The following is a 57,671-nucleotide window of genomic DNA, read 5'->3' on the forward strand; positions in this document are numbered from 1 at the left end:
AGGAGTAACTTGTCGAAAGGGAAGGGAAATTGTGATAAATCAGGTGACCTTGGTTGGTAGATTGACAAAAGAGCCAAATCTTCGCTATACAATGGAAGGAAAAGCTGTATTAAATGTGACAATTGCGCTTAACCGTATTTTTAAAAATGCCAAGGGAGAGTATGATACAGATTTTGTTCTTTGTACATTATGGGGGAAAACGGCGGAAAACACCTCAAAGTTTTGCCGAAAGGGATCTCTCATTGGAATCACAGGAAGAATCCAAACGAGGAATTACGAAAATCAAGAAGGAAAGATAGTTTACGTAACAGAAGTCCTTGCGGAATCAGTAAAATTTATGGATCGAAAACCAGCCGAGGAAAAAGCCTTTTAATATGCCTGGCATGCCCCGGATTTTGTCGAATATTCATTATGGAGGTGAACGTTTGGTTAGTCGAAATGGAAGTCATTCGATGGAAATGGTGGTAGGTGATCTTATCCTTATGTTAGGGAAAGCCAATCATGAAATTTATCAATTAAGAGAAAGAGTGGATTACCTGGAAAGTCTCCTTCAGAAGCCGACCTTAGATAGTTCCCCAGATTCCACCCTCAATTTAGAAAGAAAAATGGCACAATAAATTTTCTCCAACTGTGTCAGATGCTTGATCCTCCTAATTGCCCCATTTAAAAAGGCTGTCCCAAGTGAATTGGAACAGCCTTTTCTTTAGGCCCACAGGATGTTGGTTAGATTTGCTTTGGAAAAATCTATATGACTTGAATTTTCCTCACACAGTAACTCTTTCGCTTCCGTCAATAAGGCAGGGAGATGATCCCCGGCTTCGCGTAAAGAATCCCAACGCAAATGGAGGGGGAGCCACGTTTTCGGGAATAGAGAAGGATCCTCTAATAGCCCATCAACCTCTTTTTCACAGATCCCTCGAATAAGAAAGTCCGCTCTTAACTCTGCTCTCTCTTTCTGAAACTGCGCGTCTTTTTCCTTTAGCTTATTCAGAAAAGCAAGGATTTGCTTTTCCTCCACGGAATGATCTGGCATAGAGACGACTCCTTTCCATTATAAGTAGATTTAAGCTAGGGCTAGTAAGGAACGTAACTCATCATTTGATAATTCAGTCACCCATTGATCACTTCGAATGATTTCTTCATTTAGGGCTTGCTTTTTCTCAAGCATCATATCAATTCGTTCTTCCAATGTACCTGTTGTAATAAATTTATGGACATGGACAAAACGGTCTTGACCAATCCGATAAGCTCGATCGGTTGCCTGGTTTTCAACAGCCGGATTCCACCAACGGTCATAGTGAATGACATGATTGGCCGCTGTTAAATTCAAACCTGTTCCACCTGCTTTCAAGGATAATAGGAAGAAAGGAAATTCTCCTGCTTGGAAACGAGACACATATTCATCCCTTTGCCCTTTAGGCATGCTCCCATTTAAGAAAGGAACTTGAATAGAAAAGCGTTTTTCTAAAAGATGGCGAATCATTTCCCCCATTTGGATATATTGGGTAAAAATAATGCCTGCTTCTCCTCTTTCCACAATGGTATCAGCCATTTCCACCAATGTTTTGATTTTATTCGACCGCTCCACGACCTTCTCTGGGATACCTTCCTTTAAATAAAGAGCGGGATGATTACATAATTGCTTTAGTTTATTCAGCATCTGTAAAATCAGTCCCTTGCGCTCGAAAAAGCTTAAGGCTTCAATTTTAGAAAAGGTCTCTTGTACTAAATCTTCGTATAAGGCTGCCTGTTCCGTTGTTAAGGCACAGTATTCCTTTTGTTCCAACTTCTCTGGCAGATTTAACTCTACTTCTGGATCCTTTTTCGTTCTCCTTAGTAAAAAAGGTTTGATTAGGCGTTGTAATTCTTTAATTTTTACCTCTGAACTATCTCTTTCAATCGGAGAAATATATTTCTTTTGGAATTGGCCAAAGGTGCCCAAATAGCCATGGTTAATAAAGTCAAAAATGGACCATAACTCAGCCAAGCGGTTTTCCATTGGTGTCCCTGTTAAAGCAATGTGATGAGCCCCTTTTAATTTCCGAATCGCCCGGGATTGTTTCGTTTCTGCATTTTTAATATTCTGTGCTTCATCAAGGGCAATTGTTCCCCATTCCACACCAGCAAATTCCTCGAAATCCAGATGGGATAAGGCATAGCTCGTTAACACGACATCCGCATTTTGAATGCTATTAGTGAAGCCCTCCCCTTTTGGCCGATTAGGACCATAATGCAAAACAACGTTTAAGCTCGGAGAAAATTTCTCCAATTCCCTCTGCCAATTCCCGAGGACCGTTGTTGGACAAATAATCAAGGCTGGTTGCTTGCTTAAGCCATGTTTTTTAACATGAAGCAGATAAGCAATCAGTTGAATCGTTTTCCCTAAGCCCATATCATCCGCGAGACAGGCACCAAATCCAAATTGACGTAGGAAAGCGAGCCAATCCACACCAAGCTTCTGATAGGGACGCAATTCGCCTAATAATTGATCGGGAACTTGGATGGGCGGAATCTCATCTAAAGTGTTCAGTTGCTTGAGCATTTTTTTAAGTGACTGATTTAGTTCAATTTTGATCTGGGCAAAGGCACGAGGGTCAAATTCCTCTTCAGGGTTTGAATCAAGTTCTTCTTCAGCCCCCATCGCAAAAATATCCTGCATCCGTAAGCCTTCTTTTCTTGCTTGGGTCATCAGTGCTTGAATATGAGCAATCATTTTTGGATCAAGCTTCACCCAGCGGCCCCGAATTTTGACAAGACGGCGCTGTTCTTGAACAAGTTTCTGAAATTCCTCCTCTGATAAATCGGCTCCATTCATGGAAAAGCGCCAGTTGAAATTAAGCATCGCATCTAAGCCAACAAAGGAAGGACGATACTGGGTGGCCGTTTGCCGGACTCGTGCTTTTACCGTTAGATTCGCATCACGCATGGCTTCCCACCAACTTGGGAGAAGAATGTCAATGCCAAGAGAAAGTAATTTTTCACTTGCGTCTGTAAGGAAATCCCAAGCTGCTGCCTCTTCAAGTGTTCTCGTTAAACCGGTGTTTCCTTGTAACCAAGGGAAGAGCTTGATCCATCGTTCTTCTTCCTTTGTCACCTCTTCAAGATAGGGCTGCCATCGTTTAGGGACCTTTTCTTCTATTGAATACACTTTATCCGGGTTGTTTGGATCGCGAAGAATCGTTTCTAATCTCCAAGGCTCCTCATCTGTCTCAGGTTCGGATAAACGAAGCCCAATGGAAAAGGGCAGTGTTTCCTTAGAAAGATTGGCCCAAGCCTGCCACCTCTCTTCATCAAAATACGTATTTAGTTCATCCGCAGTAAGTGGACTTGAGTGCAAGGCGTCCAATTTTTCCGCTAGCTTAGGTTGCTGGAATCCCCCTTCAAGATAGTTCGTTAAGGAGTAATGGTAAAACTTGGAAATAAAGGTTTTGAGCGATTCTCCAAATATCGATTGATCCCAAAAGGCCTCTTGAAATTCATCCCAAACCAAGGAAGGAACTTTCCATGTAAACAAAGCCTCCTCCTCATCTGAAAAAGTTGGATTCCAATTTCCATTCTGAATCGCCTCTAGAATAATCGGTGCTACATTTAATAAGGAATCTTCGGGCTCATCCCAAATCCATTGAATAAAAGGACTAAAGCCTTCTCTACCTAGCAAAGTCAAAAGCTCATAACTATTAAGCTCAATTCCGCTTATCTGATCATGCGTGATTTTTTTCAAAAAGGAACCATAAAAGCTTTCCCCATGCCAAAGAAAGAGATTCGACTGCCAATAAGAGGGATTAACAGTCTCTTCCCATGTGTTTTCCGCATAGAGGAAAAATGAATCAGCTGTGAGTGGTCGAATATGCAATTGCAATTGGTCATTATTCCTCATGAACTAACTTTCCCTTCCGACACTCTTCTTGAAAAGCACGTAATCGTTTTGTTCTATTTAATAAAGTAGATAAGTAAAATTCCCACTGATCTAATTTCTTTTCTTTCCGATAAATCGTTCGTAATTTTTTTAAATAGCGAACAGCTTTTTTATAAGAATCCCGGTTACGAAGATCAATTTGATCGATAACCGCGGCATGATAAAGTGGTTTAATGGCAGCCGGATCTTGCTTTGCTACTATATTTAGAGTTGCACGATCAATAAAATCAATCGTATCTTCCATATACACTTGAAGGGCCGCCCATTTTCGATAATCCTGTTTGTTCAGTAAATATTCACTATAACGAAAGCGGCTATAAGGTAATAAAGTGATATAGAGCCTCTCTATAAGAGCAGCATCTATTTTGCTTAAAGTATCTTCATCCATCGTATCGTACAAAGTACGAGTAAACTGAATTTTCTCCTGAGGCAAAGTTAAGCTTGCAACATAATGCTCGATTTGCCGGACAAATTCAGAAATATAAGGAGTAATCCGCTCTTTAGGTAACCATTCAAAGCAACTTAAAGCATATGGAGCAATATTTGCCCCGTAATTCTTTATTTTTTGCAAAGCTAACTCATCTTTTTCTAATAAAATCGATAAATGAATCAGACCGAGTTGGATACGAGTTTGTTCGTGATCTTTTTTAATCCGCAGGTGGTTCCATTCTTCTGCCCGCTCTTGTTTCTTTTTAAAAAGCATGGTCCATAGTAATAAATACATCAAGGTAAAGCTTGCTTCAAAAGAAGTTTCCACTTCTAATAAGCTGGTACTTTGGCTCCGCAAATAGAGCAAATATTCATCAAACGCAAAAGGAGAAGCCGTTGCGGAAAGAACAGTGATGGCGTCCTTGGCTTCTTCCACCATTTTCTCTGCAAAAAAAGACATCTCTTCTTTTCTTGTGGAATTGGTTGAAATGGAATCGATTATTTTTAAAGATTCAAAAGCCGCAAACAGTTGAAAGAGTGGCTTCCATTCTCGTTCGACTGGTGCTAATGTAAGCAGCCGGTGATAGCGAGTGCGTGCCCATTCCTGCAATTGATAAATGTTTTGCGGAAGAATATCAGAATAAGCCTGTTGAATGCGCGTGACCCATTGATACGGACCATTTTCCGAGTTGGATGATGTTTGTTTTAATAAATCAGAACCACGTTTAAGAGTGGAAAGGATATCTTCTACTTCCCAATGGGCTTTCCATTCCTGTGTCCAAACAAAAATATTCTGGGCCTTACTTAAAATCGCAAAAAAGAGGGCGATTTGGTGGCGGCATATCCCCTCCTCAGGGCAAGAGCAAGTGTTATGTTTAGGCTGATCAAAATAGAGCTCCACATAAACCGTGCTCACATCACGTACATTGCCGACCATCTTTTTATGGCTAAACTTGACATTATAGACATTCTGCTCACGAAAAAGCATCATCCCTCGTTGAACCAATTTTTGATGACCCTCAACCCTTGGATCTAGCAGATTCTTTAATTCTTCACTATAAGATTGTATCGCTTTTAACAACCCTTGATTATATATCATCACAAACCTCCAAATCCTTATTATACCGTGATTTCGGAAAATAAAAAAGGGGAAGGGGTATATTCTGGTGATAGTCCTCTCGACATTGACAAAGAAAAAATCTATTTCTATGATAGATTTAAGAAATAAATGTGAATGTAGCGGCAAAAAGCTAGAAAGCGGCTTGGGTCGGTTTCTTTTCCATATGAAAATGGCAGAGCATTCGGTTCTCGAAAGGAAATAGAAAAATGGAACATTTATCAGGAATTTTTAAATGGATGTACGAAATCGGCAATGGATTGGCCAAGCTGATTTATTTGCATCTTCTTTGGGTGTTGTTTACTTGTTTGGGTTTGGGAGTGTTAGGCTTATTTCCAGCCACAACGGCCTTGTTTTCAGTAATTCATAAGTCAATGGAAAGAAATATGAAGGATTCTCTCTTCCAAACCTTTTTTGGCGCGTATAAAAGTCAGTTTTTACAAGCCAATGGATTCGGCCTAATCATGACGGCATTAGGCCTTTTCTTGTATTGGGACTTGACGATTTCTAAGCAAGTGATTCAATCTGCATTTTTGCATGTGATTCTACTCATTTTTTGTTTCCTTTACTTCATCACTGCTTTATATTTCTTTCCAGTTTTCGCTCGTTATCAATTAAAAGGGTTTCAATATATGAAACAAGCCTTTTTAGTGGCAATCATTAGACCGTTTGAGACGATTGCGATGATTCTTTGCTTACTGATTCATTATTATGTTTTTATTTTTGTTCCCGTTTTATATGTCTTCATGGGGGCCGCAATGTTGGCTTATCCTTTGATGTGGTTTGCTTATCGTGCTTTTTTAGGAATAGAGGAGAAAAAACATTTGGGTTAGGGGGAAGAGGAAAATGATTGGGAGGAGAAAAGTCAAGTCGCGTTTAGTTTATAAATATATCATCTCATATTTACTGGTTTTTCTAATCCCTTTTATCTTTATGAGTATTTTCATTTATTATAATTCCGTTTCAGGGCTGCGTGAAGAGATTGAGCAATCGAACCTGAATAAATTAAAACAGGTTGAAAATATGACAAGTGAACGGATTAAGGAATTAGACAAAATTGCTTCGAGGATTGCGTATGATCCTAGATTAACTCCCTATATGATGGAGCACGGATATTATGGGGGAGAAGCGCGGGATGAATTGAAAAAATATAAAGACAATAGCTCCATCATTCAGGAACTATTTGTCTATTTTTATAATCAGGATCAATTGATTTATTCTTCTAATGGACTTTATTCTTTTACGACTCTTACACAAAAAATATATCAATTCGACAAATGGGAAAAAGAAAGCATGGTGAATCAATTACATTCAACCCAGCCACTCATCTTGCCAGTTGGGGATGTGACGCTAAAAAGTGGTGTAAGAGATCGAATGATTGCTTTTATCTTTCCAATCGCCCCCAATAATCCAAATCCATATGGATCTGTCATGTATCTTACTGAAGAATCGGTTTTAACCAATATGATTGAAAATATTCTTGTCGATTTTAAAGGGAACACCTATATACTGGATGAAAATAGCGAACCGATCGTCTCAGCAGTAAAGGATGCGGAAGTCTCACTGGATCAGCTTGATCCATCAATGATAAAAAAACAAGGGGTTCATACCATCCGAATCAATGGACAAAAATATTCCCTTACAACGGTGACCTCAGATGTGAGTGGTTGGACTTTTATGACCCTTATGGATGCGGATCAATTTTTCGAACGTGTCGTTCACCGAGAAACATTTGTTATGGTCCTTTTGCTCACCTTATTCCTAGTCGGCTTGACTATGGCCATTCTATTGGGACAAAAACAATATAAGCCGATCCAAGGCTTGCTTGAAATTGCGAAAATGAGTAGCTCAAAAACAACCAATTGGGAGGGGGAGAATGAACTTGACGCTCTCCGCCAAACGATTACAACGGTTTTTAAAGATCATAAAAGTTTGTCAGAAACAGTTGATTTGCAGAAGCCATATGCCAAAGAGCAATTATTAGCCAAAATGCTGAAAGAGAGTTTTCCGAATGAACAAGAAATTGATTCTATGTTACAAGCATTAAATATGGAAATGAATGAAGGTCCTCACTTTGTGGCGATTGTAGAATTTGAAAAGGAACAATATGAAGGGGAGCCAACGGAAGAGAGGGACCAGGTGCTTCACACTCTCTCCCATTTTACGTTACCAGATGCAACGGTGAACGGCGTTGATTTACTTTACCAAAATGCGCTTGCTTTTATTATCAGTCTAAAAGAGGCAGAGGGGCATAATCAACAAAGGCGTGTGCTGGCAGAAGCGTTACAGCAGCATGTTCAGAGGCACTCGCCTATGAATGTGTGGATCGTTACAGTGGGAACAAGTTATGGAAGAAAAAATCATATTAATCGTTCCTATATCGAGGCATTAGCAGCACTAGATCACAAATTTGCCGTTCCACAAGGCAGTCTTGTCTTTTTTGAAGATTTAGGGTCACCGAGGGAAAAATCCCTTGGATATCCGAAGGAAGACCAAATTAAATTGGCCCAAAGCTTGAAACAGGGGGATCAAGTCGTTGCCCTGGAAACTTTGCATGCCATGTTATCCAATTTGGTGGAAGCGGAAATATCTATCCAAGCGTTAAAATATATTTGTTTTGATATTATCAATACTGTGATCAAAACTGCAATGGAACTGCAACTCACAGAAAATATGGACGACTTTAAAGAGGTAGGAGAATTCCATTCTGTTGAGCAGTTAGGTCAACGACTTAGCCCGATTATCCTAGAAATTTGTCAAAGGGTAGGCGACAAGATGGAGAATCGCAGCCAGAATTTACGGAAGGACCTTCTGTCGTATATTCAGGAACATTTTAAAGATTATGACTTAAGTCTAGAAGGCTTAGCGGATCACTTCGAATTATCCGTTCCATATCTTAGTAAATTTATTAAAGAACAAACAGGCGAAACGTTTACCCAATATGTGTTATCCTTACGAATGGAAGAAGTAAAAAAACAACTAAGAGAAACCAATCAACCGATTAAGGAAATTGTTGCCCATGTCGGCTATAAGGATGTGGCCAATTTTACTCGCCGGTTTAAACAACTAGAAGGTGTCACACCAGGTCAATATCGAAAATTAAATCGATAATAAGAAAAGCGCAAGGCGCCCGTAATCGTCGACAAGCAAATGTTCTGAGACAAGAAAAGTCCGGTTTTGACTTTTATTGGCTCAGGTTATTTGACCTCGAGCCGATGGCGCCTGGAGCTAGATCCTAACACTAGCCAATTTTTATACTTTCCTTTGAACAAAAGCGCAAGCGCCTTGATCAGCCCCAACAAGCAAATGAACACCGTTCTGACTCACATCCTGTGGGCCTAAATAATCTCGTACCCATCAAAGGGTGCGAGATTATTTATTTGTTTATTTTAAGGGAAAGCAAAACCCACATACTAGATTAAATTATACATATTCACCCTTGGTGAGGCCCAGTCTTATCAAGATCAGGCTAATGATCATCCTTCCATGTCAAGCGCCTTCATTAAAATCGACATATTGCGTACAAGTTGTCGAAAAAAATAAAATGAAAATACATTGAAAACACTTTCAGTTGAAGGGGGCAATCGAATGAGTTCGAATACAACGACAGAGATTCAACAAAAAGTAAAACTGCAAAGTCGGCCTTTAACATCCAAAATTCGTAAGGCTTTACAAAATTGGCAATTATACGTGTTTGTATTACCGGCTTTTTTATACTTTTTGATTTTTCATTATGTGCCAATGTATGGGGTGCAAATTGCTTTTAAAAACTTCATTCCTACGCTAGGGATTTGGGGGAGTGAATGGGTAGGTTTTGAACATTTTACTAGATTCTTTGAATCCTATTATTTCTGGGATTTATTAAAAAACACATTAGGGATTAGTGTATATGAATTAATCGTTGGTTTTCCATTACCAATCATTTTAGCTCTAGCTTTAAATGAGGCAAAGGACGGATTATATAAGAGGTTCGTACAAACGGTCACATATGCCCCCCATTTTATCGCTGTTGTGGTCATTTCAGGGATGATTATTTCCTTCCTATCACCAACAACGGGGATTATCAATCATATTATTGGCTTGTTTGGAATAGGGCCGATTCCGTTTATGGAAGACCCAAAATGGTTTAAAACGATTTATGTCTTCTCAGGGGTTTGGCAAAGCACCGGCTGGGGAACGATTATTTACTTGGCAGCACTTGCGGGTGTTAGTCCACAGCATCATGAAGCCGCGATTGTCGACGGGGCGACTAGACTGCAACGAATCTGGCATATTAATATTCCAGCCATTTTGCCGACGATGGTCATCCTAATGATTTTAAATGTAGGAAACATATTGGCGTTGGGCTTTGAAAAAATATTGCTATTACAAAATCCGCTCAACAAAGAGGCTTCCAATGTAATTGCCACATTTGTCTATGAATCTGGCTTATTGAATGCACAATATAGTTTCTCTGCTGCTGTTGGTTTGTTTAACTCGGTGATTAACGCCATTTTGTTAATTGTTGTGAACAAAATTGCTCAAAAAACAAGTGAAACCAGTCTTTGGTAAGGAGGTAGAGTGATGTGGCATCAGTCATAAAAGATACAAAAGCCGATAAAATATTTAAAATTTGTAACTATGTTTTTTTAACTTTAGCGATGCTTGTTGTTCTTTACCCTTTGATTTATATCGTCAGTGCCTCGATGAGTGATCCGGCCGCTGTTAATTCAGGAGAAATGTGGCTTCTTCCGAAAGGGATAACATTCGAAGGCTATAAGTTAATTTTTGATAACCCTGATATTTGGAAAGGGTATCTGAATACGATTTTTTATACCGCTCTTGGTACATCGATTAATCTAGCGGTTACCATCCCTGCAGCTTATGCGCTTTCTCGTAAAGACTTTGCAGGGCGCGGTTTGTTAATGGGAATGTTTGTCTTAACGATGTTCTTTAGCGGCGGGCTAATTCCAACGTATCTAGTTGTCAAAAATTTAGGTTTGATCGATACGGTTTGGGCGATGGTCCTGCCAAATGCGGCCGCTGTATGGAATATCATTGTCGCACGTGTATTTTTCCAAACATCGATTCCAAAAGAATTGGAAGAAGCAGCCATTATTGATGGGTGCACAAATTTTAAAATGTTTGTCAAGATTATTCTTCCTTTATCGGCCCCGATTATTGCCGTTATGGCTTTGTTTTATGGGGTTGGGCATTGGAACGGATATTTTAACGCCTTAATCTATTTGTCAGACAAAAAATTATATCCATTGCAACTTGTCTTAAGGGAGATTTTAGTGTTACAGGAAATGTCTTCCCAAGCCACAACGAATATATCAAGTAGCTTGGCAGAAGCGATGAATAACAAGCAACAATTAGCGGCAGTGATTAAGTATGGGGTGATGATTGTATCGACATTACCTATTATCATTGTCTATCCATTCCTGCAACGTTATTTCGTCAAGGGCGTTATGATTGGGTCGTTAAAAGGGTAAGAAAATTTTGGAAGTACTTGAAAGGGGGGATGTACTTTCATAATGATTCGATTTGCAATAAACTTGATAAAGTTAAAGAAGATAAGGGGGATATAAGGATGAGAAAATCATTTAAGTTCATCTTGACTGGTGTATTATCAGCGACACTTTTATTAAGTGCCTGTTCATCATCAGGAAATGACGACAAAAAGGACACTTCATCGAAGGCGAAAAATGTTGAGGTTCATAAAGAGGGATTTCCAATTGTAGATGAAAAAATAACGTTGAGCATGATGGCACCAGGAACAGGTCTAGCCGAATGGAAAGACATGCCGACATTGCAAGAATATGCAAAAATGTCCAATATCGACTTTAAATACAATACACCACCGCTAAGCGATTTTCAAACAAAACTAAACTTAGCCTTTGCGAGCGGTGATATTGCCGATGTGATTTATGGCGCGGGCACGAGCAATTTAACTCCTGGAATGGAAGTGGATTATGGGGAACAAGGGATATTGATTCCACTTGAAGATCTAATTGATAAATATGCGCCAAATATTAAGAAATTATTGGAAGAAAGACCTGATGTCAAAAAGTCTATCACTACCATTGATGGACACATCTATTCTTTGCCTACGGTTAACGAACTCCATACTTCTTCCTGGTATATCGGACCTATTTGGTATAATGGCAAGTGGTTAAAAGCTTTGGATGTAAAAGAATTACCTAAAACAACAGACGAATTTTATGAATTGCTCAAGCGTTATAAAAATGAAGATCCGAATGGAAATGGAAAAGCGGATGAAATTCCTTTGACAGATGTGAAACTGAATTCAATGCGTCCATGGTTACTCGCTGCATTTGGAATGAAAGAGTGGGGTATTGACGAAATAGATGGAAAAGTGAGATATACACCGATCACGGAAAATTACAAAGAATATCTAACCTTTATGAATAAATTGTATAAAGAAAAATTGCTTGATCCCGAAACATTTTCGCAATCGGATGAACAAAAGAAAGCAAAAGGGCAAGATAATCGATTAGGGGTTTTCACCGATTTCTATTCCTTCTTTACAACGGGTGAAACGGAAGAGGAATCCATGAATAACCCAATGTACTATCCGTTGACAAGCTCGGTTTCTCCTGAACCGATTCTACCAAGGAATCCGGCCATTCAAAGAGGAACCTTCTCAATTACGAAAAATAATGCATACCCTGAAGCAACGATGCGCTGGATTGATTATTTTTACTCGCAGGAAGGCTATGAATTTTTGAATGAAGGACCTGAAGGATATCTTTGGGAAAAAGGGGAAGACGGCAAGAAGAAGTACTTAGAAGAGCCGCCAAAAGAATTTAAATCCATGGAGGACTATCGGGGTACACTTACACCTGCTTATGGTATTTCAGCACCTGCCCTTGAACGACCAATTGAAGGAAAAGAAGAATCTGCTTTTGATAAGTTCATTGCAACGGAAACAAAAGAAAAAATAGAACCATTTGCGGAAGTTCCATTTCCACTTGTTTATTTAACAAATGACGAACAGAAACAAGTGAATAATATTGAAGTGGATTTAAAATCCTATGTCGAGCAAATGGAAGCAAAATTTATCACAGGGGTTGAGCCGTTATCAAACTGGGATAAATACGTAAAAACAATCGAAAATATGCAAATTGATGAATATGTAAAAATTCATCAAGCTGCCTATGATCGCTGGAAAAAGAATTAAACATTTTTGGGAGTTATAGGAAGAAATATGTTACAGCTTTAAGAGAGATCGACTTTCGATTTTCATTACACATGTAAACTTAATGAAGAAAGAGAATCAGTGGGGAGTGAAATACACCCCACTGATTGCTGTTTTATTTTATAATGCTCTTAGGGGAGGGAATGGCAATGTCAAACATAGATAAGGAACGGGACAAAATGGAACAAACAGAAGAGATTGAAAACGGTGTACACCACTATAGTAGTGAAAAAGGTTGGATACGACCAAAGGATCCCGAGCTTTTAAAACAAATCGAATGGTTCAAGGATCAAAAGCTTGGATTTATGATGCACTGGGGTCCTTATTCACAGTTAGGATTAGTAGAATCGTGGGCACTAAGTGATGATGATGCCGACTGGTCAAGGGAAGATGTAGACTGGGAGTCCGATCCTGAAGTTTTTAAGCGTCAATATGTGGACTTGAATAAAAGCTTCAATCCTGTTCGCTTCCAGCCAGAGGAATGGGCTGAGCTAGCGCAAGAGGGAGGATTTAAATATTTCCTGTTTACGACAAAGCACCATGATGGTTTTTGTATGTGGGACACAAAGACAACGAATTATAAAATAACAGATCCAAGCTGTCCTTTTCATACACATAAATATGCCGATATTGTGAAACATGCGTTTGATGCATTCCGCAATAAGGGATTGCCGATTGCCGCCTATTTCTCTAAAGCGGATTGGCATACACCGACATACTGGGCACCAGATATGGAACGGGGAACAGAGATGTGGAGAGGGCCTTCCTATGATCCGGAAAAGCATCCGGAATTATGGGAGAAATTCGTGCAGTTCACACATGAGCAAATGATGGAATTATTAACAGACTATGGACGAATCGAGGTACTTTGGTTAGATGCTGGTTGGGTATCCGCAAAGAATAAGCAAGACATTCGTCTGGGGGAATTGGTGGAACGAGCTCGTGAAAAACAGCCCTGGTTACTGTCGGCTGACCGTCTGATCGGTGGTCCTTATGAGAATATTATTACTCCCGAACAAGCGGTTCCAGAGAAGCCAATGGATGTGCCATGGGAAAGTTGCATTACAATGGGATCAGCCTTTTCATTTAGATATGAGGATGATTATAAATCAACGAGAGAATTGATTCATTTATTAATAGAAGTAATTTCCAAAGGCGGCAATCTTGCATTAAATGTTGCCGCACAACCGGACGGACGTTTACCACGAGGAGCCGTCAAGAGAATGAAAGAGATGGGAGCCTGGTTAGAAATACACGGTGAGGCAGTGTATGGAACGAGAATGTGTGCTCCATACTTCCAAGGGAACATTGCTTTTACGAAAAAAGGCCACACGGTTTACTGCTTTTATATGTATGAAAATGAGGATACACCTGTACAGCAGGAAATTTTTATTCCTTATACCGAAAAGGTTCACAGTGTGGAAATGGTGGAAGGATCTAGACAAGTAAACTTTAGACAAACAGAAAAAGGTTTAGCCATCACCTTGCCTGATTCAGAAAAAAGCCAAACTGCTCCAATCGCACATGTATTTCGTTTTCATTCGTTATTCGATATTGAAAAAGGAGCCGATATAAGTGTATGAAATTCATCGATTGATCCATTATTTAAAAGATCATCTTGTTCTAGATTCCATTGCTATCGAGAATTGGAAAGCAAAACGTGCAGAATATACAGAACCCGTCAAGTATACGTATAAAAAAGACGCTGAGCCAGAGACCATCAATGTGGGAGACCATTTAATCGTTTCTGGTGAGACGATGTTTCTGGAAAATGAGATTGACGTTCCGCCGGAATGGACCGAGCAATCAATAGGATTGGAATTTCTCGTTGGTCAGCCTCATGTAAAAACGAATCACGAGGCCTTATTGTCCATTGATGGGAAACCTTATCATGGGATTGATCGAAATCGAAGCTTTGTGCCATTTCCTGAAGATAATAAGCTTACGTATCATGTTCAAATTGAACTATTTAATCCTGTTGCTCAAGTGGTCGATCGCCTAAATTTCCAAAACGAACCTGCTGAACATAGTCCTGCTCCATTATCGCTCTTACAAAGTGAGCTCGTTTGTATGAATGTCGCGGTGGAGAATCTCCTGTTTACGGTGAAGGCTTATTTTGAAGCAGCCCAACTATTACCAGACGGGGATCTAAGGAAGTCCACGATTATAAAGACCTTAACCTCGGCGGCGAATCAAATTCAAAATGAAACGCCTGATCAATTAAAAGATCAGGAATGGGTACGCACTGTGGAATCAGGCTTGCTTAAGGAATTGGAGATGTTAGAAGACCCATCTACTGGAAAAATACATATGGTCGGTCAATCGCATATTGATCTCGCTTGGCTATGGCCTGTAAAAGAAGCGGTTCGTAAATGTAGTCGAACTTTTTCCACCATGAGTACCCTCCTTGACCAGTTTCCGGAATTTGGGTATGTCCAAAGTCAACCACAAGCTTTTGCGTTTATGAAGGAACATTATCCTGATATTTACGAGCGGGTAAAACAACATATTGCAAATGGAAGATGGGAGCTTGTAGGAGGCATGTGGGTCGAACCGGATTTGAATATCCCTTCTGGAGAATCCCTTGTTCGGCAATTACTGTATGGAATGAATTTTTATCAGGAGGAATTTGGCGTTAAGCCGCGCATCGAATGGCTTCCAGATACATTCGGCTATTGTGCTTCATTGCCGCAATTGCTTCAAAAAGCGGGTTTGGAGTATTTCATGACAACCAAAATGAATTGGAATGATACGAATCAATTCCCTTATGATCTTTTCCATTGGGTTGGAATCGATGGAACGAGTATGATCGCCTATTTAAATCATGGTGTGAATGAATATACCCATCCGAAAGAAATCAAGGAACATTGGGATAGTTATAAGCAAAAAGCAGAACATCCAGAACAAATGCTGCTTTATGGGCATGGTGATGGCGGTGGTGGTGTTACAAGAGAAATGATTAAGTATGTGGAGCGCTCTAAGAATCTGCCAGGTTTGCCTACCAGCACATTTAGTACAGCACATCAGTTTTTTGATGGGATCAAAGAAGCCAATCCAGCGCTTCCAGCTTGGAATGGGGATATGTATCTTGAACTTCATCGAGGGACGTATACGACTCAGGCTCATAATAAACGTTGGAATCGTAAAGCGGAGGTTCTATACCGAGAAGCTGAAATTTGGGGTAGTTTCGCCACTTATTTCGACCAAAGCCATTGTCTGCATACCCTACATGATGGCTGGAAGTTATTATTACTCAATCAGTTCCATGATATTATTCCCGGGACTTCGATTCCAGAAGTATACGTGAAATCAGAATCTGATTATAAGAAAATTTTTCAAATTGGCCATGATGTGAAAGAAAATGCCCTGCAAGTTTTAGAAAAACAAATAGATACAAAAGGTGATGGAACTCCTATTGTTGTCTTTAATAGTTTATCTTGGACAAGATCGGAAACAGTGACCATAAAAGGCGGGCATGAACTAGAGACGATGGGTGTCTACGATGAGCAAGGGAATTTGTTAGAGAGCGACATTCGCTATCTGGATGAAAATCAGGTGGAAATGTCTGTTCATGTCCCTGCTATTCCTGAGATGGGTTACTGTACTATTTGGTTAAAAGAAAAGAACATCCAAGATCAAACGGAAACCCCTACATTTGATGGTCATTGGGAGACAGAATATTATCAAGTGGAATGGAATGAGAACGGGGAAATTTCCCGTTTATATGATAAACAAGCAAACAGAGAAGTACTGAAACTAGGTGAAACCGCGAATCAACTGCAATTTTTCCATGACCGCCCACCTTTATGGGATGCATGGGACATCGATCCACGGTTCGAGAGTCAAGTGGCAGATCAAGTGAAATTACAATCCATTGAAGTGATCCAAAAAGGAAAAACGAAAGATATTTTACGATTTAAATGGTCTGTCTCTAATTCCTTCATCGAACAAGATATGATATTCCACCATCATTCCAGAAGGATTGATTTTGCAACAAAGGTGGAGTGGAAGGAAGAGCATAAGTTATTAAAGGTCGCTTTTCCTGTCGATGTATTAGCGGATAAAGCTACTTTTGAAATTCCATTTGGAACAGTTGAGAGAGCTACCCATAACAATACAAGTTGGGAAACAGCACAGTATGAGGTGTGTGGGCATCGTTTTGCCGATTTATCTGAGGGTGATTATGGTGTTAGCTTGTTAAATGATTGTAAGTATGGGTATGACGTGAAGGGCCATGTATTAAGATTATCCCTATTGCGTTCACCCAAATGGCCTGACCCTCAAGCGGATATAGGATCCCATACATTCACCTACTCCTTATATCCACATCGGGGAAATTGGCGCGAAGCAAATATAACGAGAAAAGGGTATGAATTAAATCATCCGGTTACGGTAGTAGTAGCGGAGGCTCATGCTGGAAGCTTGCCGAATCATCATAGCTTTATGAAAACTGAAGCTGAACATGTCGTATTAGACACAGTCAAACCTGCGGAGGATGAGAATGGTTTCATTGTTAGACTTTATGAAGCAACTGGAGGAAGAGAGCAGACCACTTTGCATTTACAGCTCCCGATTGACTCAGCGGAGGAGACGAATTTATTAGAAGAGCCTGTTGCCAATTTAACCATTGTGAACGGTCAATTGCGAACAGAATATAAACCATATGAAGTGAAAACCATGCGTCTTAAAGCGTAAATAAAGCTTAAAAATACCAATTCGACTGCGGGGCCTGCAGGATGTTGATCGGAACGGCGTGGCGATTGTCGTCGCCTTGAGCCGTTCGTCCTATCAAGGCTTTGTGCCGAAAATGGGGCGGACAAGCATGCTCTAGGACGACCGGAAAACTGGGAATCCCCGAAATATGGTAGTCAAGCACGCTCTATGATGACCGAAAAACTGGGAAAGCCCGGAATTTGGTCGTCAAGGACGCTTTATGACGACCGAAAAACTGGGAAAGTCCAAAATTTGGTAGTCAAGCACGACCGAAAAACTAGGAATACAACCAGGCCCTCGAGGTCAAATAACCTTGGACTTATAAGGGGAAAAACACCCTTTATAGGCTCAGGAACATTTTTCTTGTCGGGGGCCTACAGGATGTTGGTCAAAACGGCGTTGCACCAGAACGGAGCGAACTTAGCCGTTCATCCATTAAACAGGCGCCTTGGGCTTCTCTTATGAATTGGTATTTAAAATAATATGGAATGGATGTGGGATGGGATGAGGTATAAAGATCGTTCACTCCCAATTGAGGAACGAGTGGAAGATTTATTGTCGAGAATGACAGTAAAAGAAAAGGTTGGCCAGCTTAATCAAAAAATGTACGGATGGGAAGCTTATCGAAAAACAGAGAACGGCATCGAATTAACGGAAACGTTTAAAGAGCAAGTTGCATTTGGAGATGGGATGGGAGCTCTTTATGGGCTATTTCGTTCAGATCCTTGGTCTGCCGTTACGTATGAAAATGGCATCCCTACGCATGAAAATGCGAAAATGGCCAATAAAATTCAGCAATATATCATAGAAAATACTCGCTTAGGGATTCCAGTTCTATTATCGGAAGAATGCCCTCACGGACACCAAGCTTTAGATGGGACCTTGATCCCCACAAACATTGGAGCAGGTAGTACTTGGAATCCCGAACTAATGGAAGATGTTTACCGTCATGTAGCTGCAGAGGTTCGCTCCAGAGGCGCTCATTTAGGGTTAATCTCCACCTTAGATATTTTACGTGAGCCAAGATGGGGGAGATCAGAGGAATGCTATAGTGAAGATCCCTATCTAGCCGCAAAGATGACAACCGCCGCTGTGAAGGGACTACAAGGGGAGGCAACCGAGTTAGCCCGAGGGGATAAAATCATTGCTGTATTAAAACATTTCTGTGGTCAAGGGGAAGGCCAAGGTGGGCATAATGCTGGACCAGCCAATATTGGCGAAAGAGAATTACGAGAAATCCACTTACCCGGAATGAAAGCAGGTGTAAAAGCTGGCGCCCTTGGATGCATGGCCGCTTATAATGAAATTGATGGTATTCCCTGTCATGCGAACGCAAAATTACTTACAGAGATTCTTCGGGAGGAATGGGGCTATGAAGGGATTGTCATGGCGGACGGAGTTGCGATTGACCGCTTAACAGCACTTGCAGGCGATTATGAAGCTGCAGCGGCTATGGCTCTTACAGCAGGTGTTGATTTAAGCTTATGGGATACTTCCTTCACAACCTTAGAAAAGGCCGTTGAACAGGGAAAAGTAACAGAAGCGCTCATCGACCGGGCTGTACGGAGAATCCTGCGCTTAAAATTCTCTTTAGGCTTATTTGAGCAGCCTTATACAGATGAAACACAGTCCACTCGAGTGGTAGGAAATGAATCTTTTCGAAAAACAAATCTCCAAGTCGCAAGGGAATCGGCTGTTTTGTTAAAGAATCAAGATCATCTCTTACCATTAAGCAAGAAAACGAAAAAAATTGCGGTGATTGGTCCAAATGCGGATCAAATTTATAATCAGTTAGGGGATTATACCGCCATTCAACATGATGGGAAAGGTTCAACGGTCCTTCAAGGGATAAAAGAAATAGCTGAAGGGGAAGTCACCTATGCCAAAGGCTGTTCTGTTCGCGGAGAATCAACAGAAGGTTTTCCAGAAGCTGTTGCGGCTGCTGAAAAATCGGATGTTGTTGTCCTTGTATTAGGCGGGAGCAGTATGCGGAACTTTGATCTTGAATTTGATTCTAATGGAGCGGCGATTGTCTCCGGCAACCCGACGGACATGGATTGTGGAGAAGGCGTTGATCTGTCTGATTTAAAATTAGGTGGCGTCCAAGAGTTATTGGTCAAGGAAATCGCGGCAACTGGGAAGCCGATTGTTACGGTATTAATACAAGGACGACCCCATGCGATTACAGGGATTGTGGATGATTGTGATGCGATTCTTTGTGGATGGTACCCTGGTCAAGAAGGTGGACAAGCCCTAGCTGAAATCATCTTTGGGAAAGTGAATCCAAGTGGAAAACTAGCCGTTTCTTTACCACGTTCGTCCATGCAATTGCCGGTGTATTATAATCAGAAAGATCAAGGCAGAGAGCTTCAGTATGTCGATTCACCTGCATCTCCATTGTTTTCATTCGGCTATGGCCTAAGTTATACGCAATTTGAATTCAGTAATCTTCAAATCGGGCCATCAGATATGACAATAAAACAACTAAACGAAGGTGCCTCCGTTGAAGTCCATGTCGATGTCAAAAATACAGGGGAAATAGCTGGTGCGGAAGTTCTACAATTATATATCAAAGATATGGAAGCAAGTATCACAAGAAGGGTGAAAGAACTAAAAGCTTTTCAAAAGATCTGGTTAGAGCCAAACGAACAAAAAACTGTGACCCTTCTATTGAGTAAAGAAGAATTAGCGATTTGGAATCATGAAATGGAATTTGTCGTAGAACCTGGGAATATAAAAATAATGGTAGGAAATGATTCAGAAAATACGTTAGAGGCTCTTTTGACTTTGCAATGATTCATTCGACCAAAAATACGAAATGGTGGTATTACAGCACCCACCCTTAGTGGTCCAATCGAAGGAAAAAAGCAGTCTGATTTCAACACATTGCAGCAGAAACAGAAGAAAAAATAAAGCCCTTTACGGAAGTACTGTTTCCTTATGAAATTCCAAGTTTCGTTAAAAGTGATGATTGAAGTATGATATGAAAGGTGGATATCTCTTTGGCTAAACCAAACTTTATATTTTTTATTGTGATGATCTGGGGTATGGAGATTTAGGCTGCTATGGATCAGAGCATGTGAAGACACCAAATATTGATCAGCTTGCTGCGGAAGGAATTCGATTTACGAATTGGTATTCCAACTCTCCTGTCTGATCGCCGTCAAGAGCATCGCTGTTAACGGGGAAGTATCCTGGCCGTACAGAAGTGGATCAAATTTCGAGTGGAAAAAGAGGAGCGGCTGGATTATCCACAGCCCACGAAACGCTCCCTTCCCAAATAGTCTCTACCCAGTATTGACAGCTGTATGAGATTTTAAACTAAACATTAAATAGCGAGGAAGCAAAATGAAGGATGCCAAAAAGGCCGCGAAATACTTAGGTAGGTATTTGGCTAGACCAGCTATTTCAGAGTATAGAATATTAAAATAGACGGGGAAACTGTTCATTTTTGGTATGAAGATCATCAAACTGGAAAAAGGGTTACCGAAGCTCTTCCTGTATATAGATTTCTTTTTAAATTAATACAACATATTCAGCCTAAGCATTTTCGAATGGTTGGTCGTTCGGTTTGTACAGTAGAAGACCCTATAAAAAGGCTAATCAGGTATTGAGCCTTTACGCTTTTATGAGAACGAAACAAATTTCATTATTACTTGAAAGTAAAAAGAAGAAGAAGACTTATAGACAGCGCATGATAGAAGCATTTGATAAAGATCCATTTATTTGTCCTCACTGCCATCGTGAGATGGACTTGGTTGAAATATGGCATGCGGATTATGGCTTTCTGTATCATTACATGGAAGATATAGAGTCTGTTATGAGAATAAGGAGGATTAATCTTGACCAAAAACAAAAAACAGGATGAAATTGAGCCGAGCATTTTTGGAATCACTAGATGAGGACGATCCATTTGGTTTGAATGAAGAAATGACAATACTGACTTTTTGGATTGTGGTGAGGAAGACGCGGTACCTGAATATGTAGTAGAAGAATTTCATTTTGATTTAAAAGAAAATGAGGAAGTGGAGGTAGTCTGCCCTTTTTGCGATGGCATCATGCGGCAAGCGAGGAATATCCCGAGTGAATAATCTTCACTCGGGACGTGGTTTAGTCGCGTTAGCGCTTTTGTTCATTTCTAGATGCGTGTTGTTTCAAAGGAGAGAGATGTATATTAAGAACTGGATATACTCCATAATGAGGAACTAAACATATTATACAAGAGAGAAATAGAGTAGCAACAATGTAGTTTTTTTATAAATTGACAAATAATTTCTTTAGTGGTAATATTTTGTTACCGATAACCCTGTTTTCACAAGATTGAAACTTTCAAAAGGAGGTGAAATGTGTAGTGATAAGGTTCTCGTGCAATGTTTTATTTTCCCCCTAAGGGAGCTCATAATTCCCATATATCCATAACTTGTGGTAAAAGATGAATATGATTGGTGGTAAATATGTTGCGAAAGGAGATTCATAGTATATTGAGGGGGAATAAAAATATATACAAGAATATCAGTTATTAAATTTCTAGATATTTTTGATTGCGTTTACAAGTTATCGGTGATGGAATGATGGGTAGTGGTCTTCAATAGTCAACAGTTAAAAGTATTACAATAAATAGATGGGGGAAATTTATGAAAAACAAAGGGTTGTTTCTTATAAATGGAATGAAGAAAATGAGGGCTACACATGTGTTACTTTCTCTATTGATGTTCGTTTCTATCGTTATGGGTGGATGTGCTAACAATAGTGAACCTAGTAGTAATAATAATAGCGACAATGTGGAAGCGGAAAAAAATGTTGTAACTGTGAAAATTTTAACACCTTGGGATGAAAATTTATTTAAAGAACGCTTTGGAAATATTGATGAGAAGCTTACGGATATTAAACTTGAATTAATTAGTTCACCGACAGATTCAGAATCGTTGCAAGAAATTAATGCAAAGGGGATTATACCGGACATTATTTTAGCTTCATCAGGATTTGATGTTGTTGAAGACTTGGACATGGTACAGCCGCTTGATGAGATGGTGGAAGAACATAATGTGGATCTAAGCAAAATCGATCCATCTGTATTGTCTCTATACAAGCTATGGGGAAACGGAAAATTAGTTGCCATTCCTTCAACCGTTGACAACTTTGTTATGTTTTATAATAAACAAATTTTCGATCTTTTCGGTGTACCATACCCAGATCCGGAGCAACCGATGACATGGCAGCAGGTAGTAGACTTATCCCGCCAGTTGACTGGGTCGCGAAATGGTGTTGACTATGTTGGTTTTGAATTGATGTACGGAAATACGGTGCCATTGAAAGAATTTGCCTTGAACTATACAAATCCTGAGACAGGTGAGGTACTTATTACGGAACAACCAGAAGTGACACAGTATTTCGAGTTAATAAAAGAATTTTATGATATCCCGGGATTGTATGATCCGAAGGCGGCAGCAGAGGAAGTAAATGCGTTTGGTGAAGGTAGGGCAGCTATGACGGTATCTTGGCCAGGTTTTATGAATTGGGGTATAGGGGAGGATTTTGTTCTGGACATCGATTTCGCACCTGTTCCAGTTTGGGAAAATAACCCCAATAAGCCTCCTAGTTATTCACATCCATTTGTGCTTAATAAGCATAGTGAAAATAAGGAAGCCGCATTTAAAGTCCTAGCAGAAGAGTTGTCTGTAGAGTCTCAAACAAAGCTCTCTAAATCCGGTGAGTTTCCAAGTGTGCTTTATGATGAAACACTTGAGGCGTTTGGGGGAGATAATGAGAGATTTACGGGTAAGAATATACCTGCCATTTATTCAGGTGAGCCAGCAATTTATATGGAATTAAGTAAATGGGATCAGTATGTGGACTTCGCAGATGCATTACTAAAATTTGCGGAATCTGGCAAAGATATCCCAACTTTCCTAAGGGAATTAGCGGAAGAATCTGAAGCAAAAATTAAAGAAGCAATGGTGAATGATCAATAAAAATAAAGTCACAGGCAAAAAAGGGGAGGGGGGTATTCCCTCTCATCTTGGAAAAAGAACAGAGGACTACTCCTCATATCTTAGCAGATGCAACAATGGAAGAGATCATTTATAATGCAGCTCATGTACAACCGACAGAAAGACAAGTGAGGCATCAAGAACTTGAGTTTTATAGCTTAATTCATTTTGGATTAATACCTTTACCGATCAGGAATGGGGGAGCGGAAAAGAGGATCCAGCCATTTTTCATCCTAAGGAACTGGATGCCGAACGATGGGTAAAGGCCTGTCAAAGCGCTGGAATGAGAGAACTAATTTTCACATGTAAACATCATGATGGGTTCTGTCTATGGCCAAGCAGGACTTCAGCCTGGGATATGACTTTAGTCATCGACATTTATGTCAAAATCCACCTGCTTTGAGCAGGTGGTCGTTTAAGTGTTCGCCCTAAGCGATGTTGTGTATTTATACCAACGAATGCGGTACATAAAAGTTCTTCTAAAATCTTAATCTCTTCAGATGTCAAATTGACTGATAACGCCGACACTGCATCTTCGAGATGGCTAATCTTGGTCGCCCCAATAATCGGTGCTGTGACTTCTTCTTTTTGTAACAACCATGCAAGTGCGACCTGTGCGCGTGGAATACCTCGATGCGCAGCTACCTCTGCCACTCTTTCCGCCACTTTGCGATCGGCTTCTTCTGTCTTGGTAAACAAGGCCTTTGCTACTTGGTCATTCTCTGACCGAGAGGTCTGCTCATTCCAATCTCGGGTTAATCGACCTGCAGCAAATGGTAAATACGGTGTTACACCAACTCCATCATCTTTACAAAAAGGTAGCATTTCTCTTTCTTCCTCTCTATAAAGCAAGTTAAGTCTATTTTCCATTGAAATGAAACGAGTCCAACCGTTACGTTCTGCCACATGTTGAGCTTTTGCGAACTGCCAAGCTGACATAGAGGATGCTCCGATATACCTTACTTTGCCTGACTTAACTAGATCATGTAATGCCTCCATTGTTTCTTCAATCGGTGTGTTAGGATCCCATCGATGGATTTGATATAAATCGATGTAGTCTGTCCCCAAGCGTAATAGACTATTATCAACTTCTGTCATGATCGCTTTGCGGGAAAGCCCCATTGCATTTGGGCCCTTACGCATTGGAACGAATACTTTTGTAGCAATGACAACTTCGTCACGGCGAGCGAAGTCTTTTAACGCTCGTCCAAGAATTTCTTCACTAGTGCCGTCAGAGTACATATTAGCGGTGCTAAAAAAGTTTATACCTAAGTCAAGTGCTTTTTTTATGATTGGTCTGCTCTTTTCTTCATTCAGTGACCAGGGCGTATTTCCCCGTTCAGGTATTCCGAAGCTCATGCTTCCAAGACATAATTCTGAAACATCCAAACCAGACTTTCCGAGTTTTTTATATTCCATGGTATAACTCACTCCTTGTGTAAAATGTAAAAAATTTAAAGTTATTTCTTTTTATCAGCGAGAGGCTACCATCATCACCACGGAAGTTGACGTCTCTCATTCGAAAACGTGCCTGTAGGACCGCTCTCGTCAAGAAGAGCAAGGCTTACCGGATGCCGAGCAGCTTGTTGAACGGTTCCTGTCCCTTCAAAAATATTAAGGTCAGTTGCTGTAAAGCCTGGGCATACCGCATTGACCTTAATACCTGTTGATTCAAGTTCAATAGCAAATGCAAGCGTGATGGCGTTAAGGGCAGTCTTTGAAGGGCTATAAACTGCACCGAACATTTCACGATGCGTATTGTTCGGGTCAGCGTTGAGTGTCAGCGATCCTGCTCCACTAGATATGTTAACTATGCGTGCAGCAGGTGCTTTACGGAGAAGCGGTAGCATCGTTTGTGTGACAGCAATTACACCAAATACGTTTGTCTCAAACACCTTGCGTACTTCTTCAATAGATGCAACACTTGGTCTGCCTGACTTACCTACTTCTTCAAGCTTCCTTCCAGGTTCACCCGCATGCGATATACCTGCATTGTTGATAAGTACGTCGAGACGACCTCACTCGTTACGGATACATTCTACTGCTGTGTTGATAGAATGCTGATCGGTAACATCAAGCTGGATGGCCCGTGCATCTGCCCGACGCTAATTGCTGCTTTTTTCCCTTTTTCAAAATTTCGTGATCCAATAAGGACAGTGAATCCGTGTGCAGCAAGATCCTTAGAGATTTGAAAACCAATCCCTTTATTGGCTCCAGTAACCAAGGCAACTGGTTTATTATGCATTGTAAAACTCTCCTTTCCGCATGCAACTTTTGTCGTTACGGATAAAATCTTTTTATTATGCCATGGCATTTCATTTAGGTTGACACGTCAACCTAAACAAACTTTAACGCCTTGTGGTTGATGTGTCAACCATGATATACTCCAATTATGAATAAAAAGATTATAAGTGAAGAAGAAATGCAAATATGGCATATGTGGAAAAGCTCTTATAAGAGTATTTTTGGTCGCGTAGTAAAAGACATGTTCGAGAAGACTGGGCTATCGGAGGGTGACTTTGGTATATTAGACCGATTGGATCTTTATGGAAAAGGCAAGCTACGCCAACAAGAATTAGCGGACTCGATGGATTGGACCAAGAGCCGGTTATCCCATCATTTAACGCGGATGGAAAAACGGGGACTTGTTTTAAGGAAACCAATAGAAACTGAACGAGGGGTTCAGGTAATCACTACTTCGGCGGGAAAATCAGCATTGGAAGATGCCCGCCCTATCGTTTCCAATGCAATACGCAAGTATTTTTTAGATTTATTAACCGAACAAGATATTGAGTCGATTACTAATCTGGCAGAAAGAACAAAGGCCAAATCTTCATCGGTTTGTAATACCCCGCCATCTTAATTGCGTTTCTTGATGTTATTGAGATGATAGGTAATAAAAATGCTGGTTTTCCTAATTTAGAAGATCAGCTTTTTCTACTTTGTGAAGAAATGTACTTAAGCTAACCTGCCCGATAGTTTAAGTGCATTTCTTCACAAACTAACTTTCACTAATACGTTTCATCAAACTTTATTTTATAAAACAAAAAATAAAGCCGATATTCCAGAATATGAAGAATATCGACCATCCTTATGTTAAATTATCTTTGCGTACAAATTAGTGTTAAAAGTTTTACTCAATACTTACGTTAATGATGTCTATTAATTCTAGAGTTAATAGGGCATCCTCATTATTATAAATAAAAAGTATCTTTTGTAGTAAATCAATTTTTTTAATGAATCCTTCAGTTTCATAAATAGTATTATGCGAATAATATTGAATTTGCACTAACAAATTATTCTTTACAGCGTACTGGATTGTTAAGTTCATTTCTTCTAATTGATGTTCGTCAATTATTGGTTTTTTCATTTCTTTATCTTTATCGATTGCTGCTTTTAACAATTTTACATGTTCAGGCAACATAAACGAAGTATCATTTTTTATTACCACGGTCTTTTAACATTTATTTCCACCTCGTTTTCTAGGAGCAAACGTTCTATATTATATTTTACATAACATTAAATTATTATCAATTATTAGGTTTTAAATCTTACTTTAAATATATATAAACAAAGAAAAACATCTAATAAAAAATGAGGTTTTTGAAAAAAAGTCTTGATATAAGTGCGTGTTCAAAAAGGAGGATAAAAAGGAACAAGAAGTTCGAGGCGGCGCCGTTTCGAGCAGCAGAATGTATGCTTTTAAATACATGAGCAGCGGAGAAACAAGCCAACGAAGAAATTCGCAGTGTCATTTTTACCGGACTTTTTGAACATCATCTATAAATAAAATAAGGTTATCGTAAGTGAAGTGAAAATACCGCAAAGTAAAGCTCGGTGCACCAATATACCACGGATAAAACCCTAGCATAGCCTAAGGATGATTAACATCCCCATTTTATTAGAAAAAGGTGAGGCCTCATCGGTGACTCACCTTTTCGTTATTTCGCTTTATTGCGGATAAATATTTGTCAAAAGGCCTATTTAGCATACTCCAAGCTCTATGGAACTTGTGGCATGAAATCATTGATTGTGAACTTGTCCTGTGTACCCACAAGGTATCCATCAATCCATGGATAGGATTCATAGAATTTCTTCTCTTATCCTCAAAAATCCGTTAGCCGCCCCATCCATGAGAAGATTAATAAAACCGTTTATAGCCGTCAAATTTACTTTTCCAGTAAGAGTTGCTAAGATTGGTAATGTTGACACCATTGTCATTGGCATGGATGAAATCGCCGTTTCCGAGATAAATCCCCATATGAGAGATTCCTGGTTTATATGTATCTCTAAAGAAGACTAAGTCGCCTGGTTGAGGATTGTTGATATAATAAGCGCGATCATAATAGCCTTCAGAGCTGAGACGACCGATTTTTTTCCCGCTTTGATTAAAGGTATAGTAGATAAAGCCGCTGCAGTCAAAGCCAGCAGGTGTGCTTCCACCCCATGCATATGGAGAGCCGATCACTTTCTTTGCTGTTTGGATCACGTCTGTATTACTAACGGATGATCCTGTATCAGCAGCAGGAGGGTTTGGACTTGCTTTCGGATTAGGTTTTGCTTCTGCTTTATTATTGTTCGTGGGAGAAGAACTTGCTTTTACTTTTAAGACTTGTCCAACTAAAATGAGGTCTGAATTTAATCCATTCAAAGACTTAAGCTCTTTAACGGTTGTACCGTATTTTACGGCAATCCCGCTTAAAGTATCGCCGCTAACAACCTTATATGTACCTGTTTTTTGGGAGCTGGTGCTTCCTTGGTTCGATCCAGTTGGCTTCGTCGTACTCGATCCAGGTTTGGATACTTTTAATACCTGACCGGGGTGAATCAAATCGCTTGTTAACTGATTCCACTCTATTAAACTAGTTAGGGAAATATTAAACTTTTTTGCGATATTAAATAAGTTATCACCAGAGACAACGACATAGGTTTTGGCTGAAGCAGATGAATTTTCTTGTGTTTTTCCTTGTGCCGAATTAGACTTTGGTTTGGTGGTTTCCGTTTTCTTTTTCGCTTCATCAGGAGTGACAATAATCACTTGCTTTGGATAAATTAAATCACTTTTTAAGTTGTTCCAATCTTTTAACTGGGAGACAGATGTTTGATATTTGGATGCAATTTTCCAAAGAGAGTCCCCAGATTTTACTTCATGAGTCGCGCCAAGCGCAGTGCCAGTAAAAGATGTTGTCAGTATAACGGCCGTTGCCGTTCCTGCTAATGCCTTACGCATCTGAAGTTCCTCCTATCTTCTTACATTACAGTTCATTCTACCATGAGATAGGTAAAAGGTTGGAAAAAAATCCAATTTGTAACAAATTTTTAATGTTAAACCCTTTTTTTGGCAAAAATCGATGAGAGAAGACCTATATTGACTATTTGTACATCTTGTTTGTTGCTAATTGTTAAATGAACAAGTAGAAAAATGAGAGCAAATCAAATTCATACCTCCGTTTGTCATTCAAATCTGCTAGGATTATAATAGGTGTAATGAAATCAGTTGGAGAAAATTGGGGTGGATATATTGAGTCAAAAAGTCGTGATAAATGCTGAAATTTACCCGGGGGGAAGAGAGGAGCCTATTTCACAAGGGTATATGCGCTTTTCTGAGCAAATTCTTGAAGTAGGTCCAATGAGTGAGTATAAAAAACAGGAAGGAGAAAAGGTCATTGATGCTAAAGGCCTTCTCGTCATTCCTGGCATGATTGATATTCATATCCATGGCGGACATGGCATTGATTTTATGGATGCCGACCCGGAAAAAAATGTGGAGTTAAGTAAAAAATTACTAGACGAAGGGGTTACCTCCTTTTTCGCCACAACGATGACACAGGAACATGATCATATCACCAAAGCCATGGAAGCAATTCAAGTGGCAAAAGCAAAAGGGGCGAATATAGAAGGGGTTCACTTAGAAGGCCCTTTTATTAATGAGAAGAAAAAGGGGGCACAAGATCCTCAGTATATGGGCCCTGCCAACATCGATACTTTTTTAAAATGGCATGAAGCTTCAGGAAATCAAATCAAGCTTGTCACATATGCGCCTGAATTAGAGGGAGCCCGTAAATTTGAACAGGTCATGATCGATCGGGGGATTGTGCCGTCTGTTGGACATTCGGATGCCGTTCGCAAAGAGCTGCTTGAAAGTGCCGCCTCTCATGCAACCCATTTATATAATGGAATGCGTGGGCTTCATCATCGTGAGGCTGGTGTGGCAGGCCATGCTTTAATAACGGAAGGTTTGCAAGTGGAGATAATTGCGGACGGTATTCATATTCATCCAGACATGATCAAGCTTGCTTATCTCGTTAAAGGGGCAGAAGGCATCTCCCTGATTACGGATGCGATGATGGCGAAAGGGATGGAAAACGGAGAATATGAATTAGGAGGTCAAAAAGTCATTGTTGTTGATGGAGAAGCGCGTTTGGAAAATGGTTCGCTGGCAGGGAGTGTATTGACATTAGATCAGGCATTTCGTAATATAATGGAATTTACTGGATGTTCCATTACAGAAGCCGTACAAATGACCTCCAGTAACCAAGCAAGAGAATTCAAACTGACCCAAAAAGGGTATTTAAAACCTGGAAAAGATGCTGACTTTGTCATAATGAGTCCACAACTAGAAGTAGAGAATACATATCGGCTTGGACAAAGTCATAAATAAACAAAAATGATCTAAAGTTTTTTAGAGGGGGATGAAAATTGGATATTATTATTGCAAAAAATGATCAAGAAGCATCAAAAAAGGCTTTTGAAAGGATTCAGGAGGGGCTGCAAAATGGTTCGATTCAGACTTTGGGGTTGGCGACAGGGAGTACGCCCTTAAAGCTGTATGCGGAGATGCGTGAAGCACGTTTAAATGTAGAGAATGTAACAACCGTTAATCTGGATGAGTATATCGGATTGGCTGCCAGTGATCCGCAAAGCTATCATTATTTTATGGAAAATGAATTGTTTAACAGCTTACATTTTAAAGCCTCTTATTTACCTAATGGGATGGCTGATGATTTAGAGGCAGAATGTAAACGATATGAGCAAATTTTAAGTGAACACCCTATTGATCTGCAAATTCTTGGCCTTGGAACCAATGGGCATATCGGCTTTAATGAACCAGGCACACCATTTGCTGCAAAAACACATGTGGTCGAGCTAACAAAGGAAACGATTGAAGCCAATAAACGTTTTTTTGAAAAAGCGGAAGATGTACCAACTCGTGCCATTTCCATGGGAATTGCCTCGATTATGGCTGCGAAAAGCATTATCCTCCTTGCATTTGGAGAGGCGAAAGCAGACGCCGTTCAACAAATGGTAGAAGGGCCAGTGACAGAAGAGTGCCCAGCATCCGTTCTACAAAATCATCCCAATGTAACCATCATTGTCGATGAGGCGGCGGCAGGAAAACTAAACGTTAAGGATTCAACAACATTCCTTCGTTAACTGGAACTTGCATTTTTAAAAAAAAAGCTCCTTATTCACCCTCACATCAGGTTGAAAGGAGCTTTTGTTCTCACTTTTGAAACATTCCAATTAATAGATACTTTACTATTTTTCGAGAACTGGCCTTTTTCCATGTATGAACAATTTGTTTATCCCATTGGAAACTAGTAATAAAAGGACTAGTTCTGCTGACTTCTTTAGGGTCGGGAACATAGTATTCCCCAATTTCTATGCCACTCTTTATTTCCTGACGATTATGAACGAGTAAGCCCTGTTGGATCATCCTTTTTTCCACTATTCCATTCTCAGTGAGGACCCAGAGAAAAGCTTGTCCCTCTTTCTTTTCGACACTTTTTTTCGCAACAACGGGGACCTTCTTTGCTTCCGCCAAAATGACTTCAGTCTGTAAATGATGGCCTATCCGCCATTTTTCATCTTCTGATTCCGGTTTCACTGTAAAACGGTAAAAACTATCTCGGTCCAAAGAGGCTTCTTCTGAGGGAAGATCTTCAATGATGTCTATTTTCCCAGGGATCGCTGCCTTACTTTGGCTAGAATAAAGTTTTACCGGCATATCTGGTTCTACTTTTTCAACCTGCTTCTCTGATAAAAACCCTTCCACAATCGGATTTTCAGAGATAATGGTGATGACTGGATTTTCCAATTCGAAAGATAGGCTCTCCACTTTTCCCTCAAATGGACTGAAAATGGTCAATCCTTTTATTCCTTCTTGTATGGATTCCCTTTGGGTTTCGTATTGGCGAATCGATTCTTCTATATTCTTTTGAACTAGTTCTTTCTCTGCGATCGCTTGATCAATCGATAAAGATAATTCACGTATCGATGCCGCTTCTACAGAATCTGCCGTACGGTTATCTTTTGCGTCATCCGCTCGATTGGAAGAACTCACTGGATGTATATTTGATTTCATTTTGACAAGTTCTTCCATATAGGTCATCACATGTTTCTTTTCCGCTTCTAAACGTGTGATCTCTGCTTCTAACAATGCTGTCTGTTCTTCTTGGTCAGAGCTTTCATATTCAAAAAGCGGTGTACCAATTTCCACAACTTCCCCCTTTTTCACCAAAAAGTTTTTAAAGGAGGCTTGTAAATCAATAAAAACAGGGTGCTTCTCAGCGGGAACAACCACTCCTTCCGTTTGAAGGGTCTTTTCGAGATTCCCAGTAACGAGAGTCTTCCAGTCGGAAAGATGAACCACATGCTTAATCTTGCTCCCATCCTTTTCCATTAAAAAAATATTGAACCCAATAAAAAGAACCAATACAATGAGGAGCAAACTTTTTCTCACAAGGATCACCAGCTTTTTATGTATTGTTATAACAGGATCACAAAATTAATAACAGCCATGGCAGAAGAGAGGCACCATGAAACGAGATGAACCCCTAAAACGATTAGAAAAAGGGGAATTCGCTTTAAGGAGGTCATCGTTCGAATCCCTCGATACTGCAGCACCATTACCCAAACTTTAAAAATAGAAATGGAACCAAGTAGAAAAATCGCATATTTATAAGTGAAGAGATACTGACCAATAACGCCAAGAGATAATGGTGAGGAATACCAAGGCAAATCAAATCCAATCGCCAAAATGATAAAAGATACTTGCTCCAATAAGAGAATCGGCAAGATAAAGGATTGAATGACAACAAATTTCGAATACAGGTCTTCGGAAAACAACCAGAAACAAAGGGCAGGTAATGTTAAAATCATTCCCCCGTATACAAGCCCAAATAAGAAACGACCAATGACAAAAAGGCCTTTTACACTTTCATATTCGATCGGCGACTCGCCCAATAGTGTAGGAGAAAGAACATGACTGCCAATTCCTACCCATCCAGATAAAGAAAAAATCACAGCACTTGCCAATAAAAGCAGAAAAATACGTAAACGCCATCCTTCAATCACTTCAGCCTTCGCAAGCTTATAGAAACTTTGATTCGGATGAAACAAACCCTTTAAAATTCTCCATTCATAAATCAAAAAAATCCCCCACTTCAAAAGTCGACATCTCTATTTTAAATGATTTTTCCATAGAGATGTGAAATTTCTTCTCCATTCTAAAAAACAAGGACTTTTGTCGGGGGCCAACAGGATGTTGGCCAGAACGGCGTGGCGACTGTTGTCGCGCCCTTAGCCGTTCATCGATAAAACAGGATGTTGGCCAGAACGGCGTTGCGCCAGGACGGCGCGCCCTTAGCCGTTTTTCCACTTCAAGGCGCTTGCGTTTTTCTTTTGATGTTCCATTCCCTCTCGACTAACAAATTAGCGGTGGACAAGTTTTAGGATATGTGGAAGAAAAGTACTTACGTCTCGCTGAATCTTTTCATTAGAGTGGGAGAGGGAAATGAGGAACTTATACAGACTCTCATTATTTTCAATCATCTCAAGGATGCGATGTAACTCGGAATCTCTGGAGTGTTCACGTAGCATCATTGCCGAGTATTCCTTCCCAGTGTCTTCGCCGAAAAGAATGCGCATTAAATGATCTTGTGGGATGGCATAGGCACGCTGGAATTGTTGTAAAGTCTCGATCGAAATTTGGCGTTTTCCATGCTCATAATTGGAAAGAGCAGCCTGTGTCATATGTAGTCGTTTAATTGCTTCATCTTGGCTAATTCCCAAGACTTCTTCCCGGTATCTTTTAAGTTCCTTATGGACTGACATACTATTTCCCCCATTATCTTTTTTGTTAAACATACCGGCAAAAAAGTCCAGAAAAGACATTTTATAACAAATCATAATGGAAAATAACATAACGAATTGGATGTGCGGAGAGAAAACGACAAATGAGAAAGTTAATATATAGGTATATTTGACTAAAAAAGGGTCTTTTTGACCTTTAAGGGGGAATGAATTTGTTTGTATATGCTAAAATTAAGGGAGTTATGTCCTATGGAAAACGAGTAGGAAGGGATTATCAATTAGTTTGTCAAGGAAGGGTAGAAAATAGGAGAGAAATTAAATTAAGCCCAATGATTTACTTCTTAGAATCTTCATCTTCGGAAACCTCCCCAGAACCAGTCGTGCTCCTAACATCATTCTTATTTGTACAAACAGTCATTGACTTAACTAGTAGAACGGAACAAAATGAATGGGACATTAGAATCATCATTGATTTAAAAAGTTGGTCGTTCTACATAGAGGATCATGAAGAAAAATCTTTCATGCCAAATGAAATAAAAGTGCTCATCTTTTCTTCCTTTGGTATCCAAATCGAACAAAAAAGACTGACACTTGATGTGCTAGCCTCAAGAAAACATATTATGAGTGAAAATCATCCTTGACAAAGACGGGATGAAAGCGTTTAAAAATTTAATCTAAAAACAGGGGGACGATCACCCCTGTTTCTATTTTTCGAAGGTCCCACGCGTTTTAGAGGCTAAAAAGTCTGACATAATGCTAAAATGAATACCCGCATTCGTACAGATAACAAATGAGTAAGGTTCTACTATATCCACACATATCTTGGAAATGATATACTATAGAAGTGTGTCAATAAAATGTGAAACAGGAGTTAACCATATTGGAAAAAGTAGATATCCTTGGGGTAGAGTTTGATTATGTTACCCAACAGGAAATACTAAATATTTTACACCAAAAGATAGAGCGAAATAAAAAAGCTTTTGTAGTGACAGCTAATCCAGAAATAGTCATGCATGCTAATAAAGACCCTCAATATATGAACACCCTTCATTTTGCCAATCATATTATTGCAGATGGAATCGGGATTATAATAGGATCGAAAATCATTCGCCAACCATTACCGGAAAGGGTTGCAGGCTTTGATCTTATGGTAGAATTACTGAATATCGCCAATCAGGAAGGCTTACGTGTATTTTTTCTTGGGGCGAAGGAACAAACGCTTGAACAAATGATTCCGAAGATAAAAAGGGAGTATCCGAAATTAGTGATAGCTGGATATCATCATGGATTTTTTAAAGGTCATGAGCATACAATTGTTCAGATGGTAAAAGAAGCGAAAGCCGATCTTGTTTTTGTTGCTTTAGGTTTCCCAAAACAAGAAGAATGGATTCAGAAAAATATTGATTCCTTTGAAAAAGGTATCTTCATGGGAATTGGTGGTAGTTTTGATATTTTGGCAGGAACAGCCAAACGAGCTCCAGTTTTTTGGCGCAAATTGAATATTGAGTGGCTGCATCGCCTTATTCAACAGCCATCACGTTGGAGGAGAATGCTAGCATTACCTATTTTTGTAAAAAAAATATTTCAACATAAAAGGAAAAATTCGCGATAATAATAGGTAACCTTTTTCGTTTTCATTCGTCAAAGAATAAAAGATTAGTTGAAAACGAGATACGGTTCAGCTATTATGTTATTAGGCAATATTACGTTTTTTAGAAGTACTGGCTTAGCTTTACCTAGTCGGTACCGAATATTTTCCAATAAAAGCTTCCGTATTAGATTGTGGCTGCAAGGATTTGTGTCAGAATGGTGAAGAGGATATACGACAGGGATTCCTTCGATTCAATCACCTTCTAAGACGCTTGTGCTTCTCTAAAAAAATTTTTCAGAAAAAAATGGCATAAATGTCATTAAACAATATGTCTAGATCTTATAAATTATGCAATATTAATGGCAAGGGGGTTACAAATTGGATGTGCTCTATTTCTTTATATGCTTTGTTGCCTCAATCTTAGTAACGCCAGTCATCAAAAAACTTGCAATTAAATGGAATGTAACCGATAAACCGAATGATCGAAAAGTTCACAGCAAAGCGATGCCTTATCTTGGCGGAGTTGCTATCTATATCAGTTTCATGATTGGTCTTATTCTTTCTCATGAAGACAGTCCCTATTTATGGCCGATTATCGTTGGCGGTGGCATCATAATCATTACAGGGATTTTGGATGATATTTACGATCTGGCACCGCGATATAAATTTATGGGTCAATTGCTTGCGGCTGTTGTCGCCTTAATTGGCGGATTTGACTTAGAGTTCATTAACCTTCCCTTTGGTGGGCAAATGGAATTTGGCTATTTTTCCATTCCGTTAACCATTATTTGGATCGTCGGTATTACGAATGCCTTTAATTTCATTGATGGATTAGATGGGCTTGCTGCTGGAGTGTCATCCATTGCACTCATTACATTAAGTATTATGTCTTTTATGCAAGGTGACTTCTTTGTTTTAACCATTGCGCTTGTGTTATTAGGGAGCACACTTGGCTTTTTACCCTATAATTTTTATCCAGCCAAAATTTTTATGGGGGATTCGGGCGCCCTATTTTTAGGTTATATGATTGGTGCTCTCTCCTTGCTCGGATTTAAAAATGTGACTTTCTTATCGTTTGTCATACCGATTATTATACTCGGAGTTCCTATCTCCGATACATTCTTTGCGATGATGCGCCGGTTCATGCAACGAAAGCCATTATCATCAGCAGATAAGCTGCATTTGCACCATCGTCTGCTCAGTTCCGGTTTCTCACATCGTCAAACGGTCTTGCTCATATATGGCATTTCCACAATGTTTAGCTTAGCGGCCATCATCTTTTCAATGGCCACTATCTGGGGCTCCCTACTCATTATCGCCTTACTCTTACTACTCATTGAATTGTTTGCAGAACTGATTGGCCTTGCTGGAAAAGACTATAAACCAATTCTAAAAATCATGCGACCCAGAACCAATAGCAGTCGTTACGATGAGTGAGTATTAAAAAACAAGAGCATTCGTATTTAAACGAAGCTCTTGTTTTTTTATGCGAAGAAGAGAGAGCAACTCAAGACAAATTTTGGGGCGTGCCAGGCACCTCTTTAAGAATGGGGGAGAAAATATGTTGAATATCATTTATAATGGGTTAAATAAACTATGACTAAAGGGTGACTTATGTGAAAAAGCCATTGTACAAGGTGATTTATGAAAGTATTGCGTACAAAATTAATCGAGGTGAATTAAGGAAAGGGGATCAAATCCCGTCAGAGAAGGAGTTGGCGGAACAATTCAACGTTAGTAGAATTACGTCCAAAAAAGCATTGGATATACTGTCTCAAGAAAAATTAATTGAACGAATTCAAGGAAAGGGATCCTTCGTAGCTAAAATGGATCCTGAAACCCTGCCAAAAACAGTCGAAAAACTAAATATGGAAAGCAAGGAAGTGCTCACAGTTGGTTTGATTATCTCCGGCTTCTCAGACAGCTATGGTTCAACATTAGTGAAACAAATTGAAAAAGAGGTGACAAAGCAGGCAGGAGTATTATTCCTAAGAATCACACAGGAAAATCTGAAAGAAGAGGAAAAAGCAATTGAAGAGCTTATACATATAGGAGTAAGTGGAATCATTATTTTACCCGTTCATGGGGAACATTATAATATGAAAATTTTAGAATTGGTGCTAAAAGGCTTCCCTATTCTCCTTCTAGATCGTTATTTACGGGGAATTCAAGCCAGCTCTGTGTCAACAGATAATATTAGGGCTTCTAAAATGGCAACGAATTATTTATTTTCCCTTGGCCATAAAGATATTGCTTATATTTCTCCGCCTGGGGATGGGACATCCGTCTTAGCAGAGCGATTGGTTGGGTATCAACAAGCGTTTAACCAGCAACCGTTTCATTATCATCCTGAGTATGTGCTCACAAGTATTGTCTCAGATTTTCCGGCTTATATGAAGCGAGACGAACAATTTGAAAAGGAACTCAATAAGGTGAAGGATTTTTTAATAAAACATCCTGCCCTAACGGGGTTTGTCGTTTGTCGATACTCGTTGGCGAAGATTCTTGAATATGTCATCCATAGCTTAGGTAAAAAGATCCCACAAGATTATTCAATTGTTTGTTTTGATTCACCAAAGCCGGTTATTGGGCCTTCTCCCTTTACTCATATTGCTCAAAATGAAGAGGAAATTGCAAGAAAAGCAGTTGATTTATTGCTTGAACAAATAAACGGTAAAAGGAGAATCCATAGAGAAGTCATTGATTTTGAACTAGTAGAAGGATTATCCACTAGAAAAATAGAATAGAAAGATAGCTCGGACTCTTTTTTTATTATTAGTTAACATGTTGATAAATGATAATATAGCATATATGTACGAGCGGTACATGTAAATGCCAATAGTATGGCTGAATTTTTAGAGTGTATTGCTGAAAGCTTCGGGCGGAAATGCTGAACTTTCCAAAGGGATTGCTGAACTTTTCAAAGGGATTGCTGAACTTTCCAAAGGGATTGCTGAACTTCCCAAAGGAAATGCTGAACTTTTTAATTCGGGACGAGTCATTCACCAAAAAAGGGGTTGTCCGAAAAGTGGAAGTGCCCTCAAGTGTAATAATCAGGAAATGTGGATACAGCAAGGTTTTGAAACATGAAAAGGGGCATCCACAGGTCGAAAATACGACTATCTGGACTGCCCCTTTATTTTTGGCTTATTCTTCTTCGTTTGAAGCGGGATTGGCGACGTTATGAGTGGTGTCGCTAGCTGGTTCAAGACCTAGATGTTGTTTCAGCGCAAGCTTCGTTTCAGCCACGGATTCATCATCCAATTCCCAGTAATATACATTTTGTCCACTGCTGTTTGGGATGTAGCTATCTTTCCCATCAATTGTCAGTGTCTCAATGCTTAAGTTTCTTGTGATGCCATAATCGGCGAAGGCTTTGATTTCATCAAACGTCATATTCGTTTTCATATTGGCGCCAATCGCATCAATGATTTGGCCGAGTTTTGGAAGTATGGCGCCAGAAGCGGCTTTCTTTGAAATCGCTTTGATCACTTCTTGCTGCCTTTTCCCACGCTCAATATCGTTATCCATATGCCTTGTTCGCGCAAACGCCAAAGCTTCCTCGCCATCAAGCGTCTGCAAACCGGGTTCTAAGGAAATGGCATTGGCACGGTCTTTGGAATCCTGTTCTGAAAAGGCAAAAGGCACATCAATTTCCACACCATCAAGAGCATCGATAATTTGCATGAATGCCTCAAAATCGACTCTTACATAATAATCAACAGGAATATCCAATAGGTTTTCCACGGTTTCAATCGTAGCTTTGGGACCACCATACTTATGGGCATGGTTGATTTTGGTCGAATATCCAACTTCATCGATATAGACATACGAGTCACGAGGGATGGATAAAAGCTTAACTGATTTCTGCTTTTCATTCAAGGTTGCAAGCAAAAGAGCGTCTGAACGGGTATTGTCGCCTTCGCTGCGTTTTTCGCTGTCATCAATTCCGATAAACAAAATGGACACATTATCAATTTTCGGGTCAACCTTTTTTTCGCGTAGATCCGACTTTCCACCCCGTGCATCCTCATACGAATTCCCCATCATATCTGCCGCTTTACTATATATATGCACACCATAGGTAATCGCTCCAGATGCGATCAACAAAATTGGAAAAACTAAGAACCAGAAAACGCGTCTATTTCGCTTTTTTTTATTTTTTACTTTGATTTGCTGTCGTCCCATAAGGGTGTTCTCCTTTTTATTTCAAAATTTCCCTTACCAAGTTATCTTTTGTCATTAACAAATAAATATGCTACACATTATCATACTATGAATCTGCCATTTGATACAATACATTTTGATGACAAATCATGTAATATTGTGTAAAAAGATGCAATCTTCTTTCGCTAGTTTAGCAGTCTGAAATAAGGGGATCATAATTTTTGTGAATAAATGAAAACGCTTGGGAGTCAACCCTCGGTCACTTTTAATGAGACCGCTCTCCGACAGGATATAATGCTTGTACTAATTGTTCACTTGCATTCCCTCTAGAATATTCATTCCAGTCTTGTGCGAAAGCTTCTATTTGCTTCAAATCATATTCTCCTTTTTCGATCACTGCAATGAGCTCATCTGTTGTTTGCACAATCGGTCCTGGCACTAATTTTTCATAATCCTCCCAAAACCCTCGTGTACGACGATATTCTTCTAAATCATAAGCGAAAAAGATCATGGGTCTTTGCAATAAGGAGAATTCAAATGGAATTGACGAGTAATCTGAAATTAAGAGATCGGTGACCATCAATAAATGATTGACATTAGGTAAATGGGAGACGTCATAGACAAAATCAGGAAAGGGATTTTTCCAATCCTCTTGAATCGCCGGATGTAGTCGTAAAAATAACACATATTCCTCGTGAAAGGCATGATACATCTTCGCCACATCTAACGCTAATTGAGAAATATGCATCTGATTATCCCGAAAAGTCGGGGCATACAAGATGACACGTTTTTGTTGGACGATGGGATAATGGTAAGCTAAATCGGATTCCACAATTTGCTGATTTAATTCGTCGAAAAAGAAATCCGTCCTTGGGATTCCAGTGCGAATTATTCGTTCAGCCGAAATCCCGAAGCTTTGTTGAAATATCGCACTCATTTTTTCACTCCCCACAACAACTTGGGTAAATTGCTGATATACTTTTTGAAAACGATCCATAGCTTGGGGCGTGCGATAATAGATAGAAGGATCCTTCAAACCGAATTTTTTCACCGCACCTGCCGCATGCCATAGCTGTACACAAGCGACATCTCTTTTGAATGAAGTCGCAGCTAAAAAGCCAAAATAATTATCAACAAAAATATGGGACGAAGTGGCTAAATGAAAGACAGAACGAAGCCAATGGATCGGAGAGCTAGGTTCAACATTCAAGATCATCCAATCAGAATACCCTGTGAAATCCACCTTACAAGCATCTGTTTTTAAAATCACAATTGGAACATCAGGCTTCATTTTTTTCAAGGCATTCGCCGTATACAAAGCATTATCCCCAAACGAAGCAACAAAGGTGGACTTCGTTTTAAGAGGATAAAGCTTAAAAAGGGCGAAGACAATACGAAAGACAAATAAATATAAGGTAATCAATAGTTCTCTAACCATTTTGTGTTTTGTTCAAATCCTCTTTTATTTTTGTTGTGGAAATGCCCACCGTACGCGGCAAATACACCACTTCACAATATTCTTTTAAAAAGTCAAACTTCCCTCGCCAGTCATCGCCCATTACAAACACATCAACATCATAATTCTTCACATCATCTATTTTCTGATCCCATGAACATTCTGGAATCACTTCATCCACATAGCGCACGGCTTCTAGAATCGCCTTGCGCTGTTCATAGGAATAATAGGCCTTCTTGCCCTTAATGGCATTAAATTCATCTGTTGAGATCGCCACAATCAGATAATCCCCATACTCCTTCGCCCGCCGCAAAATATTAATATGCCCCGTATGGAGAAGATCGAATGTGCCATAAGTGATGACTTTTTTCATTTTGGGGAACCTCCCGTATGAAGTATATGGAATATTATATCCATATTAGAAGGAATCATCAAAGGTTTATTTGTTTATGGTGGTCGTATTTCCGATCTTATGGGAAATAAATTCTTCAATCAAGAACTGGAAGAATCGCGGAAACTTACTAGTGATCCTATGTCCATTTAATGAGGCGTAAGTGCTTTACTCACTGCCGCTTTTTGCTATAATAAAGACAGAAACACACCTCAGTCCATCCTCAAAAAAATCCACAAAGGAAGTGTGCATATGCCCTTAGCACAACTGGTCAAGGAAAGTCCCCCTGATTATATCCGACACGATCAATTATTCAAGGAATTGATTCATACTTTTTTCGAAGAATTTTTAGAAGCATTTTTTCCGGAGGTCCATCCATTCGTTGACTTTCATGATCTGAAGCCTTTATCGGAAGAGGTTTTCACAGACTTAATTGAAGGTGAAACTCGCAAGCTAGATATTGTCATTGAAACAAAGCTAAAAGGCAAGGAATCATTAATTATCATTCATGTTGAACCACAGAGTACGAGCCAAACCTATTTTCACAAGCGCATGTATCATTACTTTAGTCTTTTATACAACAAGTATCGGAAGCCGATTATTCCCATTGCCGTTTTTAGTTATGAGGAAAACTGGGAAAAGAATCAATATACGATGGTTTTTCCTTTCTTTCATGTACTAACCTTCAATTATTTGACACTCCACCTTAAGAAAAAGAATTGGCGGGATTATATAAAGGCAAACAATCCCGCCGCTGCAGCGCTTTTAAGTAAAATGGGTTATACTGAGGAGGAAAAGATTCAAGTAAAAAAGGAATTCCTGAAAATGCTTGTGAAAATGGAGTTAGATCCAGCCAGACAACGATTGGTCTATGGATTTTTCGAACGTTATTTAATATTAACTGAACAAGAGGAGGAGCAATTAATGGAAGAAATCAATTACATGGACGAAGCGGATAGAATCAAAATCCTGGAAATCCCGATTTCTTATGAAGAAAGAGGTATTGAGAAAGGTATCAAAAAAGTCGCATTAGGGATGCTGAAAAAAGGGTTATCAATTGAATTAATTGCAGAAGTAACGAATTTGGAGAAAAAGGAAATTGAGGAATTGAAAAGGAAATTGTAATTTCTATTTTATGTAGAACCCAAATGGTTTTTGGGAAATTCCCCAATTGAAATAAGATCGCTCAATTGGGGAACTCTATAAACCACTATAATCGGAGCAAACAGATTCACCAACTACTTCAAAACACTATTGGTTCTTCGCTTTATTCAAATCCTTTTTAATTTTCGTCGTCGAAATACCTACCGTTCTTGGCAAATAAATGACTTCACAATACTCTTTCAAAAAATCAAATTTTCCCGTCCAATCGTCGCCCATAACGAAAACATCGACATTATGCTTCAATACATCCTCGATTTTCTGTTCCCATGTATGTTCAGGAATCACTTCATCGACATAACGAATCGCCTCAAGGATCATTTTCCTTTGCTCAAATGTGTAGTATGCTTTCTTTCCTTTAATCGCATTAAACTCGTCCGATGAAATTGCCACAATCAAATAATCCCCATATTCTTTTGCCCGTCTTAAAATATTGATATGACCAGTGTGAAGAAGGTCGAAAGTGCCGTAAGTGATGACTTTTTTCAATTTGAGAACCTCCGTAAGAAATAGCGTAATGTCACTAAAAATTCTTATTAAAGTGTAATATCATAACTAATTTAAGCGAAGTAAGTGAAGTTCTAATTATTGCATAATTGCTTAACTGATGATAATAATACAAATAACAGCAAAATTCGCCAAAGATTTAGATGGGATTCTTCCAGTTGAAAACTGAAGAATGGGTTTCTAAAAAACAAATGTAATATTTGTAATCCAAAAATCCATTCGTATTGCCTATTTCATTTGGCTGTTGCCGATTTTTATTGTTTTTCGCTATTATTGTATCAAACACCACTCCAATTTGGTAGTTTTTTCGGTCGATGAAAGTTTAAAAGGGTGTTTTCTTTTGATAGCCTGCTCGATAAATGATATTGTTGTTCGTTCGCATAAACTAATGTTTTGCTTTGAAAAGCAGAAGTCAGCTCAGCTTATCGAAATAAGGAGGAAGCGGTATAGTGTCGTCATTTTTAAGTAAAATTTTACGCAGTCAATTTATGCTGTTCTTATATAAAATTGTGTTTAAGCTTATTGGGCAACTCCCCCCCAAAAAAAAGCTTATTATTTTTGAAAGTTTTCATGGAAAACAATATAGTGATAACCCAAGAGCGATATATGAATACTTACTAGAGAATCATATTGAATATGAAATGTACTGGAGTATAGACAAGAGATACATAGAACAATTTCGAAGAAGACATAACATAAAATGTTTACAACGCTTCTCGTTCCAGTGGTTAATGAAAATGGCCAGAGCCCGTTATTGGATCGTGAATAGTAGACTACCATTATGGATACCAAAGCCAAGGAAGACGATTTATGTTCAAACATGGCATGGAACGCCTTTAAAAAGGTTAGGTGCGGATATAGAAGAGGTACATATGCCGGGAACAAATACAGAGAAATATAAACAAAATTTCACTTATGAGGCAACCAAATGGGATTATTTACTATCGCCGAACGAATATTCAACAAAAATATTTACGAGTGCTTTTAATTACAAGAAAGCAATTGTTGAATCAGGCTATCCCAGAAATGACTTTTTAATGAATCATAACGATGAAGAAACCATTCTAGAAATAAAAAAAAGAGAAGGTATCCCCATTAATAAAAAAGTGATTCTATATGCTCCTACATGGAGGGATAATCAATTTTATTCAAAAGGAAAATATAAATTTAATCTTCATTTAGATCTAGAAAAAATGATGAATCATTTGGGAGAACAATATATCTTAATCCTTAGATTACATTATCTTGTTTCTGAACGTCTCGACTTATCGGGGATGGAGGGTTTTGTTATTGATTTTTCTAATTATGAGGATATAAGGGAACTTTATGTTATTTCAGATATGTTAGTTACAGACTATTCATCTGTTTTTTTTGATTATGCCAATCTTAAACGTCCAATGCTGTTTTATGTCTATGATTTAGAGGACTATAGGGATAAATTAAGAGGATTCTACTTTGACTTTGAGAATCAAGCTCCAGGACCTCTTGTTAAAAATACAGATGATTTAATTAAAGAAATTAAACATATAGAAGAAAATGGTTATACCCCACCAAGGACTACAATGGAGTTCAATGAGAGATTTTGTTCTTTAGAAGATGGTCAGGCAAGTAAAAGAGTAATAAATGAAATTATGTTGAACAGTTAAAAAATCATATAATGATCCACGCCTTAATAGTATCTTCAAATTAGAAGTATAAAGTGGTGAGGATGATCAAAATATGATTGTAATAAAGAATTTGTGATTACATTTGGTCTAACCGGAAAATGGAGTGTTTATTAAATGGAAATGTATGATTCCACATTTGAAGTGGTTGAAAGCCACCCCGAATCAATAGAGTTATACTCAAAAATAGATAATAAAATTATTACTATTGATATCCTTTCTCTTCATTTAAATGTACCACAGCAGGTAGCAACATTAGAGATTGAGGATAGAATGTTTCTTAAATATGCCCCTAAAGAAAACGTTGTGTTTCTTTTATATTCGTATAACAACTTGATCTATTGTATTTTGGAAGAAGAAAAAATCTCGACAAACATAAAGAATGAAAATTATTATAACTTTGATATAGAAAACTTTTATTCATACACACAAGTATACCAACTAGGCTCATCGCGAATAGGTATGGTGGATCAAAACGGGGAAACACTCTTTAAAATTGATGACTTTCTGACCAATAACCAAAATCAGCTTCATTATCAATATGATATGGGATTTACTACCACGGAGTTTCGGTACACCGTTGTATCGATTATAACTTATTGTAAATACAACATTGTCATTACGTATGATTTGTTTCGTAAAGAGTTTATTGTAGATAAAGTATTTTTAAAAATTATAAAACCTCATGAAGGTATGAACATAAAGTTACTGAGTAAAAACACAATTCAGATAGATAGTGAAAATGCTTCAAGAGAAGTGAAATTTACGTCCCTTTCCAAGGGAAGAAGATATAAACTCCTTAACCATAATCAGGTAAAAGACGGAGACAAAGAAAACATATTATCCATTCTTAGTATAAATAAGAGGCGCTATTATATTTTTAGCAGTCATAGAGGGATCTATATAGTAAAGGGTGACCCATATAAGGTTACGGGAAACCAATCAAACTTAAGGGTAATCTTGACTAAAAGAAATTTATACGTTTTCGGGCGACTGACTCACTATGCATATCGTGCGCACGGTCGATATGAATATTTGTATTTACAAAATGCAGATAGAAAAATCGGAAAGTTTTTTCGACCCTTTAAGTCAATAAAGTATTTGCAAAGGTTCGGTCTATTTAAAGTACCTGTAAAATCCTTAATGGTAGAAGGGCGAATCCATAATAACCTATTGGTGGGCGACGAAGAGATTCCCATTCATAATTTAAGAAGAAGAAAAAGAGATAAAAAAGCCACCACGCTTTCTTTTAAAAAGCATGGTGATCAATTAATGGTCATAAGAACAAATCTGGGTGGGAACTTAACCGCAACCGTTGTTCCATTTACTGAAGAGTATAAACTAATAAACCGGGTAAAAATTAAGCTTGCTCACCTCACATCGAAGTTGTTTCCTACAAAGGGAAAAAATGTCAATCTTTATTTTGAAAAGAAAAGTGAAAAGGCGGATGAATCGGGATTTCGCGTGTTTGAAGAAGTGATGAAGAATCATCCATCGACATCTGAAAACTATTTTATTATTAACGCTCATTCCGATCGATATGCTGAATTGAGGGAAATATATGGAGCAAACATCATTGCCAAATACAGCTTTAGACATTATTTGAATATATTTCGAGCAAATTATTTTATTGCGAGTGAACTCTCTAACCATTTGTTAAATGACCGCCTATATATTGATGAAATTCGCAGTAAAATCATGTCTGTTCCCCTTATATTTTTGCAACATGGTATTATGTTCGCAAAGCCTGTAGATAACCCAATGGCTTACGGATTTCATAAAGATAAAAATTTATATAATATGCATAAATCCGTTATAAGTTCAGAATTAGAAGCAAAGGAATTTTACAAAATGGGTTATAGTGATCAAGATTTAATTCTAACGGGATTGGCAACATTAGATGTTGCTAAGCTTGATGAAAATGCTGATAAAATTGCTTATATGCCGACGTATAGATATTGGGAGGAAGCATTAATATATAACAATGAAATCAAGAAAACATCTTATTACAAATCCATTATGAAGGTAGTGGAAGCATTTAAGAAAGCAGAACTTCTTGATCGACTGATCATTGTTCCCCACAATAAGTTTTCGCAATTCATATACGAAAACATTCCGGAATATAAGGATATCATTGAAAGCAATCCTTCTGAAGCGTTAAAAAAAGCACAAGTTTTTATTACCGATTATTCTTCCGCTATTTATGATGCAATCTTCAGAGGAGCTTATCCCATCTTTTATTGGGAAGAAAAGGATTATTTAATTACAAACTATAAAGCAATCCCGCCTGTCAACGAAGAAAATGCACCTGGACCAATCGCCAATTCAACAGATGAGTTGATAGGATTCGTACAAAATGCGATAAAGCGCGATTATGTATTAGAAGAAGAGTATCAAGAAAGATATTTAAAAATAAATAAGTTTAATGATCGCCAAAACACGAAGAGAATTGTGCAGCATTTAATGGAAGAAAATATCATTTAAACCACATATTAATGGGCCAATTTTAAATGACCGATCGAGTTATTAGGTGCTTAATTGGCCTTTTTTAGTTAGTGTAAATGTCATTTCTAATCATACAAAAGATGACAATTGGCACTTGTATCTTTTGGTTATATTGATAATTGTGGAAAAGAAGTGTATATTGTACTATGAGTTTATGACAGAATTCAACAGAAATTGATAGTTATATAAATATATGAAAAAGAGGAGATATTATAGTGATTTATGCAGAAATCCTAGCGGGTGGAAATGGCTCAAGAATGGGTAATGTTAACATGCCAAAGCAATTTCTGCCTCTTAATGGCCGCCCTATTATTATTCATACCATTGAAAAATTCTTATTAAATGATCGTTTCGATAAAATCATTATTGTATCAAGAAAAGAATGGATTAATCATACGAAAGATATTATCAAAAAGTTTATTGGAGATATAGATAGAGTAGTAGTTGTTGCTGGTGGTAAAGATAGAAATGAATCGATTATGAGTGGAATCGAATATATAGAGGAACACTTTGGGATCCATGATGAAGATATCATCGTTACCCATGATTCAGTGCGCCCATTTTTAACCCATAGAATTATCGATGAAAATATTAATGCGGCTTTAGAGTATTCTGCAGTAGATACTGTGATTGAGGCAATTGATACCATTATCCGTTCAGAAGACAGGGAATTCATAACGGAAATACCAGTCCGAGACACAATGTTCCAAGGGCAGACGCCTCAAAGTTTTAATATTAAAAGATTAGTGGAACATTATCATTCACTTGATGAAGACGAAAAGAATATCTTGACAGATGCATGTAAGATATTCGCTTTAAAAGGTGAAAAGGTAAAATTGGTAAGGGGAGAGGTATTTAATATCAAGGTAACAACCCCTTATGATCTAAAAGTGGCAAATGCCATTATACAGGAGCGGATATCACAATGATCAATCAAGTTTATCGATTAGTTTCTGCCCGACAATTTGAAGTTACCTATAAAGATCGAAGTTTACAATCAGACTATGTAGTGGTTCGCCCTGAGTACCTCTCTATTTGTGCTGCGGATCAGCGCTATTACACAGGCACAAGAGGTAAAGAGGCAATGAGTGCTAAATTGCCAATGGCGTTAATTCATGAAGGAATTGGTAAAGTTGTTTTTGATCGTTCAGGTAAGTTTAAAATTGGGACAAGAGTCGTGATGATTCCTAATACGCCTACGGAAGTTGATGAGTATTGTGCAGAAAACTATTTGCGTTCCAGCAAATTTAGGTCAAGTGGATATGATGGTTTTATGCAGGATTATGTGTTTTTAGAAGCGGATCGCTTAGTTGAATTACCTGAAGATATTAATCCAAAAGTAGCAGCGTTTACAGAATTAATTACGATTGCAACACATTCTATTACCCGCTTTGAAGCTAAAGCACATAAAAGAAGAGATGTATTGGGCGTTTGGGGAGATGGTAATTTAGGTTATATCACTTCCTTGCTTTTAAAGAAAAAGTATCCGAACAGCAAAATCATCATCTTCGGCAAAAACCAATATAAACTAGACCATTTTTCCTTTGTAGACGAAGCCTACCAAATTGATGAGATACCTGAAGATTTATGGATCGATCATGCTTTTGAAGCGGTAGGTGGAAGAGGTAGTGAAGCAGCTATTAACCAGATTATAGACCATATCTACCCAGAGGGTTCTATTGCAATCATGGGAGTATCTGAATATCCGATCCAATTGAATTCTAGAATGGTATTAGAAAAGGGAATTACCATTATTGGAAGTAGTCGTAGTGGTCGTAAAGATTTTGTCGATACAGTGGAATTGATGAAAGAATTTCCTGATATTGTGGATTACTTGACCACACTTATTGGCTCCGTTCAATCCGTTACGACAATTGGAGAAATAATTGAAGCCTTTGAAAATGATTTAACCGTGTCTTGGGGAAAAACAGTCTTGGCCTGGAATATTTAATGGAGTAGCATAAAGGAAGGTAGGCATAAAGGTGAACTTAAAATTTCTACCTACAATTATAGTAAAGTATTTTTTACGGAGTGTTTTTAATATAATGGCCCTTGTTTTTCCAATTAAGGAGAAAAAGGTAACGTTTGCTTCCTATCGTTCAAATGTTATAGAAGGTAACTTAAACTATGTATATAAAGAAATGGCGAGTCAATATCCCGACTACCAATATTCCTTTCTGATAAAAAAATTTAATGGCTCAATGTTTGGGAAGTTTGAATATATCCTACACATGCTGAAGTCGGTCTATGCACTTGCAACGTCCAGATACTTTATTATTGATGACTACTATTTTCCTGTTTACGTGATTAAACCAAGGAAAGGGACTGATATTATTCAGCTTTGGCATGCGGTAGGGGCATTTAAGAAGTTTGGACTAAGTACAATGAATAAATCATTTGGACCCAGCAAAGAATATCTCCAACATGTAAAAGTACATTCGAATTATTCAAAGGTATATGTTAGTGGAGAAAGCGTGGTTCCATATTATGCAGAAGCTTTTGGAATGGAAGAAGATAAGATATTCCCTCTAGGGGTGCCGCGTACAGATTTTTTCTTTGATAAGAATAAAATAAACGAAGCCCGGGAAAGGTTTTATCTTCAGTTCCCAGAAGTAATTAACAAAAAAGTGCTCTTATATGCCCCTACTTTTAGAGGAAAAAGTCATGACCCTAAGAAGATTTCTTGCCCAATTAATATTGGCGAATTAAGAGCAATGCTAGGGGATGAATATGTCTTACTTATTCACCTGCATCCATATATGCAACAGAATTCTTGGATTCACGAGAAAGATCAATCTTTTGCTTTATTGATTAATGAAAATTTTACCATTGAGGAAATAATGGCTGTCGCGGATATTCTTATTACCGACTATTCTTCGATTATTTTTGATTACAGTCTTCTTGAAAGACCCATTTTATTCTATGCAAATGATTTAAACGAATATCTCCAAGAACGCGATTTTTATTTTGATTATCGAAAGTTTATTCCTGGTCCATTTTTCGATGAAACAAAGGCCTTAGGAGATTGGATCTTAAATGAAAAAAATGATCTTACAAGTATTGTGAAATTTAAAGAGGATTTTTTCGATTACTTAGATGGTAAGAGTGCTAAAAGGATTGTCAATCATATTCATGGAAAAGATATTGGTGAGATTGAGCATAGAACCCTTCCAAGAACCTCTGAATTAGTTAACAAGCCTTGAATGCTTGAGGTTAAAAAGAGCAGATGACAAGTATTTCCCTACCAATTATTAAATAGAGGTGATGTCTATTGTTTATCTCATCAATTGAAAATAAAAATGTAGAGCTTAAGCATGATAAAAAGGTTATTCATGATATTACTAAACTTAATATTTACGGACCATATTTCGAAATTGAAGGTTATGCAACAATAGAGGGCTTGGCAACCTATGAAGAAGATAGAATAAGAAAAACTTTATTAATTGTTCCGAAAATTGATTTCGATGAGTATCGAAAGAATCATAGAAGCTGTGAGGAACAGGACCTTGAAGATACATGTGAAGAAATGACCGATGACGAAATTCTTGAAAGGGAAATGTTTCATATCCCTTTAACTAATTGCAAGTTAAGTGAAATTTTAACTGATGTAGACGATGAGCAAGCTCTAGATCAATTGAGTGGCTTTAAAGGCAGTATCGATTTATCAACAATTAATAAAGAAAAACCGCTAGAGGCTGGCGAATATAATATATATATTAGATTAGAACAAATGCCTGATGACCAAGATGATATAAAATATCAAAAGTCAATACCCCTTTCAAGCGCCAAAAAGTTGTTAGGGGATAAGCTTTTTACAACAAAACTTCATTACTTTTCACAGAAAAAAGTATTGAAATATAATTTGTTAATTGATTTGGATAAATATACGAAGACACTTCGCTTTAAAAATTCTCTTTTGCAATCGTATGATCCTAGAGAGCTTGATGAAGATAGCGAATCAAGTGAAAATAAGTATGTCAAAGCCTTAAAACGTCGGTTATTTAAACTAGCTTACATCTTATTTGGTTTATTACCAGTTAAAAAGGAAAAAATTGTGTTCGCTTCAGACAGCCGCTCAGAATTAAACGGCAATTTCTTCTTTGTTTATGAAGAATTATTTAAACGAGATCTAAATTTAGACATTAGATTTTTGTTTAATGAAAGAATTAATAACAAAAAATCGCTATTTGAATTACTCAAAATTGCATTTCATTTCGCCACAGCAAAGGTCATATTGTTGGATGACTTCTATCCACTCGTCTATCCGCTAAATATACGAAAAAAGACAGAGTTAATCCAAGTATGGCATGCTGCTGGGGCGTTCAAAACATTTGGTTTTAGTAGGTTAGGAAGACCAGGAGGACCTTCACCTAGATCAAGAAATCATCGGAATTATACAAAGGCCGCTGTAAGTAGTGAAGGTGTGAGAAAAAACTATGCAGAAGGTTTCGGGATAACAGTAGACAAAGTCTATGCAACTGGCGTGCCAAGATCAGATATATTTTTTGATGAGGAATACAAGAAGTATGTTGTCAACGCCCTGCATAATAAATACCCCTTTCTACAAAATAAAAAGGTGATTTTATTTGCTCCGACTTTTAGAGGAAATGGACAATCATCAGCTCATTATCCGTTTGAAGTTCTTAATTTAAAGAAACTTTATGAAGAATTACATGAGGAATATGTTTTTCTATTTAAAATACATCCTTTTGTACAGAATAAACTAGATATTCCATATGAATTTGCGGACTTTTTCTATGATGTAAGTGACTATCGAGAAATCAATGATCTCTTGTTAATAACGGATTTATTGATTACCGATTATTCTTCTGTATGCTTTGAATATGCGTTGTTAAATAAACCGATGCTCTTTTTTGCCTTCGATGTAGAACAATACATTCAAGACCGTGATTTCTATTATAATTATTTTGATTTTATTCCAGGCCCATTAGTAAAGACAACGGATGAATTACTCCTGAAAATTCAAGACCAAAATTTTGAAATGGAGAAAATTCCTCCGTTTGTACAGTACTTTTTCGGTGATACGTTAGGCAAAGCGTCGAAAAATGTTGTCGATGAACTGATTATTCCAAGCTTAGAAGATAATACCGAAGAAGAGAAAGAAACAAAGATTGATCTTTCACCGCCAAAATCAAGAATTGAGCTGTTTGAACGGTCTATTACTGAGCAAGAGGAGAAGCAAAAGTAGGGCAATATTAATTGTCATATAATTGTCTACATCATCTGTGTATAAATCCTTATTCGTAATGTAGAAGGTTAAGTTTCTAAATTCAACTAGAAAGGAAGAGTATAAGATGAGAAATATTTTAATAAGGGCCGGTATGTCACCTTTTGACACATTCGATGCTACTGAGGTTATTGCTAAAAATGGTATTGGTGGAAATGTTGGAAATTTAGTGTATCAATATAGTGTCATCCGAACCTTGATGACGGAAGATACGATTTTTACGCCCGACTATTATAATTATAGTCATGATTCAAAGAGAGTAGATGAAATTAACGAGAAATACGATGCTTATGTTATCCCATTAGCAGATGCGTTTCGCGAGCAATTTGTTCCGACTCTGCGTAAATATACAAAATTGATAAAACAATTAAAAATCCCAGTTTATGTGATTGGGGTAGGTCTTCGCGCGCCCTTTGAACCCAAGCTAAATGAAGGCTTTTCCTTTGATGAAGATGTCAAAGCATTTGTAAGTGCGGTCTTGGAAAAATCCAATATAATTGGACTACGGGGAGAGATTACTTCTAAATACTTAAGTCGTCTAGGTTTTCGCGAAGGTGTTGACCATACTGTGATTGGGTGTCCTTCTATGTACACTTTTGGTAGAGAGTTGAACATTAGAGAAACGAATATTACAAAAGATTCGATAGTAAGTGTGAATTCATCAAAACTTTCACAAAAAAATGTATTAGACTTTATTACTAGAAGTTTGGAAGATTACCCAAATCACTATTTCATTCCACAATGGATGAAAGAATTGGTATTAACCTATGTTGGAGCACCGCCACTTGAAGAATCGTGTGATAATTATCCAGTCAGTATGTCAGATTCTTTATATATGAATAATCGAGTAAGATTCTTTTTAAACGTACCAACATGGTTAGACTTTTTAAAGCAAGCCGACTTAAGTTTCGGAGCAAGATTACATGGGAACATTACCGCAACTATTGCTGGTACTCCTAGTATATTGATACCGAAAGACGCTCGAATGCGGGAGTTAACTGAGTACCATGGATTGACACATGTTTGGTGGAATGATATTACAGAAAAAACGAGACTGCCAGATTTGGTTGAAAAAGCCGACTTCCAAAGCCCAACCAAGAAGCAAGGCCAAAACTTTGACCATTTTATCGACTTTTTGAATAAAAATAATATTGATCATATATATAAGGATGGTCCAACACCTGAAACGGTTCCATTAGATGATAGACTTAAGGAAGTAAACCTAGAACAGCCTGTAATACCAATTAGTGGATGTAGTACGGAAGAAATTGCAAAGCGTCTTGAATCTTACTCTTCCATGATGAAGAAAAAGAACGCAAATAAGCTTTCCGCTAAAGACAAAGAAATAAAGAAATTGCAATCGGAAATTAAGAAAAAGAATAAAAAAATCGAGCATCAAAAAGGTACCTTAAATAGAAAAGCTGTACGTATTGCGCTTAAAACGGCTGATATGCTTGCAAGTAAATAGGTATTTTCTCTCACCTTAAAAAATTACGATTCCCTATCAGTATGCAGATTGGCAAGGAAAGCAAGCGTGTCGTGGATCAAGTACTATTAAATAACAATAATGAATAACCATTAAAAATTACCCTTTTATAATAGGCAGGTTGAACCCCTATTGTAAAAGGCTTTTTTATTGGTATATATGTATTAGGGATTCACTTTAGAAGAAACATAAATATATAAAGCACACTTTTGTTCTGTTGGGCATACTTAAATGTTGAATTATGCCTTTAGTTTCCTGTATCATAATGGATTACAAACAATAAAAAACAAAGGATTGTGAAACCCCATGAAAAAAGTGATGGTAGTCTTCGGAACAAGGCCTGAAGCAATAAAAATGTGTCCTTTGGTAAAAGAATTGAAAGTACGAAAAAATATAGAAACGATCGTTTGTGTGACTGGTCAGCACCGAGAAATGTTAGATCAAGTTTTGGAAGCTTTTCATGTGACACCTGATTATGATCTTTCTATTATGAAATCTAAGCAAACTTTATTTGATGTCACAATTAATATTTTGGATAGAATGAGGAGTGTTTTAGAGGAGATAAAACCAGATGTGGTATTAGTACATGGTGACACTTCCACAACATTCGTAACGGCATTAGCGTGCTTCTATTTGCAAATTCCAGTAGGGCATGTTGAGGCTGGGTTACGCACATACAATATTTATTCTCCTTATCCTGAAGAATTCAATCGCCAAGCGGTTGGGATTGTAGCAAAGTATAATTTCGCCCCAACGGAAATGTCCAAGGAAAACTTAATCAAAGAAGGCAAGGATCCTGCATCCATTTATATTACAGGGAATACAGCGATTGATGCATTAAAGACAACAGTAAATGATGAGTATTCTCATGAACAATTAGATTGGGTGGGGGACAGTAAGCTCATTATGATCACAGCCCATAGACGTGAAAATCTGGGCGAGCCAATGAAAAATATGTTTAGAGCGATTAAGAGAATTGTCGATGAACATCAGGATATCAAAGCAATTTATCCAATCCATATGAACCCAGTCGTAAGAGAGGCTGCAAATGAGATTTTAGGACATTGTGATCGCGTTCGGATTATTGAACCTTTAGAAGTCATTGACTTCCATAATTTCCTTTCAAGGTCTTATATGATCCTTACAGATAGCGGTGGTATTCAAGAGGAAGCCCCTAGTCTTGGTAAACCTGTATTAGTTATGCGGGATACCACAGAAAGGCCAGAAGGAATAGCAGCTGGAACATTGAAGCTAGTGGGAACGGATGAAGAAGTCATTTATAAAACCTTTAAGCTATTATTAGAAGATCAAGCAGAGTATAAAAAGATGAGTCAGGCAAGCAATCCGTATGGAGATGGATTGGCAAGTAAGAGAATTGCAGATGTGTTGGAAGGAAATCCTAATGAAGTGTAACTTCTTATTTTTGATTTAAGAAAAAATGATTTTATTTGAATGGTCCCCTGGCTAAATTTATGGAGTGCTAGAGGGAATTTTTTCGTCTAAAGCTTTTACTTTATTTTCATCCCTAACAGGATTTTCTCTTCTATTGTCATTTAAACTCCTTCCCTGTATAATTTATGAAGTGTGTATTTTGATTATGGAACTTGAAAGGAAATTGTATGAAAGCTGCAATAACAGTTATTAAAGAGCAAATAGATCATTTTTATCTTATTCGAAGATTGTCGTTATATGAGTTGAAAAGCCAAAATAAAAGCAATTATTTAGGAATGGTATGGGAATTTTTAAATCCTCTCATCCAGGTCCTGATTTATTGGTTTGTATTTGGAAGCATTCGTCAACGGGCAGATATTGAGATTGCTCCCGGCATAGAAGTACCGTTTTCTTATTGGCTATTTGGAGGCTTCGTTTTATGGACGTTTTTTTATCAATCGACCATTCAAGGGTCTAAGTCTATTTATACAAGGTTACGGATGTTATCGAAGATGAATTTCCCAATGAGCGTTATTCCTAATATAGCGTTGTTCTCTCAGTTTTATATCCATATAGTTATATTGGGAATTGTGGTGATTATCTTTCAATTCGCCGGTTTTTATCTAAGTATTTATTTTCTGCAAATATTTTATTTTATCTTTGCTGCATTCTGTTTAATGTTTTCCATATCTTTAATTACCTCAACATTGTCAACGATCATTAGGGATATCCATATGTTCTTGAATGCGACTTTAAGGATGGTCCTGTATTTATCGCCAATACTTTGGCAAGTAACGATTTTAGAAGATCCACTTCCAACGCTTATGAAACTCAATCCGCTCTATTATTTAATAGAGGGATATCGATCCGCTTTATTTGGACTGGATTGGTACTTTGTGGAGCATTGGCAATATAGTCTCTATTTTTGGGGCCTGGTAATTGTGTTATTTTTATTTGGCTCAACGATACATGTTAAATTTAGAAGACATTTTATAGACTACTTATAATGGTTGTGACTGTGATGGAGAAATCAATAATTGTAAATAACATTGCGAAAAAATATAAACTATATAGCAATACGAAAGAACGGATCTTAGACCTCATCACTCCGAAAGACTATGGGGAAGATTTCTATGCTTTGACGGATGTTAGTTTTGAGGCGGAAAAAGGAGACATTATTGGGTTTATTGGCATTAATGGCTCTGGCAAATCGACATTATCCAATATTATTGCTGGGATTGTTCCAGAGACATCGGGTACAGTTACGGTGAATGGCCAAGCTGCCCTTATCGCAGTTTCTGCTGGGTTAAAAGCGGATTTATCTGGAAGAGATAATATTGAATTAAAGCTTCTTATGTTGGGATTCAATAAAGAAGAAATCAAAGAGTTGGAGCCAGAAATTATTGAGTTTTCGGAGCTAGGAAAATTTATTGATCAACCAGTGAAATCTTATTCCAGTGGAATGAAATCACGACTTGGCTTTGCGATTTCGGTAAGTGTTGATCCTGATATCCTTATTATTGATGAGGCCCTTTCCGTAGGGGACAAGGCTTTTGCCGAAAAAAGTCTTGAAAAAATGAAAGAATTTAAACAAAGAGGAAAAACGATGATTTTTGTCAGTCACTCGATTGGACAAATGAAAGCATTCTGCGAAAAGATTCTATGGCTGGAATTTGGCAGGGTCAAAGAATTCGGCACTGTTGAGGAAGTGATTCCGAAATACGAGAAGTTTTTGAAAGTATATAAGAAAATGTCTAAAAAAGAAAAAGACCAGTATAGAGAGGACGCATTAAAAAACAAACAGAGATATTAAGCCTTTCATAAAAAAGGGTTGTCCGAATAGTGGAAATTCCCCCAAGTGTAATAATCAGGAATATTCATCTATCAAGGATTAAAATATGAAAAGGGGCATCCAAAAGTCGAAGATAACGACTTTCTGGACAGCCCCTTTTTTGTGTGCGCTGGCTTGGACAATGCCTTTTGTAAATAGAGTATCGATGTTTATAACAAGTTTTTTGCTAATCGTATTTAGGGATGATTCGCTTTTTGAATACGGCCACTAAATATAACTGGCCAAAATTCAAGGATGACTGGCAGGGAATTCGGTATGCCGGGGTATTTTTATTTTACAAAGTTCAATAGTCATAATATACTAGGTAATTGGGAGGAGGGTATTTCCATATATGAAAAAAATTACTATAAACCTACTTGTTTTGATTCTAGTAATTTCTGTTATTCTAACAACACCTATTCATTCATTTGCAGAGACACAAGAAGAAATAGAACCACAAGGAGAAATAATAGAGACGCTAGGGGAAGTGGAAACACACAAAGAAATTATATTGGTCTCTGAAGATGAAGAAATTTTACTTTATGAAACCCCATCAGAAGATACTATGATTACTGAGATTCCAAATAACACAAAAGTGATCTTATTGGAATCCAATGACGATGATTATTCCTACGTACAATATAAAAGCATGGATGTGGATCAAGAAGAGGGCGAAATTCTCAAGGGATTCGTGAAAAATATTTATATTGCTACCGAGGAACAAGTCAACCATGAGTCTCAAGCAGAAGAAAAATCAGAACAAGAAGAAACA

The 57,671-nt window shown here is 38.1% G+C and carries 47 protein-coding genes and 3 pseudogenes (1 of these 50 only partly in view); 35 read left to right on the top strand and 15 right to left on the bottom strand.

Going from position 1 to position 57,671, the window contains the following annotated elements; genetic code table 11:
* The first annotated feature begins 31 nt into the window (after positions 1-31).
* Both ssb and MUB24_RS06690 read left to right on the top strand, forming a co-directional pair.
* Positions 32-373, top strand: coding sequence for a single-stranded DNA-binding protein (ssb, locus tag MUB24_RS06685; protein ID WP_244702516.1), 342 nt, complete (start codon positions 32-34; stop codon positions 371-373).
* Between the two features lie 52 nt (positions 374-425).
* A complete protein-coding gene (locus tag MUB24_RS06690; RefSeq protein ID WP_244702518.1) occupies positions 426-617 on the top strand; it encodes a hypothetical protein in 192 nt (63 codons plus the stop codon).
* An 86-nt stretch (positions 618-703) separates the two neighbouring features.
* On the opposite strand, the gene MUB24_RS06695 is transcribed toward MUB24_RS06690, so the two are convergent.
* Genes MUB24_RS06695 through MUB24_RS06705 form a run of 3 tightly spaced genes read right to left on the bottom strand, consistent with a single transcriptional unit; the run spans position 704 to position 5,444 of the window.
* Positions 704-1,033 (bottom strand): hypothetical protein, encoded by a 330-nt coding sequence (locus MUB24_RS06695; protein WP_244702519.1) that lies wholly within the window; start codon positions 1,031-1,033, stop codon positions 704-706.
* A 30-nt stretch (positions 1,034-1,063) separates the two neighbouring features.
* Positions 1,064-3,877: a DEAD/DEAH box helicase gene (locus tag MUB24_RS06700; protein WP_244702520.1), complete on the bottom strand. Its 2,814-nt coding sequence runs from the start codon at positions 3,875-3,877 to the stop codon at positions 1,064-1,066.
* On the bottom strand, positions 3,867-5,444 hold the full coding sequence (locus MUB24_RS06705; RefSeq protein WP_244702521.1) for an SWIM zinc finger family protein: 1,578 nt from the start codon (positions 5,442-5,444) through the stop codon (positions 3,867-3,869). Before MUB24_RS06705 ends, MUB24_RS06700 begins: the two co-directional genes overlap by 11 nt.
* Positions 5,445-5,671: 227 nt before the next feature.
* Between MUB24_RS06705 and MUB24_RS06710 the strand changes: the two genes are divergently transcribed.
* The 14 genes and pseudogenes from MUB24_RS06710 (at position 5,672) to MUB24_RS23615 (ending at position 23,769) form a co-directional block, all read left to right on the top strand.
* Positions 5,672-6,295 carry a YesL family protein gene (locus MUB24_RS06710; protein ID WP_244702522.1) on the top strand — a complete coding sequence of 208 codons (624 nt, stop codon included), beginning with the start codon at positions 5,672-5,674 and terminating at the stop codon, positions 6,293-6,295.
* A gap of 13 nt (positions 6,296-6,308) precedes the next feature.
* On the top strand, positions 6,309-8,573 hold the full coding sequence (locus MUB24_RS06715) for a helix-turn-helix domain-containing protein (protein ID WP_244702523.1): 2,265 nt from the start codon (positions 6,309-6,311) through the stop codon (positions 8,571-8,573).
* 477 nt (positions 8,574-9,050) lie between these two features.
* A complete protein-coding gene (locus MUB24_RS06720; protein ID WP_244702524.1) occupies positions 9,051-10,013 on the top strand; it encodes an ABC transporter permease in 963 nt (320 codons plus the stop codon).
* A gap of 14 nt (positions 10,014-10,027) precedes the next feature.
* Complete coding sequence (locus MUB24_RS06725; protein ID WP_244702525.1) at positions 10,028-10,936, top strand: carbohydrate ABC transporter permease; 909 nt, start codon at positions 10,028-10,030, stop codon at positions 10,934-10,936.
* Positions 10,937-11,034: 98 nt separating this feature from the next.
* Positions 11,035-12,645 (top strand): extracellular solute-binding protein, encoded by a 1,611-nt coding sequence (locus MUB24_RS06730; protein ID WP_244702527.1) that lies wholly within the window; start codon positions 11,035-11,037, stop codon positions 12,643-12,645.
* Between the two features lie 167 nt (positions 12,646-12,812).
* Complete coding sequence (locus tag MUB24_RS06735) at positions 12,813-14,246, top strand: alpha-L-fucosidase (protein ID WP_244702529.1); 1,434 nt, start codon at positions 12,813-12,815, stop codon at positions 14,244-14,246.
* Positions 14,239-17,358 carry an alpha-mannosidase gene (locus tag MUB24_RS06740; RefSeq protein WP_244702530.1) on the top strand — a complete coding sequence of 1,040 codons (3,120 nt, stop codon included), beginning with the start codon at positions 14,239-14,241 and terminating at the stop codon, positions 17,356-17,358. The genes MUB24_RS06735 and MUB24_RS06740 overlap by 8 nt, the downstream gene beginning before the upstream one ends.
* Before the next feature lie 522 nt (positions 17,359-17,880).
* Positions 17,881-20,172 carry a glycoside hydrolase family 3 N-terminal domain-containing protein gene (locus MUB24_RS06745; RefSeq protein ID WP_244702532.1) on the top strand — a complete coding sequence of 764 codons (2,292 nt, stop codon included), beginning with the start codon at positions 17,881-17,883 and terminating at the stop codon, positions 20,170-20,172.
* A gap of 283 nt (positions 20,173-20,455) precedes the next feature.
* Positions 20,456-20,533: a hypothetical protein gene (locus tag MUB24_RS06750; RefSeq protein WP_244702704.1), complete on the top strand. Its 78-nt coding sequence runs from the start codon at positions 20,456-20,458 to the stop codon at positions 20,531-20,533.
* Between the two features lie 191 nt (positions 20,534-20,724).
* Positions 20,725-20,990 (top strand): annotated as a pseudogene (locus MUB24_RS23610) (transposase).
* A 14-nt stretch (positions 20,991-21,004) separates the two neighbouring features.
* The gene (locus tag MUB24_RS06755) at positions 21,005-21,244 is read left to right on the top strand and encodes a hypothetical protein (protein WP_244702533.1); all 240 of its coding nucleotides are present in this window, start codon (positions 21,005-21,007) and stop codon (positions 21,242-21,244) included.
* Positions 21,245-22,010: 766 nt separating this feature from the next.
* Positions 22,011-23,348, top strand: a complete 1,338-nt coding sequence (locus MUB24_RS06760) for an ABC transporter substrate-binding protein (protein ID WP_244702534.1) — start codon at positions 22,011-22,013, stop codon at positions 23,346-23,348.
* Between the two features lie 47 nt (positions 23,349-23,395).
* Positions 23,396-23,629 carry a hypothetical protein gene (locus MUB24_RS06765; RefSeq protein WP_396426702.1) on the top strand — a complete coding sequence of 78 codons (234 nt, stop codon included), beginning with the start codon at positions 23,396-23,398 and terminating at the stop codon, positions 23,627-23,629.
* Between the two features lie 20 nt (positions 23,630-23,649).
* On the top strand, positions 23,650-23,769 hold the full coding sequence (locus tag MUB24_RS23615; RefSeq protein ID WP_396426703.1) for an alpha-L-fucosidase: 120 nt from the start codon (positions 23,650-23,652) through the stop codon (positions 23,767-23,769).
* A 43-nt stretch (positions 23,770-23,812) separates the two neighbouring features.
* Here the strand turns inward: MUB24_RS23615 and MUB24_RS06770 are convergent.
* From MUB24_RS06770 to MUB24_RS23205, 3 genes and pseudogenes are all read right to left on the bottom strand, one after another.
* Positions 23,813-24,785, bottom strand: a pseudogene (locus MUB24_RS06770) (aldo/keto reductase).
* Positions 24,786-24,859: 74 nt separating this feature from the next.
* On the bottom strand, positions 24,860-25,366 hold the full coding sequence (locus tag MUB24_RS23200) for an SDR family NAD(P)-dependent oxidoreductase (protein WP_313898429.1): 507 nt from the start codon (positions 25,364-25,366) through the stop codon (positions 24,860-24,862).
* Between the two features lie 38 nt (positions 25,367-25,404).
* Complete coding sequence (locus tag MUB24_RS23205) at positions 25,405-25,611, bottom strand: SDR family NAD(P)-dependent oxidoreductase (RefSeq protein ID WP_280516896.1); 207 nt, start codon at positions 25,609-25,611, stop codon at positions 25,405-25,407.
* A gap of 147 nt (positions 25,612-25,758) precedes the next feature.
* On the opposite strand from MUB24_RS23205, the gene MUB24_RS06780 reads away from it, so the two are divergent.
* Positions 25,759-26,229 (top strand): MarR family winged helix-turn-helix transcriptional regulator, encoded by a 471-nt coding sequence (locus MUB24_RS06780; RefSeq protein ID WP_244702535.1) that lies wholly within the window; start codon positions 25,759-25,761, stop codon positions 26,227-26,229.
* A gap of 270 nt (positions 26,230-26,499) precedes the next feature.
* Here MUB24_RS06780 and MUB24_RS06785 read toward each other — a convergent pair whose 3' ends face one another.
* Positions 26,500-26,790 (bottom strand): YolD-like family protein, encoded by a 291-nt coding sequence (locus MUB24_RS06785; protein ID WP_244702536.1) that lies wholly within the window; start codon positions 26,788-26,790, stop codon positions 26,500-26,502.
* Positions 26,791-27,507: 717 nt separating this feature from the next.
* Entirely contained in the window at positions 27,508-28,596 is a 1,089-nt protein-coding gene (locus MUB24_RS06790) for a C40 family peptidase (protein WP_244702537.1), read from the bottom strand.
* A 291-nt stretch (positions 28,597-28,887) separates the two neighbouring features.
* Between MUB24_RS06790 and nagA the strand changes: the two genes are divergently transcribed.
* A complete protein-coding gene (nagA, locus tag MUB24_RS06795; RefSeq protein WP_244702538.1) occupies positions 28,888-30,027 on the top strand; it encodes an N-acetylglucosamine-6-phosphate deacetylase in 1,140 nt (379 codons plus the stop codon).
* A 38-nt stretch (positions 30,028-30,065) separates the two neighbouring features.
* A complete protein-coding gene (gene nagB, locus MUB24_RS06800; RefSeq protein WP_244702539.1) occupies positions 30,066-30,800 on the top strand; it encodes a glucosamine-6-phosphate deaminase in 735 nt (244 codons plus the stop codon).
* A gap of 70 nt (positions 30,801-30,870) precedes the next feature.
* Here nagB and MUB24_RS06805 read toward each other — a convergent pair whose 3' ends face one another.
* The 3 genes from MUB24_RS06805 to MUB24_RS06815 all read right to left on the bottom strand — a co-directional run bounded on the left by MUB24_RS06805 (position 30,871) and on the right by MUB24_RS06815 (position 33,482).
* Positions 30,871-32,109, bottom strand: coding sequence for an efflux RND transporter periplasmic adaptor subunit (locus MUB24_RS06805; protein WP_244702541.1), 1,239 nt, complete (start codon positions 32,107-32,109; stop codon positions 30,871-30,873).
* A gap of 26 nt (positions 32,110-32,135) precedes the next feature.
* The gene (locus MUB24_RS06810) at positions 32,136-32,798 is read right to left on the bottom strand and encodes a hypothetical protein (RefSeq protein WP_244702543.1); all 663 of its coding nucleotides are present in this window, start codon (positions 32,796-32,798) and stop codon (positions 32,136-32,138) included.
* 282 nt (positions 32,799-33,080) lie between these two features.
* Positions 33,081-33,482 (bottom strand): helix-turn-helix domain-containing protein, encoded by a 402-nt coding sequence (locus MUB24_RS06815; RefSeq protein WP_244702546.1) that lies wholly within the window; start codon positions 33,480-33,482, stop codon positions 33,081-33,083.
* 191 nt (positions 33,483-33,673) lie between these two features.
* Between MUB24_RS06815 and MUB24_RS06820 the strand changes: the two genes are divergently transcribed.
* The 4 genes from MUB24_RS06820 to MUB24_RS06835 all read left to right on the top strand — a co-directional run bounded on the left by MUB24_RS06820 (position 33,674) and on the right by MUB24_RS06835 (position 37,799).
* On the top strand, positions 33,674-34,102 hold the full coding sequence (locus MUB24_RS06820; RefSeq protein ID WP_244702547.1) for a hypothetical protein: 429 nt from the start codon (positions 33,674-33,676) through the stop codon (positions 34,100-34,102).
* A gap of 239 nt (positions 34,103-34,341) precedes the next feature.
* Positions 34,342-35,073: a WecB/TagA/CpsF family glycosyltransferase gene (locus tag MUB24_RS06825; RefSeq protein ID WP_280516897.1), complete on the top strand. Its 732-nt coding sequence runs from the start codon at positions 34,342-34,344 to the stop codon at positions 35,071-35,073.
* 357 nt (positions 35,074-35,430) lie between these two features.
* Positions 35,431-36,489, top strand: a complete 1,059-nt coding sequence (locus tag MUB24_RS06830) for a glycosyltransferase family 4 protein (RefSeq protein WP_244702550.1) — start codon at positions 35,431-35,433, stop codon at positions 36,487-36,489.
* 179 nt (positions 36,490-36,668) lie between these two features.
* Entirely contained in the window at positions 36,669-37,799 is a 1,131-nt protein-coding gene (locus tag MUB24_RS06835; RefSeq protein WP_244702553.1) for a GntR family transcriptional regulator, read from the top strand.
* A 400-nt stretch (positions 37,800-38,199) separates the two neighbouring features.
* Here the strand turns inward: MUB24_RS06835 and MUB24_RS06840 are convergent, their stop codons facing one another.
* The 3 genes from MUB24_RS06840 to tagD (MUB24_RS06850) form a co-directional block, all read right to left on the bottom strand.
* A complete protein-coding gene (locus tag MUB24_RS06840; protein WP_244702556.1) occupies positions 38,200-39,240 on the bottom strand; it encodes an LCP family protein in 1,041 nt (346 codons plus the stop codon).
* Positions 39,241-39,484: 244 nt separating this feature from the next.
* A complete protein-coding gene (locus tag MUB24_RS06845; RefSeq protein WP_244702558.1) occupies positions 39,485-40,537 on the bottom strand; it encodes a CDP-glycerol glycerophosphotransferase family protein in 1,053 nt (350 codons plus the stop codon).
* A gap of 112 nt (positions 40,538-40,649) precedes the next feature.
* Complete coding sequence (tagD, locus tag MUB24_RS06850; protein ID WP_244702561.1) at positions 40,650-41,048, bottom strand: glycerol-3-phosphate cytidylyltransferase; 399 nt, start codon at positions 41,046-41,048, stop codon at positions 40,650-40,652.
* A gap of 270 nt (positions 41,049-41,318) precedes the next feature.
* Between tagD (MUB24_RS06850) and MUB24_RS06855 the strand changes: the two genes are divergently transcribed.
* A complete protein-coding gene (locus MUB24_RS06855; protein ID WP_244702564.1) occupies positions 41,319-42,191 on the top strand; it encodes an RpnC/YadD family protein in 873 nt (290 codons plus the stop codon).
* A 126-nt stretch (positions 42,192-42,317) separates the two neighbouring features.
* Here MUB24_RS06855 and tagD (MUB24_RS06860) read toward each other — a convergent pair whose 3' ends face one another.
* Positions 42,318-42,716 carry a glycerol-3-phosphate cytidylyltransferase gene (tagD, locus tag MUB24_RS06860; protein WP_244702566.1) on the bottom strand — a complete coding sequence of 133 codons (399 nt, stop codon included), beginning with the start codon at positions 42,714-42,716 and terminating at the stop codon, positions 42,318-42,320.
* Between the two features lie 491 nt (positions 42,717-43,207).
* Here tagD (MUB24_RS06860) and MUB24_RS06865 point away from each other — a divergent pair.
* The 11 genes and pseudogenes from MUB24_RS06865 to MUB24_RS06915 form a co-directional block, all read left to right on the top strand.
* Positions 43,208-44,380, top strand: a pseudogene (locus MUB24_RS06865) (CDP-glycerol glycerophosphotransferase family protein); the annotation flags it as partial.
* A gap of 135 nt (positions 44,381-44,515) precedes the next feature.
* On the top strand, positions 44,516-46,882 hold the full coding sequence (locus MUB24_RS06870; RefSeq protein ID WP_244702569.1) for a CDP-glycerol glycerophosphotransferase family protein: 2,367 nt from the start codon (positions 44,516-44,518) through the stop codon (positions 46,880-46,882).
* 236 nt (positions 46,883-47,118) lie between these two features.
* Positions 47,119-47,832 (top strand): IspD/TarI family cytidylyltransferase, encoded by a 714-nt coding sequence (locus tag MUB24_RS06875; protein ID WP_244702570.1) that lies wholly within the window; start codon positions 47,119-47,121, stop codon positions 47,830-47,832.
* Complete coding sequence (locus MUB24_RS06880; RefSeq protein ID WP_244702572.1) at positions 47,829-48,854, top strand: ribitol-5-phosphate dehydrogenase; 1,026 nt, start codon at positions 47,829-47,831, stop codon at positions 48,852-48,854. Before MUB24_RS06875 ends, MUB24_RS06880 begins: the two co-directional genes overlap by 4 nt.
* Positions 48,855-48,885: 31 nt before the next feature.
* The gene (locus tag MUB24_RS06885; protein WP_244702573.1) at positions 48,886-50,106 is read left to right on the top strand and encodes a CDP-glycerol glycerophosphotransferase family protein; all 1,221 of its coding nucleotides are present in this window, start codon (positions 48,886-48,888) and stop codon (positions 50,104-50,106) included.
* A gap of 68 nt (positions 50,107-50,174) precedes the next feature.
* Positions 50,175-52,112: a CDP-glycerol glycerophosphotransferase family protein gene (locus MUB24_RS06890; RefSeq protein WP_244702576.1), complete on the top strand. Its 1,938-nt coding sequence runs from the start codon at positions 50,175-50,177 to the stop codon at positions 52,110-52,112.
* 106 nt (positions 52,113-52,218) lie between these two features.
* Entirely contained in the window at positions 52,219-53,619 is a 1,401-nt protein-coding gene (locus MUB24_RS06895) for a polysaccharide pyruvyl transferase family protein (protein WP_244702577.1), read from the top strand.
* A gap of 324 nt (positions 53,620-53,943) precedes the next feature.
* Positions 53,944-55,050 (top strand): non-hydrolyzing UDP-N-acetylglucosamine 2-epimerase, encoded by a 1,107-nt coding sequence (wecB, locus tag MUB24_RS06900; RefSeq protein WP_244702580.1) that lies wholly within the window; start codon positions 53,944-53,946, stop codon positions 55,048-55,050.
* A gap of 206 nt (positions 55,051-55,256) precedes the next feature.
* Entirely contained in the window at positions 55,257-56,075 is an 819-nt protein-coding gene (locus MUB24_RS06905; protein ID WP_158320773.1) for an ABC transporter permease, read from the top strand.
* A 14-nt stretch (positions 56,076-56,089) separates the two neighbouring features.
* Positions 56,090-56,881, top strand: a complete 792-nt coding sequence (gene tagH, locus MUB24_RS06910; protein WP_244702583.1) for a teichoic acids export ABC transporter ATP-binding subunit TagH — start codon at positions 56,090-56,092, stop codon at positions 56,879-56,881.
* 370 nt (positions 56,882-57,251) lie between these two features.
* Positions 57,252-57,671, top strand: partial view of an N-acetylmuramoyl-L-alanine amidase gene (locus tag MUB24_RS06915; RefSeq protein WP_244702585.1) — the 5' end (the start) only. 2,022 nt of this gene lie beyond the right edge of the window; the window shows 420 of its 2,442 coding nt (coding positions 1-420); its start codon is at positions 57,252-57,254; its stop codon lies off the right edge, out of view.

Origin of the sequence: Lederbergia sp. NSJ-179, assembly GCF_022867885.1 — a bacterium.
Classification (GTDB): Bacteria; Bacillota; Bacilli; order Bacillales; family Bacillaceae_C; genus Lederbergia.

Coding starts and splice junctions, on each gene's coding strand:
- MUB24_RS06695 (WP_244702519.1), bottom strand. CDS start 1,033: ATGCCAGATCATTCCGTGGAGGAAAAGCAAATCCTTGCTTTTCTGAAT.
- MUB24_RS06700 (WP_244702520.1), bottom strand. CDS start 3,877: ATGAGGAATAATGACCAATTGCAATTGCATATTCGACCACTCACAGCT.
- MUB24_RS06705 (WP_244702521.1), bottom strand. CDS start 5,444: ATGATATATAATCAAGGGTTGTTAAAAGCGATACAATCTTATAGTGAA.
- MUB24_RS06710 (WP_244702522.1), top strand. CDS start 5,672: ATGGAACATTTATCAGGAATTTTTAAATGGATGTACGAAATCGGCAAT.
- MUB24_RS06715 (WP_244702523.1), top strand. CDS start 6,309: ATGATTGGGAGGAGAAAAGTCAAGTCGCGTTTAGTTTATAAATATATC.
- MUB24_RS06720 (WP_244702524.1), top strand. CDS start 9,051: ATGAGTTCGAATACAACGACAGAGATTCAACAAAAAGTAAAACTGCAA.
- MUB24_RS06730 (WP_244702527.1), top strand. CDS start 11,035: ATGAGAAAATCATTTAAGTTCATCTTGACTGGTGTATTATCAGCGACA.
- MUB24_RS06735 (WP_244702529.1), top strand. CDS start 12,813: ATGTCAAACATAGATAAGGAACGGGACAAAATGGAACAAACAGAAGAG.
- MUB24_RS06745 (WP_244702532.1), top strand. CDS start 17,881: ATGAGGTATAAAGATCGTTCACTCCCAATTGAGGAACGAGTGGAAGAT.
- MUB24_RS06755 (WP_244702533.1), top strand. CDS start 21,005: ATGAGAACGAAACAAATTTCATTATTACTTGAAAGTAAAAAGAAGAAG.
- MUB24_RS06760 (WP_244702534.1), top strand. CDS start 22,011: ATGAAAAACAAAGGGTTGTTTCTTATAAATGGAATGAAGAAAATGAGG.
- MUB24_RS23615 (WP_396426703.1), top strand. CDS start 23,650: ATGAGAGAACTAATTTTCACATGTAAACATCATGATGGGTTCTGTCTA.
- MUB24_RS23205 (WP_280516896.1), bottom strand. CDS start 25,611: ATGCATAATAAACCAGTTGCCTTGGTTACTGGAGCCAATAAAGGGATT.
- MUB24_RS06780 (WP_244702535.1), top strand. CDS start 25,759: ATGAATAAAAAGATTATAAGTGAAGAAGAAATGCAAATATGGCATATG.
- MUB24_RS06785 (WP_244702536.1), bottom strand. CDS start 26,790: ATGTTGCCTGAACATGTAAAATTGTTAAAAGCAGCAATCGATAAAGAT.
- MUB24_RS06790 (WP_244702537.1), bottom strand. CDS start 28,596: ATGCGTAAGGCATTAGCAGGAACGGCAACGGCCGTTATACTGACAACA.
- MUB24_RS06815 (WP_244702546.1), bottom strand. CDS start 33,482: ATGTCAGTCCATAAGGAACTTAAAAGATACCGGGAAGAAGTCTTGGGA.
- MUB24_RS06840 (WP_244702556.1), bottom strand. CDS start 39,240: ATGGGACGACAGCAAATCAAAGTAAAAAATAAAAAAAAGCGAAATAGA.
- tagD (WP_244702561.1), bottom strand. CDS start 41,048: ATGAAAAAAGTCATCACTTATGGCACATTCGATCTTCTCCATACGGGG.
- MUB24_RS06855 (WP_244702564.1), top strand. CDS start 41,319: ATGCCCTTAGCACAACTGGTCAAGGAAAGTCCCCCTGATTATATCCGA.
- MUB24_RS06870 (WP_244702569.1), top strand. CDS start 44,516: ATGGAAATGTATGATTCCACATTTGAAGTGGTTGAAAGCCACCCCGAA.
- MUB24_RS06880 (WP_244702572.1), top strand. CDS start 47,829: ATGATCAATCAAGTTTATCGATTAGTTTCTGCCCGACAATTTGAAGTT.
- MUB24_RS06895 (WP_244702577.1), top strand. CDS start 52,219: ATGAGAAATATTTTAATAAGGGCCGGTATGTCACCTTTTGACACATTC.
- wecB (WP_244702580.1), top strand. CDS start 53,944: ATGAAAAAAGTGATGGTAGTCTTCGGAACAAGGCCTGAAGCAATAAAA.
- MUB24_RS06905 (WP_158320773.1), top strand. CDS start 55,257: ATGAAAGCTGCAATAACAGTTATTAAAGAGCAAATAGATCATTTTTAT.
- tagH (WP_244702583.1), top strand. CDS start 56,090: ATGGAGAAATCAATAATTGTAAATAACATTGCGAAAAAATATAAACTA.